This is a genomic window from Ruegeria sp. K7, assembly GCF_056531785.1.
The window spans coordinates 1-56,480 of the sequence record NZ_JBQFMJ010000009.1 but is presented as its reverse complement, the minus strand read 5'-3'; the positions used below and the strand labels follow the sequence as shown (position 1 = coordinate 56,480).

The window sequence follows — 56,480 nt, the reverse complement described above, 5'->3', positions numbered from 1 at the left end:
AGGAAGGAGAACCGACTCTGATGCAAAACTTGTCGCCTGTCTTTCCGGTTCGGACGGGTATCGGTTTTTCGGTTTTGGTCGCTCAGCAACCTCGAAAGTTCAGTATGAAGTTCCGGCGTCGCGGCGGAAGTTACTCCGCCGTCTGAAGCCAGTATCGGCGCTTGGCCGTTCCCTTCTGTTGTTATGTTACCGGTACCACAAGGTCTTAACCTTCCGGTATCGTCGCTTTTATGCTTTGACACGTTCCATTTTCGGATCGTACAGCGGCTGCAAAGTGACTTCGCAGGGAACGCGTTGGGTAGCGACCTCCAGCTCGTACCTGCCGGATGTTACAAATCCCGGGTCGACCCCCTCGGGGTTGCGGACATAGCCGTAACCGATGGATTTGCCCACGGTGAAGCCATGGCCACCCGAGGTCAGCCAGCCGACGCGCTTGCCGTCGCGATAGATCGTCTCGCGGCCCAGCAGAATAACATCCGGGTCGACGGTGAAACAGGCCAGCATCTTTTTGACGCCTTCGGCCCTTTGTTTTTCCGACGCAGACCGGCCTTTGAAGTCGACGTTCTTGCGCAGCTTCACCGCCCAGCCCAGCCCGCTTTCGAATGGCGTGTGGTCAGGGCCGATTTCCGCACCCCAGGCGCGATACCCTTTTTCGAGCCGCAGCGATTCAATCGCCCGATAGCCTGCGTTCAGCAGGCCGTGCGGCTGGCCCGCAGCCATCAGGGCGGAATAAACCGTCTGGGCATATTCCACCGGCAGGTGCAGTTCCCAGCCAAGCTCGCCTACATAGGTCACGCGCAGTGCCTTGACCGGGCACCCGGCGATGCCGATTGTGCGGATCGTGCCGAACTTGAAGCGGTCGTTCGAAACGTCATCGCGCGTGACCTTCGCCAGAATATCGCGCGCTTTCGGGCCCATCAGCGACAGCACGGCATTGGATGAGGTGATATCAAAAAGCTGACAGTTGAGATCTTCGGGGATATTGCGGCTGATCCAGTCGAAATCATGGGTGGCAAAGCCGGTGCCGGTGACGATGTAAAACTCATCATGCGCGACGCGGCCCACGGTCAGGTCGCACTCGATCCCGCCCTTGTCGTTCAACATCTGGGTATAGGTCAGCGCGCCCACGGGCTTGTCCACGTCATTGGCGCAGATCCAGTTCATAGCGGCCAGCGCATCCGGACCCTTAAGGGCGAATTTGGCGAAAGAGGTCTGGTCGAACAGCACTGCCGCCTCGCGCGCGGCTTTGTGTTCGCGGCCCACGGCACTGAACCAGTTCTGACGGCCGAAGCTGTACTCATCTTTGGCTGTTTCACCCAGCGAGGCATCGGCGTACCAGTTCGGGCGTTCCCAGCCCAGTTTCTCACCAAAGCACGCGCCCTGATCTTTCAGCGCTTCATAGAGCGGAGATTTGCGGCAGGGCCGCCCCGAGTCGTGTTCTTCATGCGGCCAGCCCATCGTGTAGTGCTTGCCGTATGCCTCGACTGTGCGGGTGCGCAACCAGTCGGTGTCAAAATGCGGGCGGCCAAAGCGGCGGATGTCGGCGGCCCACAAATCGAAAGGCGGCTCGCCCTTGTGGACCCATTCGGCCAGCGCCATGCCCGCCCCACCGCCAGCTGCAATGCCGAAGGCGTTGAAACCCGCACCGACGAAGAAGTTGCGCAACTCTGGCGCTTCACCGATGATGAAATTGCCGTCGGGCGTGAAGCTTTCAGGCCCGTTGGTCAGCGTTTTGACACCCGCATTCTCCAAAGCGGGAACACGGCCAAGGGCCAGCTCCATCAGTTGTTCGAAATGATCGAAGTTGCTGTCGAGCAGCGTGTAGTGGAAGCCCTGCGGGATGCCTTTGGTTGCCCAGGGGATCGGGTTTGGCTCGTACCCTCCCATGACCAGCCCGCCGACCTCTTCCTTGTAGTATGTCAGTCGGTCCGGGTCGCGCAGGGTCGGCAGGTTTGAAGGCACGTCAAAGGGTTCCGTCACCATATACTGATGCTCCATCGGCACCAGGGGCACGTTGACGCCAAAACGTCCCGAAAATGTACGGGTCCACTGACCGGCACAGCAGATCACCTTTTCGCATTCGATCCTGCCATGTTCGGTGATCACCGCGCGGATCTTGCCATCTTCGATTTCGATATCGGTGACCCTGGTGTCCTCGAATATCTTCGCTCCGGCCATGCGCGCGCCCTTGGCCAGCGCCTGAGTGATGTCCGACGGGTTCGCCTGACCATCCGTCGGCAGATACGCCGCGCCGATCACGTCAGAGACGTCCATCAGCGGCCACAGGTCCTGCGCTTCGGAAGGGGTCAGAAGCTGCATGTCCAGACCGAAGGAATGCGCCGTTGTGGCCTGGCGTTTTACCTCGGTCCAACGTTCTTCGTTACAGGCCAGCCGCAGGCCGCCGTTCATCTTCCAGCCGGTGCCGAGGCCGGTTTCCTCTTCGATCTTGTTGTATAAGTCTACCGAGTAGCCCAGCAACTGCGTGATATTGGCGTTCGATCGAAGCTGGCCCACCAATCCCGCCGCGTGAAATGTCGTACCCGAGGTCAGTTTCTTGCGCTCCAGCAGCACCGTATCTGTCCAGCCCAGCTTGGCCAGGTGATACGCGGTCGAGCAGCCGATGATCCCGCCGCCGATGATGACGGCTTTGGCTGTTTTCGGAAGGTCGGTCATGTCTGTCCTCAGGTGTTTTTGAAGTCTGTCAGGGCCGCGCGGAACCGCGCGAGGTTTTCGGCTGTGTAGGCTGCGTAGTCGAAGTCGATATCCGAAGTGATTTCGGACACCATGCTCCACATCGTTTCGCGCAGCAGCGAGGCGCATTTCATGGCCGTGTAGCGATGGTGCAGATCGTCGGTGACTGGGGTTTCAAAATAGGTCTTCAGCACCCAGTCTTCCTGTTCGGGCGAAAGGCCGTTGTTCGAAGCCAGCCCGCCCAAGTCAAAGAGCGGCGAGTTAAACCCGGCATAATCGAAATCGATCAACCAGAGGCGAGTCCCGTCGTCCAGAAAATTGCCGCAGAGCAGATCGTTGTGGCCAAAAACCATGTCATATGGTCCCGCCTCAGCTTCGAGCCCGTCACTGATTTTCACCAGATCAGGGAGCAAAGCCGAATGGGTGCTTCCGCGTTCCTTGAGTGTAGCTGCGTAGTCACGGATGACGTGGAAGACCCAGAACACCAGCGACGGGCCGCGCAGATGCTTGGGGACCTCGATATGGCAGGCTTTCACCAGGTCCAGAACACGCGGCAGCATGTCGGGGTGGCGAACGTCCTCTTCGGACAAGGTGCGGCTTTCGATGAACTCCAATACCGTCAGATGACCTGTGGCGTGAACCACGGCAGGCGAAAGCCCAGCCGCATGGGCCGCCCTGTTGGCCGCCAGTTCATTGAAGCGCATCACCTGATGCAGGGGGATATCGTCTCCGACACGCACCACGTAGGAGCCGCTATCGTCGGTGATCTTGTAGTTTATGTTGGTGATGCCGCCGGTCAGAGGCGTTGCCTCAATATTTCCTTGCCAGATCGGCAGATCGCGGATGCGGGTCATCAGATCGGATTGGCTCATGTTAGCTCTCCAGTCCAAAGCGGATACGGGCCTGCCGGGCACCTGCATTGATCAGCCTGTCCGCAATGATGGCGATGAAGGCAATCGACAGACCAGCCACCAGACCCCGACCGGTGTCGGCCTTGGTCAGTGCGATATAGACCTCTTGCCCCAGATCGCGGGTGCCGACGAGCGCGGTGATGACCAGCATCGACAGAGCCAGCATGATCGTCTGGTTGATGCCCAGCAGGATTTCGGGCAGGGCCATCGGCAGGCGGATATGGCGCAGCAGTTGCGTGCGGGTACAGCCAGAAACCAGCCCGGCCTCGATCAGGTCTTCGCTGACTGAACGCACACCGTGCGCGGCATAGCGCACTGCTGGGGCCAATGCGTAAAGCACGATGGCGATCAGTGCGGTGAAGTCGCCGACCCGAAACAGCATGACCACCGGGATCAGATAGACAAAGCTGGGCAGAGTTTGCAGCGTGTCGATCAGCAGATTGATCACCGTTCCGGCGCGTTTGTTCAGGGCCGCCAGCACGCCCAGAGGCACTCCGATCAGGGTTGCCAGAATGACTGATGCCCCGCAGAGGTATACCGTCACCATTGCCTTCGACCACAGACCCGACACAAGGATCAGCGAGGCCATGCCGCCGCACAGCAGCGCCAATCGCCAGCCGCCTGCGTGCCAGCCCAGCAACGTCAGCATTGCAATGGCCCAGGGCCATGGGATGCCCAGCAGAACCGTCTTGATCGGGATCATGAACCAGGTCAGGAAAAAGACCTTGATCGCCTCGAACGTGTCGAAATAGTTGACGTTCAGGTATTCGACAGTGTTGTCCCAGAAGGCACCCGTGGTGATTGTTTGGCTTTCGGGATATTCCAGCAGCAGGGGTGAAAACTGGCCTAGGACCCATGTAACGACCAGCAGGATCAGCACGAGAACTGTCCGTCGATGGCGGGCGACCCACGAGCCCGGCGCCTCATGATGCACGTGCCCCATCCGTTCGGCAAAAGCCTGGCTCAGCCGGTCCACTGCGATGGCCAAAACAACGATGGCGATGCCAGCTTCGAACCCTGCGCCTATGTCCAGACGGCGCAACGCGGCGAGGACGTCGAACCCCAGCCCTCCGGCCCCGATCATCGAGGCGATGATGACCATGTTCAGCGTCAGCATGATCACCTGATTGACACCCACCATCAGGCTGTGACTGGCCGAGGGCACCAGAACGCGCCACATTAGCTGCCGCTGTGTCGTGCCCGCCATGCGGCCAAAGTCCTGAATCTCGGGGTCAACGGCTTTCAGTGCCAGTGTCGTGATCCGAACCATCGGAGGCGTGGCGTAGATGATCGTCGCGACCAGAGCCGAGATCGGGCCAAAGCCGAACATGAACAGGATCGGCACCAGATAGGCGAAGATCGGGATCGTCTGCATCAGATCCAGAATGGGTGAGATGATGCGTTCGAATGTCGGGTTGCGATAGGCGATGATGCCGGTCAGCAACCCTCCGCCCGCGCCGATCGGAACTGCAATCAGAACCGAAGCCAATGTGACCATTGCGCTGTCCCATTGGCCAAAGACCGCAAGGTAGATGAAACAGCTACCAACCAACGCGGCCAGTGCCCAGTCGCGGCAATACTGGCCCAACGCGATCACTGCGGTGATCACCACGATCCAGCTGATGGCGGGCAGGATGACCTGAGCGTCATTGCCCAAACCGCTGACGAACCCATTGGCAAGCAGCGCCAAAACAAAGTTGTAAGGCTGTTCAATCAGCCAGGCGATGGCACGTGTGATATCGGTGAACGAAACCGGTCCGATGGCCGCGTCCTCGATCAGCCAAGTCATGGCAGAGGAAATGTAGGTTTTGAACGGGATCACCCATGCCGAAGGAAATTTCGTCAACCAGCGGGCATCCATCACCTTGCCCAGATCGCGTCCGAACCAACCCAGCAGGATCGTTACTAGAACAAGCGTCAGGATGACGATCTGGCTGCGGTTCACGCGGATCATGCCGCATCTCCGCCGCCGAACAGCACACGCGCCACGGCTTTGCGATCTATCGCGCCAACAATCTGGCCGTTTTCATCCGAAATCGGGATTGGGGTGTCCGATGCGATGATCCGTTCTGCCACGTCTGACACACGGGTTGATTGCGGTATGGGATCGCCATCGCCACTGGCACCCGCGATCATGACGCCGCCGACGGTCAGCACTTTTGAACGGGGGATATGGCGGGTGAATTCGGCCACGTAGTCGGTGGCGGGATGCATAACCAGCTCTTCCGGGGTGGCGATCTGGATCACTTCGCCATCCTTCATGATGGCGATACGGTCGGCCAGGCGGACGGCTTCTTCGAAATCGTGCGTGATAAAGACGATGGTCTTGTGCAGACGTTCCTGCAGACGCAGGAATTCATCCTGCATCTCGCGCCGGATCAACGGATCCAGGGCCGAGAAGGGCTCGTCCAGAAACCACAGATCGGGTTCCGTCACCAGCGAGCGGGCGATTCCGACGCGCTGTTGCTGTCCGCCAGAAAGTTCGCGCGGGTAGTAGTCCTCGCGTCCTTTCAAACCCACCAGTTCCACTACGTCGCGCGCTTTGGCCGTTGCCTCGGCTTTTGGTTTAGCCTGAATGGTCAATGGGAACATGACGTTTTGCAGAACGGTCAGATGCGGCAACAGGGCAAAGTGCTGGAATACCATGCCCATCTTGTGGCGGCGGATTTCTATCAGCTCTTTCTCGTTGGCGCGCAGCAGATCGGTGTCATCGAAAAGAACTTCTCCGCCAGTTGGTTCGATCAGCCGTGACAGGCAACGCACCAAAGTCGACTTGCCCGATCCGGACAGGCCCATGATGACGAAAATCTCTCCCTTGGTGATTTCGATATTGGCGTTGCGCACCGCCCCGATGACGCCTGCGTTGCGAATCTCATCCGCCGATGGGTTCGGGTGTTGCCGCAGCAGCGAATCCGCATTTGGACCGTACAGTTTCCATACATTACGGCAGGACAGTTTTGTCTTGGGGGTCATCTGGTGTGTCCAGTCAGAGAATGGAAAAGGCCGGAACGGGTGGGGAGAGGGAGCTTGCCCGCTCCGGCAAAAGGCGGATTACTTGGAGATCCAGCCGGACCAGCGGTCCTTGTTGGTGTCCATCCAATCCGCAACAACCGTATCGATTTCCACGCCTTCCAGATCGGCCTTTCCGACCATCGCGCTCATTTCATCGTTGTTGATGTTGTAGGCCTCGATGATGTCATAAGCCCCGGGCCATTTTTCCTGCAAACCGGACCAGGCCGCTTTCCAGATCGGACCACGCGGCTTGCCGCAGTCGTAGGCCAGGTTCGGGTTCACACCGACTGACGGATCGCTGTAGCATTCGGCCGAGAAAGGCGGAAACTCCACGAACTCGCCGTCATATTTCGCGGGCGCCCAATGTGGTACGTAAACCCACAGCATGATCGGGTCTTCCCGCTGATAGGCGGATTCCAGTTCTGCAAACAGGGCCGCATCGGTTCCCGCGTGGACAACTTCGAACTCCAGCTCCAGCGCCTCGACACGCTCTTCGTCAAACCCGCCCCAGGTTACAGGGCCGCCAACGTAGCGCCCGTTTGGTGAAGTCTCGGCCGTTGCGAATTCTTCGGCACAGTCTTTCAGCGCTTCCCAGTTGGGCAGACCCGGGCAGCGGTCTTTCATGTAGGACGGATACCACCATTCCTCGATCGCCATCAGGCCGGTTTCGCCGACATTGACGACATTGCCGGTGGCGGTCGCCTCGTCCAGAGCCTCGCGTCCGGTGGTTTCCCAGATTTCCATCGCCAGATGCAGGTCGCCCGTCTTCAGGCCTGCGAATTGTGCGATGTAGTCCGCCTGAACGTATTCGACGTTGTATCCCGCCTCTTGCAGGATCGAGCCCATGATCTTGGTGTTGATCAGCTGACCGGACCAGTCGTGCAGTGTCAATTTTATCGGGTCGGTCGACTCTGCGGCCCATGCCGCCGAGGTCACGCCGGCAGCTGCCAAGGCAAGTGCACAGAGTCCCAGATTGCGTTTCATCATACCATCTCCCTGTCGTGGTTTTTTCTGGTGAATCGGTGGTACTCTCTCTAGACGACCATATCGTGGGGTTTTGTGTCAATAAAAACCACGTAAAGCCACATAAATACTCAAATTGTGCCACTCAAACCGTTGATTTTTCGTGTAGTGTTGCTTTCTGTGGGTGTTGTGATATGCCTGAATGCCACTTCAAGATCGATATCCAATGCCCGAAAAGATGAATCTAAAGACGACCAACCAACGCGAAGAAGAGATCCTGCGAGAGCTGTTTCAGGCCGGCGGATCGTGCCGGGTAAGCTTTCTGGCCAATCAACTGGGCGTCACGTTGGAAACCATCAGACGCAATGTTCGCAATCTGGAAGAGCGCAGTATCGTGCGAAAGGTCCATGGCGGTGTTCACCTGGTCGAAGACATCCTGGAACCAACGCTGGAAAGCCGTCTGGACAAAAAGGTCGACGCCAAGGAAAAACTGGCCAAGGCCGTTGCGAAGATCATCAGCGATGGGGATTCCGTGTTTCTTGATATCGGATCGACCACAGCCTATGTCGCAAGGGCTCTTAGGGATCATAAGGGCCTGTTTATCGTCACCAATTCCGTTTTCGTGGCCAATGAACTGGCCTCAAGAAACAACAACAGGGTTTTCATGGCCGGTGGCGAGTTGCGCCCCCACGATGGCGGCGCGTTTGGTGTGGAGGCTCAGGACCTGATCAAGCGGCTGAACGTCAGGTTTGCGGTTCTGTCGGCAGGCGCGGTCAACGCGGATCTGGGCTTCATGCTGCACGATCTGCAAGAGGCCAACTTGGCCCGTATTGCGATTGACCGGGCACAAGTTCGCGTGGTGGTGGCAGATGGAGAGAAACTGGGCAAACGCGCACCGGTCACTTTGGAAGCATCGGGCAAAATCGATCTGTTCTTCACAGACACCCAGCCGTCACAGGAGATTCGTTCAATGCTCGCGCTGAACGAAATTGATCTTGTCGTTCCCGATTAAAGATGTGCCCGTGACGCAGCCCTATTTGGCTTCCTTCAGGCCCTCGATCTGCAGGTCGAAACCGGCCTGAATATGCGCGGTGAATGTCTCGAGCGCTTCGGTTGCATCGCCCGTTGCGATGGCATCGACAAGCGTCAGATGGTCCCCCAACGATTTCGAAATATCCACGTTTTCAATCGCGGAAAACAGGTGAAAGGCCATCGCCTTGCCCCAGATCATGTCGAACATATCCAGCAGGAATTTGTTGCCCGCTTCAATCATGAAGGCACGGTGAATGCGCCGGTTGGCAATGAAGTAGTCCCGAGTCGAGCCGTTGATCAAATCCTCTTCGCGGCGAATCAAGTCTCGCAGCCGGTCCAGCACTTCGGGTTCCGCGTGAACCGCCAGAATGCGCGCCGCCTGCCCTTCGATGGCAGCACGCGCCTGATACAACTGCCTGACCTCGGCCTGATCCATGCGCGCCAGACGGAAGCCGCCGCTGGCGGCAACTTCCAATACCCCTTCGGTTTCCAGCCGCATCAATGCCTCTCGGACCGGTGTGCGGCTGATATTCAGTTCGGCCGCCAGCTTTTCCTGCACAAGCCGGTCTTCTGCTGAAATCTCGCGGCTCATGATGGCCTCGACCAGCTGATCGTAAACCTCGTCAGCCAGTCTTCTGCGTTGAGTTTTAATTTCTTTCAGAGCCACTCGGAGCCTCACTTTCCGCATTTTGTGAATTCTGTATTCAAAAAAGCAACCGGTGCCAAGGCGATTGGGCTTGCTATTGTTCGTGTACTGTATACAGTATACAGACGCGAATGAACAGGGAGCTCTTCATGTGTGGAATCGCTGGAAGGATTCTGGCCGCGCCCGGTAAGGTCGGGGCGGACCTGGTAGACCTGATGGACGCGCAGGAACACCGCGGCGCGGACAGCACCGGGTTTGCAATCTATGGGCCGCCACGGGAAGCAGGATACGTTCTGCGAGGCATGGGGTTCAATAAATCCCGGCAAAGTTCCGATCTGGATGCTTTTGAGGCGGTATTGAAAGAACACGGCTCAGAGTTCCTATCCGACCCAAAAATTCTGACGGATGAAAATCAGCACTATTGCTTTCGGATGGAAATTTCGGACCCTGCGGATTTGCAGGCTTGGGTCCGTGATGCGGATGAATTGACCGACCGGATCGAAATTCAGTCCTGCGGACGCAGCCTCGAGATCATCAAGGATATCGGTGGAGCCGAGGCCGTGTCCGAGAAACACGGCGTGCGCGACATGGTCGGGACCCATGGGCTGGGGCATGCGCGGCTGGCCACCGAAAGCTCGGTTCTGCCAAACGCTTCGCACCCGTTCTGGGCACGGCCTTTCTCGGATGTGGCGATTGTCCACAACGGGCAGATCACGGACTATTTCACGTGGCGCGACAGACTGACCCGGATGGGTTATCGCTTTCTGACCGAAAATGACAGTGAACTGATTGCGGTCTGGGTCAGTGACCAGATGAAGGCAGGCCTGACGATGGAGCAGGCGCTGAAGAAGTCGATCACCTCGATCGACGGGGTTTTCACATACATGATCGCAACGCCGAACGGGATTGGCTTTGCCAAGGATCGCTTCGCCATGAAGCCGCTGGTCGTCGTCAACCGCAACGGCGATCTTGCCGCCGCGACCGAGGAGCAGGCGGTGCGTCGGGTGATGACCGAGGAATGCGACGTGATCAATTACGACGGCCCGTCGCTGACAGGTATCTGGGGTGTCGGAAACCGGAGCCTGGCGGCATGAGCGAGGTAGCAAGGCAGATGGATGAGATCGTCATCGAAGTCGGGAAACGGCATATTCGCGAAGTGAATCAGGACATCATGGCAGCGTGTGCCACAGGGCGTCCCATCCGGGTGGTCGATACGTTGTCGCGGCATAATCTGGGTGTAGGTTTGCCGGACAATGTGGACATCACGTTCGAAGGGTCCGTTGGCTATTACTGCGGTGGATTGAACACCGGAGCAAACATCACGATCGAACGCAACTGCGGCTGGGCCGTGGGCGAGGGAATGGCCAAGGGCCACATAACCGTTGGCGGCTATGCGGGCATGTCCTGTGGGGCCGCAATGATTGGCGGCACGATCCATGTCAAAGGGGACGCCGGGCCCCGCGTCGGCGTTGCCATGAAGGGCGGAAATATCGTGGTCGAAGGCAAAATCGGGTATCAATCCGGTTTCATGGCGCATTCCGGGCGGATCATTGCCTTGGGCGGAGCGGGCGAGTCCTGTGCCGATGCCCTGTGGCAAGGAGAGGTTTGGGTGGCGGGCGAGGTCGATAGCCTTGGCGTCGATGTCGATGTACTTGAACCGACGGCCGAGGAAGTCGCCGAGGTCGACGCCATTCTTGACCCGCTCGGGCTTGTCGACAGTTCACGGAACTGGAGAAAAATGGTGTCCGGTCAACGTCTTTGGTATTTTGAAAGCAGGGATGCAAGCGCATGGCTCATGATCTGAGTAAACCCTATGAGTATCCGTTCGAGGTCGCCTCAGAGGAAGAAATCCGGTTCCGCGACGCAGGCGCGATCGAGGGTCGCCCGGCAGGCGTGCCGTCCTCGTATGATGAAGGCGGATCGACCCGTTGGACACCCGAAGCGATTTCCGAGGTTCACGCGCTGGCGCAGCTGGGGCGCTATCAGGTTCGCGGTTACAACACGTTCAACAAGCGGATGCCGACCTTTGATGATCTGACATTCGTCCCGGCGACCATGACCCGTCTGCCGTTGGAAGGGTATCGTGAGAGCTGCGACACCACGACAGTTCTGGGCGGTGGGCGCGGCCTGGTCGAACGCCCGCTGGAACTCAAGATTCCGATCTACATTGCATCCATGTCGTTCGGCGCGCTGTCGGCGTCAGCCAAGGCATCGCTGGGCTATGGGGCCTCGAAAGTGGGCACCATGACCTGCACGGGCGAAGGCGGCATGCTGGAGGAGGAGCGCGAAGCCTCCCAACGCCTTCTCTACCAGATGTCGCCCGCCCGCTATGGTGTGGATCTGGATCACCTGCGCCGCGCGGATGCGCTGGAAATCGTCGTGGGGCAGGGGGCCAAGCCCGGAACCGGCGGCCTGCTGCTGGGCATGAAGGTCAGCCCGCGGGTCAGCCAGATGCGGACACTGCCCGAAGGGGTGGATCAGCGTTCGACCATCCGCCACCCGGATTTCCTCGGAGCTGACGATTTGGCGGTGAAGATCGAGGAATTGCGGATCGCGACCAATTATCAGGTGCCGATTTTCATCAAAATGGGCGCGACCCGTCCCAGGTTCGACGTGGCGGTTGCGGCCAAGGCAGGCGCCGATGTCGTGGTTGTTGACGGGGCAGAGGGCGGTACCGGGGCATCCCCCGAATTGCTGCTGAATCACACCGGCATTCCGACCATGAGCGCCATTCGCGCCGCACGCGAGGCTCTGGACGATTGTGGTATGACCGGCAAGGTCTCACTTGTGGCAGCCGGGGGTATCCGCTCGGGAGTGGATGCAGCCAAGTGTCTGGCATTGGGTGCCGATGCGGTGATGATTGGCAACGCAGCGATGGTCGCGCTTGGGTGCAACAGCCCCAGGTATCTCGACGACTACACCGCTTTGGGGACATCGCCCGGTGCATGCCATCATTGCCATACAGGCCGGTGTCCGGTCGGCGTCGCAACGCAGGACCCTGAACTTGAGGCGCGCATGAACCCCCATGCCGGTGCGGAACGTATCGCCCGGTACCTGACGGCCATGACGATGGAGATCACGGCGCTGGCCAAGGCTTGCGGCAAGTCCTCGGTCCACAATCTGGAAACCGAAGACCTGCGCGCACTCAGCTTTCAGGCGTCGGCCTTCACCGGGGTCAAGATGGCGGGCATAGACCGGGCTTTCGACTGGTGAGGATCGCCCTGCTTGAGATGACCAGCCACCCGCTGCCGCTGCTGGAGGGTTTGCCGCGAACCGCGCAGCAGATCCGCGAGTGGATCGAACCGCATTTGCCGGAAGCAGAGTTCTTTGTGGCGAATGTCGTGGATGGTGTCGCTCTTCCTGCGTTGTCCGATTTTGAAGGGGTCATAGTCGGAGGTTCCGAGTTCGGCGTTTACGACGACACGGAGTGGATGCAGCCCCTGCGCTTGTTCCTGCAAGACTGTCGGGACCAGAGCAAACCTGTCTTCGGAATTTGCTTCGGCCATCAGATCATGGCCGATGTCTATGGCGGAAAGGCGGAAAAGGCGGTGATCGGCAACATTGTTGGCTGTCGCGCCTTTGACTACGGAGGCGGCAATCCCGACGCTTATGTCTGGCATCAGGATCAGGTGACCAAGGTGCCTCCGACGGCTCGGGTTACGGGTTCGGCTGATCACTGTCCTGTCGGGGCGCTCGATTACGAGTTTCCTGCCCGGTCGGTTCAGTTTCATCCCGAATACACGGCGGAACATTTGCGCGACCTGTTCATTCGGGGTCGCGACATCATTGTGACGCCAGAGGATGCGGATGCCGGCCTGGCAGCGCTCAGGACAGCGAATGTTCCGGGCGATCTGGCCGCGTCGCAGGCTGCAGCCTTGTTTCGGGGAACATATCGGACTCAGCAGCGCGAATAGCCGCCAGCACCATTTGATCCTGATCAATTCTCCCGTGAGCTTGTCATGTATACTGAATACAAGGCAGGGCAAAGGAGGTGTCAGATGTCCGGTTACTCAGATTTCTTTCAGTCCATTGCGCGGATCGTTGGCGCGCCCCGCACGGAACATGTGGATGATCGCGAGTTGTCAGATCTGGGGCTTTCCCGCGCGGATTTGGCGATGCTGCGCTCGGGTGCGCCACAGGCACGCGAGCGCATACTGGCGATGGCTCGGCAGTTCGGGTTGACGGAAGATGACCTGAACGCGCACACCAACCTTGGCCTGGAGCTTGCCGAAAAGTGCGGTCATTGCCTGCAGGCGGAAACATGCCGCGACGCCATTCGGGCCGGAGCCCGGCTGCCGCAGGAAAAATGTCCCAATGCTGGCTTGTACCGCGCCTTGTCCGAAGTTTAGCGGCCGCTTGGGCTTTCTTTTGGGCTGAGTTTTCTGCGTCCGGCGACCCTGAACCGGTCAGCCGTGCCAAAATCTTTCATGCCGACACCTGCAGCGAATTCAGCAAACACAGGAGCATGCTTGAACAGATGCCCTGAGCATCCCCCGGCAAATAACACGTTGTCATGTTCCGGGTGCCAGTCAACGATGAAGTGAGTGTCCGGTGTCAGTATGATCTGGTTGAACTTCGAATCCACGACACGCTCGCCTTCCAGCCCAGGCAAACGGTGGCGAATATAGCTGCGTGTGCGACCCAGTGTCTCCTGACGGATCAGGCGTTCGTCGTTGTCCAGGTCGATCTTGTCGGGGATCACAACAGCCGCCTTCACACCAGACCCCTCGGACGAGGGCAGGCCAAATGACCCCTGACCATGATCGATCCAGCAGGGCATTTGGCTCATATCGAAATCCTCGGACCCATCTGGCGTCGAGGTGTACAGGACATTGACGCCAACCACCGTTGATATCGGCTTGATTGTTTTGGGGAACATGTCCGCCATCCAGGGGCCGGTCGCAATGACGATCAGATCAGCCTCAAGCGGTTTGCCGTCCAGCATCGGGCGCTCAGAGCCGTCCGTGGTGACACGTCCCCGCTGCACGATTCCCCCAGCGCGCCGAAACAGATCCAGTCCGGTCAACACGCAGCGATGGGCCATCAGCATTCCGGCTTCTGGCTCGAACAGTGCATATTCGATATCGGACACCCGAAACTGAGGGAACCGCGATTCGATCTCCTGCTGATCGAACTTGTAGTAAGGCACGCCAACCTTGTCGAAAGTCTGCGCGGTTGCGTCTTCCCAGTCACAATGGCCGCCGGTGGCCAGAATCAGGGCACCACATTCATACATCAGGTTCTGTCCGCTTTCGGCCTGCAGCTCGAGCCAGCGCAGGCGGCTTTCGCGCGCCCATCGGGTATAAAACTCATCCCGTCCCGATATGGCGCGGATCACCCGGTTGTAATCCGTTGAAGATGCACGGGAATGACCGGGTTCCCACCTATCGATCAAAGTCACCGCCTCGCCCATTCGTTGCAGTGTGAGCGCCGTCATGACGCCGACGATGCCGCCCCCGACAACGATGACCGAGCTTTTGGACATGACGTAGATTTTCCTTGTTTCTGGATTGTCTTTGTGAATACTGTATACAGAATACAGCATTTATAAAGCTAAAAAACAGGGAGAGCGCATCAATGAGTTCGGGGTTTGATCTGCCCGAGGGCACGCATACCGTCATTCTTGGCGTCGGCGATCTGAACGGCATCATGCGGGGCAAGCGCATTCCGGCCAGCCATTGGGATCATGTGTGCAACAGCGGCAATGCGCTCTCGATTGCTTTGATGGCAATCGATATGACCTGCGATGTCTGGGACACGCCCTATGTCAATTTCGACAACGGCTATCCCGACATGCATGTTTTCCCGATGACCAAACCGGTTGCTGTTCCGTGGGAGCCGGGCGTGGCGGTCTGCTTTGGCCGCGCCGAAGGTATGGACCACAAGCCGGTGCCCATCGATCCGCGCCAGGCTCTGGTGCGTCAGGTCGAGCGCGCGCGCGACATGGGGTTCGAGGTCAATGTCGGCACCGAACTGGAATTCTATCTGCTGGACCCTGAAACCGGGCAGCCGCGTGACAGCGGAATTCAGGTCTATGGATTAGGTCGGGCGGCAAGAATGGAGCATATCGTTGGGCCCATTCGTCAGCAGATCAATGAATGCGGCATTCCGATCGAACAATCGAACCCAGAATATGCCGCCGGCCAGATCGAAGTGAACATTCGGTATGGCGAAGCGCTGGCTGCTGCAGATCGCGTTGTTCTTTTCAAGTCGCTAATCCGCCAGTTGGGCATCGCCCACGGGTATCTGGCCACCTTCATGCCCAAGCCGTTCTTTGACCAGTCCGGCAACGGCTTTCACACACACTATTCGCTGTGGAAGGACGGAAAGAACGTTTTTGCCGAAAATGGCAAGATCAACGACACAGGTAAGGCTTTCATCGCCGGGCTGCAGAAGCGGATGTGCGAAAGTGCGATTTGCGGTAGTGGAACAGTCAATGGTTACCGTCGCCGCCAGCCGTATACCTTCTGTCCGATCAACGCGAGCTGGGGATACGACAACCGCACAGTCGGTATCCGCATTATCGAAGGATCCGACAGCGCCGTGCGTGTCGAAAAACGCGATGCCGGTGCGGATGCCAATCCCTATCTTCTGCTCGCCGCCGAAATCGCCGCAGGTCTGGACGGGATCGAGCAAGGACTGACCCCAACAGACCCCACAACCGGCAACGCATACGAGGATGGCATTGGTGATCCCATTCCGACCGATCTTCCAACCGCCATCGAACTGGCGCGCGGGTCCGAGTGGCTGCGCGACGTAATGGGCGAGATGCTGTGGGAACTGGTCTTGCAGCAGGCCGAACGCGAGCTGGAGTTTTTTAACCAACAGGTCACTCAGGTCGAGCTTGACCGCTATCTGAGGACATTCTGATGCACCTCGGCAAAGTTGCAGGAACGGTTACGGCAACAGCAAAGGACGCCAGATTGGTTGGTCTGAAACTACTGGTGACAGACCTGATCGACAGCGACGGCAATCTGATCGATCCGGCGCGCGTTGCAGCGGATACATGCGGCGCGGGCGTGGGTGACACGGTGCTGATCGCGACAGGCTCGGCCGCACGAATGGCGGCGGGGTTGTCCACCGCTCCGGTGGATCTGGCGATTATCGCGGTGGTCGATCGCGTTTCAACGAACTGAAACACAACACACAAATCAATAGCCTTCGGAGGATAGGAAAAATGGCGAAACCAGTGGCAGGGCAGATGGCCCTGGGCATGATCGAAACCCGCGGTCTTGTTGGGGCGATCGAAGCAGCGGACGCAATGGTCAAGGCGGCCAGCGTGGCGATTGTCGGCCAGACCAAAGCCGGCGGCGGTCTGGTGACAACCCTTGTGCGCGGCGAAGTCGGCGCCGTCAAAGCCGCAACAGATGCGGGCGCAACGGCAGCCAACAAAGTTGGTGAAGTGGTGTCGGTCCACGTGATCGCGCGCCCGCATGATGAGCTTGAAGCCATTATCGACGGGCTCGGAGCCGGATCTTCGGCCTGATCCATCGCCGCTAAGGAGACATTATGTCAGCCGGATTTGAGGATTTCACCCGTGCGGTGACGCGGGGCGCTACCCGCGACGCCCCTGCCGCGCGCAGCATTGAGCGTTTCGCAGTGCTGGGCGGCGGACCGGATGCCCGCCTTTTGGCAGCGCTGTGTCTGGCTGAAGGGGCCGATGTCACACTGTTTTCGGCCTATGGAGCCGAGCTTTCGCTGCTGACCCAATCTTCGGGCATTGGTATCGGGGGTGACGGTCCTGTGGGCACCTATCAGGTGAACCGGGACGGGCCATCGGTGGAAACAACAGCGGAACTGGATGCTGCGGTTCGGGACGCACAGGTGATATTTCTAACCGGACCCGTTCACAAGCAGCGCACCTATGCCATGGTTCTGGCTGATCACCTGAGTGACGGCCAGGTTTTGGTACTGGCCCCCGGGCGGTCTCTGGGCGCTGTAGAAGCCGCCTGGATGCTGCGCATCGGGGGGTGTCGGGCGGATGTGACGCTGGTTGAAATTCTGGGTTTGCCCTACTGGTTCAACGCCGAAGGTGCTGGGCTGACCCTGTCCACAGCCGCACCAATGGCGGCGGCAACGCTGCCACGCGGCCGCAACAACATCCTTGAAGCTCTGAACCGTTTTCTGCCGAACCTTCACCCGGTTGATTCTGTCCTGGCTTCCGGATTTCGTGACCTGTCCGCGGCCGTGGAAATACCTGCCCTGACCCTTGGCGGGCAGGGGATGGGCAACGGCGGCCCCGATGTTCCGATGGGGGGCGTTCCGCTGGAGGCAAACCAGACTTTTGCCTCTCTCATCGGCGCCGATCAGATCGCCGTCATCGAAGGATTGGCCGAGGAACGGAGACAGGTCGCGGCTGCATTTGGAGTCCGAAACCTGCCGGAAACGTCGGACTGGATCGCCACCTTTGCCGGGGCTGAACGGGGGTCGGGTTCCCGGCCTGTGCCGGATCGACAGGCCGCACGTCACCTGATGCGTGACGGTGTGCTTGGCTCGCTGGTCCCGCTGGTGTCTGCTGCAAGGTTGGCCGGTCAGCCCGTTCCTTTGACAGAGAGTCTGATCACCATGACAGACCGTATTCTTGGCGCTGACGTCGCGGCGGCAGGGCGCAGGCTTGAAACCATCGGAATAACCGCAGGCGATGTCGATCAGGCGCGTCGTATCTTTGACACTATTGCCACTGGAGCCTCGTGATGGACGCAGATCTGAAATCCATCGCCGCCGCGCGGCGCGCTGCCGAAACGGCGTTCGAGGCCTACCGGACCTTTCTCGGGACCGATCCGGCACAGGTAGATGCCATCGTGGACGCCATGGCCCGTGCCATTGAACCCGAGGCTGAACTGCTGGGGCGGCTGGCGGTCGAGGAAACCGGATACGGCAATGTCCCGGACAAACGGGTCAAGAACCTTTTCAACGCCTTGTCAGTTGCGGATTATTTGCGGGATGTAACGACATTGGGCCTGTTGTGGCGGGATGATGCCACAAAGGTCGCCGCCTTTGGGGAACCGATGGGCGTGGTGGCGGCCCTTATTCCGGTCACCAACCCGACCTCAACCATCATCTACAAAGTGCTGTCAGCAGTGAAAGCGGGCAACGCAATTGTCTGCGCACCCCATCCGCGAGGCCTGGGGTGCGGAATCGAAACCGTCCGCATCATGGCGCGCGTGGCCGAACAGATGGGTGCACCCAAGGGGCTGATCCAATGCCTGGATGCAGTGACCATTCAGGGCACGGCCGAGTTGATGAAGCACCGCCGTACGTCGGTTGTTATGGCGACAGGTGGCCCGGCTATGGTCAAGGCCGCCTATTCCAGCGGCAAGCCGACATTGGCGGTCGGGGCGGGCAACGTGCCGTGTTATGTGCACAAATCGAAGGCGCGCGATCTGGCGGAAGTGGCCGAAATGATCGTCACATCGAAAAGCTTCGACTACGGCACTGCCTGTGTCAGCGAACAGGCCGTGGTGGCCGACCCGGAAATATCCCGTGACCTGCGGCATGAACTCAAGCTGAAGGGAGCTTATTTCTGCACCCCGGCCGAGGCGGATCGACTGGCGAAAGTGATTTTCAAGGGTGCGCGGGCGATGGACCCCGATAAGGTCGGGCAAAGCCCGCAGGCCCTGGCCGATGCCGCCGGTTTCTCGATTCCGCCGCGCACCCGTTGTCTGGTTTCCGAAGAAACCGAAGTGGGTTGGCAACGCCCGTTATCGGCGGAAAAACTGAACCCGGTGCTGGCTTTCTACGAGGCGAAATCCACCGACCACGGCATCGAACTGGCGCAGTCCATCGCGCGGTTCGAAGGTTGGGGACATTCTTCGGTCATCCATTCGGACGACCCCGAGGTTGTCGCCCGGTTTGCCACCGTACCCACGGGACGTGTGCTGGTCAACACGCCGGGGATCATGGGTGGCATGGGCTATTCCACAGATCTGGAGCCGTCTTTCATGCTGGGCACTGGCACGTGGTCGGGGTCGATCACGTCGGACAACGTGACGGCCCTGCATCTCATCAACATCAAGCGGGTCGCTTATGAAAGCAGACCTTGGCGCGACATTTACGAGGAGTATGGCGCATGAGCGAGATCACGATCCGGGCGCTGATGCAGATCGACAACCTGCAACCGAAATTCGCGGCCTACAACGGCGCGACGGTGCAGGGTTCGGTGCCTTTGTCGGGGGACACAGTGCTGATCGGAGAGTTTGCACCGGGCAACGGGGTGTTTTCGCTGATCGATCGCGCGCTCAAGGCGTCTTCGGTAGAGGCAACAACGCAGATGGTGGAACGAGAGTTCGGGTTTTTTATCCTGCGCTCACCTTCAAATGCCGAGGTGTCTGCGGCCCGCGATGCGATGCTGGCCGAACTTGGGGCTTCGATGTCGGACCGTCTGAAACCCGCAATCAGTTCGACTCAGATCATCACAAGCGTTGAACCTTATCAGGCGCAATTGCTGAACAAATGGCGCAAGGGCGCCCTCATCGTTCCCGGACAAACACTGGGGATCGTCGAATGCGCGCCAGCCGCCTACATCTCGATCGCCGCGAACGAGGCGGAGAAGGCAGCCGAGATCGACATCGTCGAAGTGCGCGCCGTGGGCCGGTTTGGCCGCCTGTTCATCTCGGGGTCGGAAAACTCGGTCAAAACCGCCGTCGAAGCGGCAACTCGCGCCATCGAGGCGGTGGACGGGCAGGCAGGCTGATGGCTGCTTCGCGGGTCATAGGCTCGGACGCAGTCGAGGACGCGCGCCGAAGTGGCAGGATCGTGTTCGAAGTTCTGCCCGGCGACATCGTCACGGCGCTGGCCCGGGAAACGGCGGAGCGCATCGGCATCACCCTGGTGGACGGACCGCTGGAGCGGCCACAGGCACCACGTACAGATGGCGCCGTTTCGATGCGCCGCGTGCTCTATCGTCGTTCACCCAAATGGGTTGCGCCTGCGCGGGCACCGCGCAAGGCCCGCAGGCTGGGCAAGCTGGCGCTGATCGGTGCAGGCGGCGTTGGTGGCAATATCGCACATCTGGCAGCGATGGCGGATATCGCGGATGAAATCGCCCTGATCGACATTGCTCCGGGTCTGGCAGCTTCGACAGCGCTGGACCTCAATCACACATCCGGCATCACTGGTGCCCGTGTCCGATGCGTCGGAGGGGACTCTCTGGATCTGGTGGCAGGTGCCGAGGTGGTCGTCGTAACCGCCGGGCGCGCACGCCGCCCGGGCATGACCCGTGCTGACCTGATAGATGTGAACGCGCGTGTGATGCGCCAGTCGGCAGAAGCGATCCGTTCAGCCGCACCAAACGCCATCGTGATTGTCGTAACAAATCCTCTGGATGAAATGACGGTCGAGATGCTGCGGGCCACAGGCTTCGCGCGCGAACAGGTTCTGGGCATGGCGGGAACACTGGACAGCAGCCGGTTCCGCAACGCACTTGCCATGGCCGCGGGGGTCTCTCCCGCTGATGTCGAGGCCTTTACCCTTGGCAGTCACGGTGACGAAATGGCGCCGATCCCCAGCCGCGCCCGGATCAAGGGGCGGGCGCTTGAGGTCTTTCTGTCACCGGATCAAATTGAAGCATGCGTACAGGACGCGATCACAGGCGGCGGGCAGGTCGTCGCGCTCAAGAAATCCGGTTCGGCGACGATTGCCCCGGCCCATGCCTCGATTGAACTGATCGATCACATCAGGGGCGCTCGGTCCGGTCCGGTTCCGGTGTCTGTGATGTTGCAGGGCGAATATGGAATTGATGGCGTGGTGCTGGGCGTGCCCGCACATCTTGGCGCCAGTGGACTGGTCGAGGTCGAGGAACTGCGCCTGACGGACCAGGAACAGGCAGGGCTGCAAGAAGCAGCTGATGCGATCCGGCTGAGGCTGGGTCTGTGACCCTTCGGTCGTGGAAGTTCGGCGGGCGGTTTGAAGAGGTCGCATCGTATTCCCGCGCAAAGCGGATCGGACCATTTGTCTGGGTCGCAGGGACGACCGCGATTGAACCAACAGGGCGTATTCATGCGCCGGGCGATGTGGGCGCGCAAACACGGTATATCCTGTCCCGTACCGAAGACGCGCTTAAGGCTGTCGGGGCAGAGTTGCGCCATGTGGGCCGGGTGCGCGCATACCTGACCGATCTGTCAACAGCGGGCGAATTCGCGCGTGTGCACGGAGAGTTTTTCAAGGGTATCGATCCGGTTCTGACCGCTGTTCAGGCAGGCCTGACCCAACCCGGTCTGATGGTGGAAATCGATGTGGACGCCGTGATCCACGATGAAAGCGGTAAAATCGGCGGATTCTGAACATGAGTTTTCAAGAAAGGATTTGATCGATCCATCTTCTTGTGTACTGTATACAGAATACAAGAACGGCATAATGAGACACAGGGAGCAAAACTGATGATCAAGACAGCGCTACTTAGCGGAACATGCATCGCGCTCATGGCCTCGACGGCCGGAGCAGAAATTAAGGTTGGGTTTATTGGGTCGCTTTCCTCGGACACCGGGCTGTCGACCCTTCGCGGGGCAGAAGTCGCGATTGAGGAGCTTAACGCCAATGGCGGCGTGATGGGCGAGCAGATCATACTGGTCTCTGCCGATACCGGGCAGGATCCGACCGAAGGCGTACGCGCTTATGAATACCTGGCCGAGACCGAAGAGGTTGATTTCATCATATCGGGTTCGATCGACGATGTGTCGCTTGGCTGGCTGCCTCGGATGCAGGAATACCGCATTCCGACGCTGGACACCTGGACATCCTATATCGGCATCATCGACATGGTGGTCGAAGACCCCGAAGGCATGGCGCCCTATTTCATGAACATCGCCTCGGACGAGGCGTTGGCCACGCTTTACATCAATTTCGGCGCGGATGTCCTGAAGGAAAAGATGGGCTGGGATTCCGTTGTCATTCTGGCCGAGGACACCGCCTTTGGCGAAGCGATCACCGGACTTGTGACCGAAGCGCTTGCACCGGTCGCCGGGATCGAGGTCAAGGATATCATTACGTATGATGTGGCCACTGTCGATTTCGCGCCGATCTTCAGCCGTGCGCAGGATACAGGGGCCGACTTCATCTATCAGGTTTCGTCCGTTAACTCTCAGGTTGTGTCGTCGCAATATGTGAAACTGCAAGTGCCGATGGCGATGACGGGCGTCAACGTGTCCGCGCTGGGAATGGAGTATTGGGAAGACACGGGCGGCGCCGGCGGCGGCATTTCGACCCTGTCCCCGATCCCTTCGGTCGGGTTCAGACTGGATCCGGCAAGCCAGGCTTTTGTCGACACCTATCAGGCCAAGTATGACAGCCGCCCGCTGCTGCCGCATTTCAACGGGTTCAACGCCTATCACGGTCTTAAGCAGGCCATGGCTGCAGCCGAAGAGGCTGGCGGTTTCGACAATGTCGAAGGCTGGGCCGATGCGATGAAGAAGCAGGATCTGGTCCTGGAGATGGATGGTCAGCTGTGGTTGCGCTATGCCTTCTGGGGCGATGAGGAGGTTGAACCCGTAACCGGCCGTACCTATCCGCACAACATCCGCTTTGATCTGTCCGAGCCGTTTGATGACGCCGCACCGTCCATGGTTGTTGTGCAGTGGTACGAGGACGGAACCGCCGCTGTTGTGTATCCAGAGAAATACGCGACGGGCGAGTTTACCCTGCCAAGCTGGGTCAAAAACTGATCCGGTCGTCCACATAGCTTGAACCGGGCGCGCGACAGCGTGCGCCCGCAGCCAGGGATACCTCAATGTTGCAGATACTGATCCAGGGGCTTTTGCTCAGTGGGCTCTATGCGCTTATCGCAATGGGTTTCACGCTGATCTTCAGCATAGGGCGTGTTCTGAATCTGGCGTATGGCGCCTATCTGATGGTCGGTGGGTACATCTACTTCTGGGTATCGCAAACGCTGGGGATGCCCAAGCTCATGGGCGTTGTCGTGGCCGCCGCAATGGGCGTTCTGATGGGTATTCTGAAGTACCGCCTGATCGTGAAGACGCTCAAAGGTGATCATGTGGCGGTCGAAATATCGACGCTGATCCTTGCGGTCGTGATACAGGCCGGGATCGTTTTGGTCTTTGGCGACAGCAGTAAGATCCTGCTGCCCATCGTGCCCGGAGTGATCAACGTTGCCGGAGCGTCCGTCACATACAACATCCTGATTGCAACGCTCATTAGTTGGGCCATCCTTCTGGGGCTATACGCTTTCGTGCGGCTCACCCACACCGGGCGGGCAATGCAGGCGGTTTCGATGGACGCCAAGGGGGCTGCTATCTCGGGGATCGACCCGGACCGGATCAACCTGATCACCTGGGGCATCTCGGGGGCATTGGGGGCACTTGGGGGTGTGTTCTTCGCCAGTTACACGCAGCTTTCGCCATCCATGTGGGTCGCCCCGCTGATCATCTCGGTGGCCGTTGTCATCGTGGGCGGAATTGGGTCGATCATCGGGACCTTGGTTGTCGCACACATCGTCGGCTTTCTTGAAGTCATCGTGGTGGCGACCCTTGCGCCCGAGTTGCGCGGTGTCTTCACCATGCTGCTGATCATTGGTGTTCTGGTGACCCGCCCGCAGGGCCTGTTTGGCCGTGAGGAGTTATAAAGATGGGGCTGCGCTGGTTTCACTTTGCCCTCTGGGGTGGTCTGATTGCGGGGATGTTCCTGTTGCCTCAGGTCGTTTCCAACGGAACACTGCGTACGATGATCTTTGCCAACTACTTGGCGATCTTCGCGATCAGTTGGGACGTGCTGTCCGGGCGGACAGGATACGTGAGCTTTGGCCACCCTTTCCTGATCGGCATCGGAGCGTACACGACCGCCATTCTTACCAAACGGTTTGATGTGCCGGTTGAAATCTCGATCCCGGTCGCGGTGCTGGTCACCATGGCAGCCGGACTGCTGGTGCTGCTGCCTGCGCTGCGTATTCGCGGAAGCTATTTCGCACTGGTTACACTGGCCTTCATGGAGCTGCTGTATCAGCTGGTGCAGGTGATCCGTCCGGATCTGACTGGCGGCACACGCGGGATGTCTGGTATCCAGACCCTGACGCGGGGCGCAGCAAACGGATACTACCTGTCGACCGCCCTGATGCTGAGCGTCGCCGTCAGCATGTGGCTGCTGATGAAAACCCGGCTGGGAACAGCGCTGGCAGCGATCGGCATGAACGAGGAAAGCGTGCGCGGCTCGGGGCTCAGCACCACCCGGCTGAAAGCGTTTGCCTTTTTGACCAGCGCGTTTATCGCAGGGCTGGGCGGGGCTTTCTATGTGCACTATCTGGGATCACTTGCCCCGCGTGCGCTGTTTGACATCAACTTCCTGTTTACCATCATCGTTGCCGCACTGCTGGGCGGTACATCGACCATCATTGGGCCGATGATCGGCGCATTCTTCATGACCTTCCTGCTGGAATACCTGCGGCCGGTCCTGCCGGGGGCCGAGCGGTATTTTGTCTACGGCGCCATCGCGCTGATCCTCTACATGTACCAACCCAAAGGGCTGGTGGAACTGGTGCGGCGCGGATTCACCCGGCTGCGGAAAGGGGGTGTGGCGTGACTGTGGCGCTGGAAGTTTCCCATCTGATCAAACGCTTTGGCGGGCTGGTGGCCACGAATGGTCTGTCCTTTTCCCTCAAAGAAGGGGAATCTCTGGGTCTGATCGGTCCGAACGGGGCGGGCAAGACCACCGTGTTCAGCCAGATCATGGGCGAGCTGCGACAGAACAGCGGCACGATCGAACTTTTCGGGCAGGAGATATCGGCCCTGCCCACGTCCCGGCGCATTCGGGCGGGCGTCAGCCGCACGTATCAAATCCCGCGGCCCTTCGGCGACATGAACGTGGCCGAGAATATCCGCGTGGGCCTGATGCCTGACAACATCTGGCGCATGATCACCAAATCCCCTGACACGGATCTGGAACGGGAACTTGCCTTGAGCGTCGGCTTCACCGAGGCTGACCTGCAACGGACACCGTCCGAACTGGCCATGGGCGATCTGCGCAAGCTGGAAATGGCGCGCACCATGGCCACCGCGCCGCGTGTGATGCTGCTGGACGAGGTGTTTGCCGGTTTGACGGTGGGGGAAATCGCGCAGATCTCGGACCTCATCCAGTCCATGCGCAAGGACGGCATGACTTTTCTGATCGTCAGCCACGATCTGCCCGCGCTTGAACCCCTGATCGACCGTGCCATTGCAATTGAGCGGGGAACGATGATCGCCGAAGGCACATTCACCGAAGTTATGAATGACAAGGCCGTGCAGGCCTCGTATCTGGGGGGCGCCTGATGTCCTATCTGGAAATCGAAAACCTGTCCGCATTCTACGGCAAGGCGCAGGCGCTGACAGACATCTCGATCACGGTCCAGCCGGGCGAGATCGTGGCCGTCGTCGGTCCGAACGGTGCGGGTAAGTCCACCCTGCTGGACAGCATAATGGGGATGGTCAGAACGGAAGGCGATATCCGGCTGCGCGGCCACAGTCTTGCAGGCCGATCACCGGCCGAAATCGTGCGCCACGGCGTCGGTTACGCGCCCGAACGGTTCAACCTGTTTCCCTACATGTCGGTGCGCGACAACCTGATGGTGGGCGCCTATACTGCCCGCGAGGATATCGAAAGCAATCTGGACATGGTCCACAAGCTGTTCCCACGGCTGGCCGAGCGGGAAGGGCAGGAAACCTCGACCCAGTCCGGTGGCGAACGGCAGATGGTGTCCTTCGGACGGGCCCTGATGACCAGCCCCGAGTTGCTGTTGGTCGATGAGCCAACAATCGGTCTGGCCCCGAAAATCTGCCTTGAGATCGCCGAAGTCGTGCGTCAGTTAAACAAGGAATACGGCCTGACCGTGGTCATCACCGAACAAAACGCCAATTTCGCCCTGTCACTGGCTAGCCGTATCTATGTGCTCGAGTCCGGCCGCATGCAAACGTCCGGCACTGCGGATGAACTGCGGAACGACAAAAGGCTGCTCGAAGCGTATTTCGGCGGGCACTGAATCCGATCGGTTCAGTTTTGCGTGCCGTCTCGGCGACAATTCCTCAGAACTACCACACACGACCTGGGTTTTGGTGTTGTCTGCTGCACGGGTTCTGTACCAAATGGGGCGGGTACCGGCGCTCGGGCGTCGAGAACACCCGAGTAGGCGCGGTACAGAAGGATGGGACCAATACATGTCGGAAGAGTTCACGGCTGCAGAAAAGCGCAGGCTTGAAAAACGAGTTCGTGCTGAACGGGTCATGGGCGATAACGGCCATCTGTTCGACCATCCGGTACCCGCTGAACTTCTCACGCCGTATTCCAATGGTGACAATACCGAGCTTGAGCAGATCCGCGTACAAAGGAAATATATCAATCGTGCCAACAACATCCGAAGGTGCTGGAACAGGTTTCAGCTTTACCTTCCCGAGTTGATGTACACCGAAGAACCGCAGGACATATTCGAGATGTCGACGGCGCATGGCGGTATGCTCGAGGTTGCCCGGCACTTTGGCCATACCGTTTTGGGAAATGACTTTCCCAATATGCTCAACAACAAACAAACTGAACTGGCATCCACGCATCGTCGCCTGAACGACGAGACGTTTGTCTGCGAAACCGACAATCACGGCATTCAGATCCCCAAAGACCACAAGGTACACGACTGGCCCTATCGCCCGATTATCGAAGCAATCGATATTCCAATGACGCTGTTTGACGCCGGGCGCACGCCCTATCCATTGGCGGACAAATCAAAGGATGTGCTGATTTGCATGCAGTCGATCGAGCACTATTGCCACCCTCAGGACTGGATGCTGATACTGGACGAGTATTGCCGCATCACCCGAAAGACGATCCTGATCATGCTCAACCCCGTGATCGGTCATTTCGCCAATGATCCGTTTTACACAGAGTGCTTCGAGAAAGCCCGACACGATCTGCATATGTATCGTCGAAATGGGTTCCGGACCACATCGTGTCATATCCAGTGGTCGCAGGTGCTTGTGTTCAAAATCACGGCCGTCTGAGGAAAAAGACCTGCAAGGCTGTCACTGACATGCCTGTAAAATCAATACAGGACGTTGAGCATGAACAGAGACACGAACAGGAACAGGACTGTCATGACCCCGCCGGATCGCACGAAATCCATTACCTTGTAGCCTGCCGGACCCATGATCAGGGCATTCACCTGATGGGTCGGAATGATGAAGCTGTTCGAGGTCGATATGGCAACGGTCAGCGCAAAGACCCCCGGATTGCCCCCTGCGGCAACCGCGATTGAAACCGCAAGGGGCACAAGCAAGACGGTTGCCCCGACATTCGACATTACTAGCGAAAAAGCTGTGGCCAGTATTGCCACCCCAGCCTGAAGCGCCCAAATGGGCCAGCCGTCCAGAATGGTCATGATCTGCTGCGCAATCCATGCGGCCGTCCCGGTATTCTGCACGGCCTGACCAAGTGGAATGAGACAGGCAAGAAGGAAAACGGTGTTCCACCCAACTGCGCGATATGCCTCGTCCACACTCAACACGCGGGTCAGCATCATGCCGGCCGCTCCGGTCAGCAGGCATAGTGACAGCCGGACGTCGGTGAACAGGATCAGCGACAAGGAAATGGCAAAAAAGGCAAGCGCCCAACCGACCTTTTGCGGCCGCAATTCGTCTTGCGGAAAGTCCGTGGTCACAACGACAAAATCCGGATCGCGCTTGATCCGCATCAGGTTGTCCCATCGGGTATGGGCGACCAGCATGTCACCGGCGTGAAATGCTTCAAGGCCGATCTGGGTTGATGCGTGATCATCCGTCTCGACATGGCTGAGCGTTTCTTCCCCGCGATGGATCGCCAGCAAAGACATGCCATAGGTCTTGCGGAACAAAAGCTCGCGCGGGCATTTGCCGATCAGCTTGCTGTCCGGGGTCACGACAACTTCTGCGATCCCGGCATTGGTGGGTGCAAACTCTTCGACGAAGATATCCAGTTCAGGCAGAACAGTCAGACCGAACTTCTGCGCGAACTCCTCGACCACCCAGCGACGCCCGATGATGGCCAGCCGGCAAGGTGCGGCAATCTCGGCAGTCAGAACCTGCACCATCGAGGTTTTCCCGCGATAGAATGTCGAGATGATGTAAAGGTGGTTCTCGTGGTTGATATCGGCCAGAATCTGCCCCACCAGGGGGCTGTCCTCGGGGACGATGACCTCAAAAACGTCTGCCTTGAGGCCGTAGACCCTTTGCAGATATTCTTGCGTGCCTTGCCCGGTCCCTGTTGCATCAGACGCGCCTTCAGTCGGCAGTACCCAGCGCCCCAGCAAAAGAAAATATGCGATACCTGTCAGGATCAGGGCCATGCCGATTGGAGTGACTGAGAAAAGTCCAAACGGTTCGATTTTCTGCCCTTCGGGCAACCCGTCATTTGCCGTCAGAATGAGGTCATTCAGCAAGATCAGTGGGGAAGAACCGACCATAGTCATGGTGCCGCCCAGAATGGCGCAAAAACCCATCGGCATCAGCAGTCGCGACAGCGGAATGCCAGACCTTGAGGAAATTCGGCTGACAACCGGCAAAAACAAGGCCGCCGCGCCGACATTCTGCATGAAAGATGAGATCACTCCGACAGTGCCTGACACGATCGGCAAAACCCGGTTCTCGGCTGTGCCGCCGTATTTCAGGATGACGGCAGCCACTTTGTTCATGATGCCGGTCTTGTCCAATCCGGCACCGACAATCATGACCGCGATGATTGAAATAACGGCGTTGGACGCGAACCCGTCGAACAGTCGAGAGACATTTGCCAGGTTCTCCAACCCGGGCGCATAACTGAGAAGGCCGACGATGACCAAAACCAGTATGGCGGAAAGGTCGATTCTTACGATTTCGGAGACAAACAGGAAAACGGTGAAGGCCAACAGGGCGCAAACCACACCCATCTCGAACGTAAAGGTTACTTGTTCCACAAAGTTCACCGGGAAATTGTATTTTGGTCTTTAGGGAACACTTAACTTATTGGGCTAGCCTTGTCATGAAGTTTCGCCGGCCATGGCGGAAACGAAATAAAGTTATGCCAGGAGCCCGAGCTTTGAACAAGTTGACACACTGCTTGCTCCAACCAATCGGGCACCGTGCTTTCAATGGTGAAGAATCCGATCCCGCTAACTTTGGGTGGTCGAATATAGTAACCGGACCGGCATTTCATAGCCTACCTGTCATGAGCGTCTTTCAGGCATTCAAGAAACACGTTCAACCTGCGCCCTTGCGAAGCGCTTTTGCGCACGATTGCGGCCATGCTTGAGATATATTCCGCAGCTTCGCATCTGACCTCCCTGACTTGACCAGCTTCCACGAACGGCTGTGCCTGATGGGTCGGCAAGAAGCCCAGATAGCAGCCGGAAAGGATGAGAAGCGCCAACGCTTCTTCGCTTTGGACAAAGGCGGACTTTCTCAGTTTCAGTTTTTGATGGATCGACATGTTGGGTGAGTTAAAGCTCAGGCCCGCGTAGGTGTACTTTCGAAGCTCACTTAACTTGAACTCGGTTTCTGCGCGCTGAAACAGCTCGTGATTCCGGCCGCAAAACAGGCGCATGTCTTCGGTATACAGCGGTGAATAGTTCAACATCGGCGATTGGCGGTGCAAGGGGACGATGCCCAGATTGAATCGACCGTTTATGACACCTTCTTCGATCACGTTGGGCGGTTCGACCGAAATATCTAGCGTGACGCCCGGCGCCCGGTTTCGGAACAGGCGAATAGCTTCGGACATTTCGGCATCCGGGTTGGAGGAAGACCGGTCAAAGATTGCAATCTTCAACTTTCCCGCCATTTCGGCGCGAACCTCACCGATAATGTTCTGAAATCTGTCGATTGATGCAAACAGGCTGTCTGCGGACTTCAGGACATGCTGGCCGTCGGATGTCAGCGAGAACCCGGCGGGCCCGCGATGGCATAGTTTCAGGTTCAGGCGGGTTTCGAGATCCGAGATGTGTTTGCTGATAGTTGAACGCCCGATGTTGAGCTCAAATTCGGCGGCGGTGAACCCTCCGCAGGCAACCACGGTACGAAAAATCTGCAGCAAGCGAATGTCCACATCCGAGATGCGCGTAATGGCGAGTTTCTTTGGAATTGAAAGGTTTCCTTTTGTCGAACTTTACGTAGATTACTTTGTATTACCTCAACCGTTTTTGCAACTTATAACTCGCCCACCGGTGACTCCAGTTTGCGCCATACTCACAGGCGTAGGAATGCGATGCCATCGTCACAAATAAGGTGGAGGACTTATGAAACTCATCAAATCATTCTCATCTGTCGCGTTGGCTGCCACGTTTGCCGCCGCGACCTTTGCCGCGCCGGCCATGGCGAAGAACTTCAAGATTGCCGTGGGCGACAGCGGCGGTTCCAGCCAGGAGGCAACCGGCCTTGCCTTCAAGGAAAAACTCGAGGAACTGTCGGGTGGCAATCACACCGCAACTCTGTTTCTGAACGGCCAGCTCGGGTCCGAACAGGACACCGTGAACGAAGCAGCAATCGGCACGCTGGACATGTCGCTGCTGGCGATCAACAACGTCACGCCGTTCTCGCCGACCGTAGGTGTGTTCACACTGCCTTACGTCATCCTCAGCCTGGAGGACGCCGAAACCCTGACCCAGGGCCCCATTGGGCAGGAACTGACCGAAAACACGATCAATGATGCAGGCGTACGCATCATCGCCTGGACCTATACCGGTTTCCGCGTTCTGACGAACTCCAAGAAGCCGGTGAAATCGGTTGCGGATCTGGAAGGTCTGGTTATCCGCGTTCCCAAGAACGAGATCATGATCGACACCTATAAGGCGTGGGGCATCAGCCCGACACCGATGGCCTGGTCGGAAACTTTTGCCGGTCTGCAAACCAAGGTTGTTGATGGTCAGGACAACCCCTACACCACGATCAACGCGATGAAGTTCTACGAAGTTCAGGACTATGTGACTGAAATCCGTTACATCTTCTCGATCGAGCCTCTGATCATTTCCGAGCAGGTATTCCAGGGTCTGTCCGCCGAAGATCAGGCCGCCGTACTGGAAGCCGGGCAGTATGCAACCCAGGCCTCGGCCCAATTCCTGCGCGACAAGGAAGCCGAGATCAAAGCACTGCTGGTTGAAAAGGGTATGGAAATCCATGTTCCCGAAAACGACGAGGCAGAGTTCATCGAACTGGCAACCACAGCGGTCTGGCCGAAGTTCTATGAAAGCATCGGTGGTGTTGAAAAGCTGAACGCCGTTCTGGCCGCCATCGGCCGCGACCCCGTTTCGGAATGAAAATAGTATAAAACAAAGGAAAGCGCCTGACTGGCGCTTTCCATTCTGAGGGAGAGGGACCGATGAAAAACTTCTGGGGAATAGTCGACAACATAGAAAGCTACATCTGTCGGTTTCTTCTGGCAGTCTTTGTATGTCTTTTGTTTTTGCAGGTGGTCGTAAGGACAGTATTCAACTTTTCTTTCTCGTGGGTTGAAGAGCTGTCCGTCTACATGTTCGTTTGGTTCGTGTTTTTCGGCGCCAGCTATGCGGCCAAGATGGGTGCGCATAACCGCGTCACGTTTCAGTTCAAGTTTCTGCCCCCTCGCGCGATCAAATATATCGAGGCTTTCGCGGATCTGTTCTGGATCTGCTTCAATGTCTACTTCGTCTACCTGGCGATCGACTTCATCTTCAACCGCATGAACCGGTTCCAGTCCTCCCAGACCCTGGGGTTCCACCTAAGCTGGGTCTACATCGTTTTGCCGATCACCTTCACCCTGATGACCATTCGTATCCTTCAGGTGAACTACAAGAAAATCATTCTGGACGAAGACCTGCGTGATCCTGACGCGATCGATCTGGAAGAAGTCCGCGCAGACCTGGGCGCTGACGTGGACCACACTGACATTGGGGAGGCAAAATAATGGGCAGTGAAATCGTATATATCCTGTTCGGCGGCTTCCTGTTGCTGTTGTTCATCGGCGCGCCGATAACGGTCGCGCTTGGCGTTTCGACGATGATCACCTTTCTCGTCCTGGACGAGAATCCGATCAAATTTGTCCAGATTGCGTTCACGTCCGTGGGTTCATTCCCGCTCATGGCCCTGCCGGCGTTTATTCTGGCGGGCGCATTAATGGAAGCCTCGGGCCTGTCACGGCGACTGATCAATGTTGCCGAAAGCTTTGCTGGTCCCTTCACCGGCGGTATGTCGGCGGCAACAGTTTTTGCCTGCCTGTTCTTCGGCGCGATTTCGGGTTCAGGCCCGGCGACAACTGCCGCCGTCGGCATGCTGATGATCCCGGCCATGATAGATCGGGGATACGGACGCAACTATGCTTCGGCGATCACTGCATCGTCCGGAGGGCTGGGGATTGTCATTCCGCCGTCCATCCCGCTGATCATCTTCGGCATTGCCGCGCTCGGCATGCCAGCCCCGCCAGAAGCTGTTGCCGAACATGGCACCTTCCAGACCGTGTCCATCCCGAAACTGTTCATCGCCGGTTTCATGCCCGCCTTCGTGATCGCCGGCAGCCTTTTGCTGATGAACTACATCCTGGCCAAAAAGAGCGGCTACAAGGGTACGACCGAGGGCTGGTCCATGCGTCATATCTGGTGCGAAATGTATCGCGGCTTCTGGGCCCTGATGGCCCCGGTGGTGATCCTGGGCGGCATCTATTCGGGCTTTTTCACCCCGACCGAGGCGGCGATCGTCGCGATCTTCTACACACTGGTTGTGGGCGCATTCATCTACCGCGAACTCAGCTGGGAAAAGCTATTCACCTCGCTTGAAACCACCACATGGCTGACGGGGCGCGTGTTGCTGATCATGTTCACAGCAACGGTGTTTGGCCGGCTTCTGGTCGAAAACCAGATCCCTGCACTGATCGCCGAAGGCATGCTTTCCGTCACAAGCAACATCTATGTGATCTGGACGCTGGTCATCCTGTTCCTGCTGTTCGTTGGCATGTTCATGGAAACGCTGGCAACCATTCTTATCCTGGTTCCGGTGATGCTGCCTGTGGCCTACAGCGTCGGCATCGACCCAATCCACTTTGGTGTCGTGATGGTGTGTACGCTGGGGATCGGTTTCCAAACCCCGCCATTGGGCGAAAACCTTTTCATCGCATCCGGTATATCCAATATATCAATCGAGAAGATTTCCGTTGCAGCGCTGCCCTTTGCCTTCATCAATACGGTCGCCATCTTCATCATAGCGTTCTTTCCCGAAATCTCGCTATGGCTGCCGCGGGCGCTTGGGTATTGAGTGCGGACAGAAAGGAACTGAACCATGTTACCTCAGATCAAAGACATCCTGTTCGCAACGGATTTGTCCGAAAACGCCAACAATGCGTTGCGCCATGCCCTGAGCATGGCGCGCGCCCATGGGGCGAAAGTCCATGTTTTGCACGTGACCGAGCCTCTGACACAGGACGCCATCGTGACGATGCGAATGTTCATTCAGGATGATGCATCGCGCAAAAAAGCGATCCGGGACCGCCACGCTTCGGTGAAGGAACTGCTGAAAGAGAACCAGCAGAAGTTCGTGAAAACCCTGACCGAAGAAGGAAAGGAGGCTTACGCGTCTGTCGCCTCGGTGGAGCTGGTTGACGGGCATCCCGCCGAGTCCATCCTGCAGCGCGCGCGCGAGCTGGATTGCGGCCTGATTGTCATGGGCACGCACGAGCAGGGCACCGGACACACCTTCATCGGGACGGTCGTCAAACGGGTGCTGAGACGCTCGACAATTCCAACGATGGTGGTGCCCAACATCACCTGATAGGGGTGTTCAGACTCATCTTGAAGACCTCAGAATCTTCTTTTCACAGCGGTTGGGTTGAGGTTCTTCCGATGGTACGCGAAGGCCCCTAGGGCTCTTGCGGGGTGATCGTGTCACAAGCCCGCGAACAGGTCTTTGAATTGCGCGCGTAGCGCGTTCTTCTGAACTTTGCCCATCGTATTGCGCGGCAACTCATCCAGTTGGATCAGTTTTCGTGGGTGTTTGTAGCGGGCCAGACCGCTGCTGATCGCGGCCTGTATCGCTTCCAGATCGGGGTGCGCGTCCGGTTCCGCAACAATCACACCGACCACGGTTTCACCGAAATCCGGGTGCGGCACGCCGATGACTGCGCTTTCCAGAACACCCGGCTGGTCGTCCAGCGCCAGTTCAACCTCTTTTGGATAGACGTTGTAGCCTCCCGAAATGATCAGATCCTTGTTGCGCCCGACAATGTGGACATAACCGTCTTCGTCTATCCGCCCCAGATCGCCGGTGATGAAGAAACCATCCTCTCGCAACTCGGCGGCAGTTTTTTCCGGCATCTGCCAGTATCCGCAAAACACGTTGGGGCCGCGCACCTCGATCACGCCGATCTCGCCCTGGGGCAACGGACTGCCTTCTGCGTCGCATACCTTAAGCTCGACCCCCGGAAGTGGGAATCCCACCGTCCCGGCCCGCCGTTCACCGTCATAAGGGTTGGACGTGTTCATGCTGGTTTCAGTCATGCCATAGCGTTCGAGAATGCGATGGCCCGTGCGGTTCTCGAACTGAACATGTGTATCGGCAAGCAGCGGGGCCGAGCCTGAGACGAACAGGCGCATATGTGCGGTCAATTCCTTGGTGAAACGCGCGTCATTCAGCAGTCGCGTGTAGAAAGTCGGAACACCCATCATCGCCGTGGTCGTCGGCATCAGTGTGATGATGTTGTCCAGATCGAACTTGGGCAGGAAAACCATACGGCTACCGGCGATCAGGGAGACATTGGTCGCCACGAACAACCCGTGAGCGTGAAAGATCGGCAGCGCGTGCATCAACACATCGTCAGACGAGAACCGCCATTCCTTTGCCAGCGTCCGGGCATTGGACAGCAGGTTGTTCTGCGTCAGCATGGCCCCCTTGGACCGGCCAGTTGTGCCGGAGGTGTAAAGAAAGACCGCCAGGTCGTCTCCTGTACGATCCACAGTTGCAAAGCTGTTCGGCATGGCGGCGGCCTGTTCCATCAATGTGCCACCGCCATCGGCATTGAGGGTTAAAACGCTGGCCCCCATCGGAGTACTGACAGACTTCAGTTGGTCCTCGTTCTGTTCGTCACATACGACCAGAGATGCGCCGCTGTTTTCGATGAAATAGGTCAGTTCCTCGACCGTGTAGGCCGTATTGAGTGGCAAAAACACCAACCCGGCCTGAACACAGGCTGCGTAAAGGGAAAGCGCCTCGGGCGTTTTTTCGACCTGCACCGCGACCCGATCACCGGGTTGCAACCCCATCCGCGCAGTGACATTCGCGATCTGCGCTGCTGTATTCAGAAAGTGGCGATAAGAGATCACCCTGCCATCCGCGAGATGCAGGAACGGTGTGTCTTTGTCCGCATGAATTCCGAACAGGCTGTCATAGAGTGGGTTTGCCAAGAAACTGACCTTTGTATTCGCGATGCAAGAGACCTATCGGCTGAGAATTTCTAGCTCAACGAAAATAGTGGAGCAGCGCGGGATTTTGGGCCGCGTTTCAGGTGGGCTCACGTGTCATCAGGGACAGAACCATAAGAAGCCGTAAGGCAGGCATTCAACAGTGGAAATGAAGTTGTTCGACGGCCCGCAACTGTTCCGACGGTGGCCATTTGTCGAAGTATCGGGACACGTTCGACAAGAAAGACAGATCGATTGACGATATCCCCCGGGGGAGGATAAGGTTCGCCACATGACACACATCCACTCAACCCATCCGGCAATCATTGCACGACTGAAAAGGGCCGAAGGGCATCTGTCCAAAGTGGTTTCGATGCTGGAGCTGCAGCAACCTTGTTCCGACATCGCCCAACAATTGCACGCGGTCGAGAAAGCGATCACAAACGCCAAACGGGCTTTGATCCATGATCATATCGATCATTGTCTGACGGGTGGCGACGATCCGGAAGGAGCCGTGGAAGAGTTGAAAACAATCAGCAAGTACCTGTAATCCGATGCTTTCAGTTCTTAGAAATCGCACCTATCGCCATCTTTTCTTCGCCCAGATCGTGGCGCTTTCGGGCACAGGTCTGGCCACTGTTGCACTTGGCTTGCTTGCATTCCAGCTGGCAGGGGATTCGGCGGCGCTGGTGTTGGGAACCGCACTGACCATCAAAATGGTGGCCTATGTCACGATCGCTCCGATTGCGGCGGCATTTGCCGAGCGCGTCGATCGGAGACGAATGCTGGTGGTCCTCGACCTGATCCGGGCCGCGGTTGCCATGACCCTTCCATTTGTATCAGAGGTCTGGCAGGTCTACGTTCTGATCTTTGTCCTGCAATCGGCATCGGCCGGGTTTACACCCGCCTTTCAGGCCACGATCCCCGACGTTCTTCCTGATGAACGAGACTATACCAAGGCGCTGTCGCTGTCCCGTCTTGCGTTTGACATGGAAAGCCTGCTGAGCCCGATGCTCGCCGCGGCGCTGCTGACCGTGATGAGCTTTGACAACCTGTTCTGGGGCACCGGAATCGGGTTTGTCGCTTCGGCGCTTCTGGTTGTCTCGGTGCTTCTGCCGTCGCCAAAGCCGGCAAAGCCGCGCGGCATTTACGATCGGACAACGCGCGGGATGCGGCTATATCTCAGAACGCCGCGCCTGCGCGGCTTGCTGGCGCTGAACTGGGTCGCCTCGGCCACCGGCGCGATGGTCATCGTCAACACTGTTGTCATCGTGCGTGGGGATCTGGGCCTGTCGGAAAGCGCTGTCGCGGTTGTCTTGGCGGCGTTCGGGGCAGGTTCCATGCTGACCGCATTGACCCTTCCGCGCCTGCTGAACAGCGTGCCCGACCGAAAGGTGATGCTGTCAGGGGCGGTGCTAAGCAATCTGACCCTGTTCACGTTGGCGCTGACATCATTGGCAACGCCGCTGTCCCAAACCGCTCTGATGGTCGGCTGGCTTCTGGTTGGTGCGGGATATTCCGCAATACTGACACCGACAGGGCGGCTGCTTACACGGTCAGCACATCCTGAAGACCGCCCGGCAATCTTTGCAGCCCAATTCACATTGTCCCACGCCTGCTGGTTGGTATTTTACCCTGCGTCGGGCTGGCTGATCACCGTGTTCGGCACCGTTGTCGCCATGATCTCACTGTCTGCTCTGGCTTTGTTCGGCCTTCTGGCGGCCGTGCGACTATGGCCGGCCGATGACGGCCGACCTGTCCGTCACGACCACCCGGATTTGCCGCAGGATCACCCACATCTACAGGGCGATGAGCCTCATCAGCACGTGATCATTATTGATGATCTGCATCCGAGGGCTGATGGGCAGACAAAGGCAAAAACCGCCCTATAACCTGTTGGCGTCCCCAGAAGGCATTCATTTTATTGCAATCCCTCCGAAAGACATTTCCGGAGTTTTGGATTTTTTTGTTGCAAATTGATACTAACCAGCGGAACCATGCTCAGAACACGTAGTCCAGGGTTTTCGAGATGCCGCCATTCGCCATTGACGGGCACAATGACGTTTTAAGCAAAATTGCCGGTTCGAATGCCTCGGATCCTCTTGCGCTTTTTTGTTCCGGAAACGGGGACTGGCATCTTGATCGTCCAAGAATGAAGGCCGGCGGATTGCTGGGCGGTTTCTTCGCCATTTGGGGGCCATCCGAAAACGATACGATCGACTATGATGGCCTGATGGCCGGAGCGACCTATGACGTGCCGTTGCCACCCGAATTGCCACAAGATGCGGCGATGAGACGATCGGTTGCATTGGCAAGCAGTCTTGTTCAGCTTGAGCAACGCGGGGCGCTGCGCATTTGCAAGAACGCGGCGGAGTTGCGCCTAACCTGCGAGTCCGGCGAAATCGGCGCAATCATGCATATGGAAGGGGCCGAGGCGATTGATCCGGACCTGAAAGCGCTCGATCTGTTCTATGCGGCTGGCCTCAGGTCGCTTGGCCCGGTCTGGAGCCGCAACAACATCTTTTGCGACGGCGTTCCGTTCCGCTTTCCCGGATCACCTGATACCGGTGGTGGACTGACCGAAGCGGGAAGATCGCTGGTCGCACGGTGCAACACGCTTGGTGTTCTTGTGGACCTGTCGCATATCACCGAAGCGGGGTTTTGGGATGTCGCCGAAACGTCGGATGCGCCGCTGGTGGCCACACATTCCTGTGCCCATGCCATTTGCGCAAATTCCAGGAACCTGACCGACGCGCAAATGCGCGCAATTGGCGAAAAGGGCGGTGTCGTGGGGATAAATTACGCGGCCCAGTTCCTGCGCGCAGACGGTCGTCGCGACCCGGATGTGCCGTTGGATCAGGTTCTGGCCCATATCGATCATATGATCAACGTCATGGGCGAAGACACTGTGGCCCTGGGCTCGGACTATGACGGGGCGACGGTGCCCAATGCCCTCGACGGCGCAGAAAAGCTGCCTGCATTGCTGAATGCGATGGAGGTCCATGGATACACACAAGATCGGATCACGAAGATAGCCAACGGAAACTGGCTGCGCGTGCTGACCGACACCTGGGGCGGGTAGACCCGAGCATAATCAACAGGGAGTTAGACTATGAAGTTATTTTCCAAACTTGTCGGCACCGCAGCTTTTGCGGCGACACTGGCTGTGGGTGCACCGGCCGCGTTTGCCGAAACGCCGCCCAACATGCTGGTCATGGCGATGCGTATCGATGACATCACGACAGCCGATCCGGCACAGTCGTTTGAATTCACCGGCATGGAGATGACGCGCAACATTTATGGCAAGCTGGTCAATTACGATCCGCTTGATCTGGACGCCGGGTATCAGCCGGATCTTGCGACCAAATGGGACGTGTCCGAGGACGGAAAGACGATCACCTTCACGATGCGCGAGGGCGTCAAGTTCCACTCCGGCAACCCGGTGACGGCGGAAGATGCGGCGTACTCGCTGCGCCGTGTCATCAAGCTGAACAAGACACCGGCCTTCATCCTCACTCAGTTCGGTTTCACCCCTGAAAACGTTGATCAGATGATCCGCGTGGAAGATGGCAAGCTGCTGATTACCACGGACAAGAAATACGCGACATCCTTTGTGCTGAACTGCCTGACAGCCGGTGTCGGTGCCATCGTCGATATGAAGACCGTCGAAGCCAACGCCGTGGATGGCGATATGGGCAACACCTGGCTGGCGACAAACTCGGCGGGTTCCGGTCCCTACATGCTGACAGGCTGGAAACCGAATGAGAGCTATTCGCTGCAGTCCAACCCTGATTACTATGGCGGTGCCCCTGCCATGGAACGCGTCATCACCCGCCATGTGCAGGAAAGCGCGTCGCAGCGGCTGTTGCTGGAGGCAGGCGATATCGACATCGCACGCAACCTGAACCCTGAAGACATGGCCGCGGTCGAGTCGAACGCCGATCTGGACATGTACGCGGCCCTGAGCGGTCAGATCATGTATTTCTCGCTGAGCCAGAAACACCCCGAACTGTCGAACCCAAAGGTCATGGAGGCCATAAAGTACCTGATCGATTATGAAGCGATGGCCGATAGTTTCCTCAAGGGTGACTGGGCGGTTCACCAGAACTTCCTGCCGGCAACCTACATGGGATCGGTCGACGACAATCCGTTCAGCTATGATCCGGAAAAAGCCAAGGCATTGCTGGCCGAGGCCGGTGTTTCGGGGTTTGAGTTCGAAGTCGGTGTGCGCGAGGCGCAGGAACGTATCGAGATCGCACAGTCCATCCAGAACACGCTGGCCGAGGCCGGGATCACCATGAAGATCACTGTTGGGACCGCCAAGCAGGTGCTGACCCGGTATCGCGCCCGTGAACTGGACGCCTATCTTGGCGCTTGGGGGCCGGATTACCCCGATCCGCAGACCAATGCCGGAACCTTTGCCTGGAATCCTGACAATTCAGACGAAGCAAAGGCCACCGGGATTCTTGCTTGGCGCAATTCCTGGAACCCCGGAGAACTGACGGCAATGACCGATGCGGCCAAGATTGAACCCGACACGGCAAAACGGGCCGAGATGTACGAGGAAATCCAGGCCATATTCCGCCAGACTTCGCCCTTTGCAATCATGTTCCAAAGGACTGAGAGATCCGGGATCGGCGGCAACGTCACCAACTGGAACCTTGGCGGTGCGGTGTCCGAAGCCGGTTACTTTGTCGTAACCAAGTAATGAGCGACATGACAAATTCCGAGAGGCGCGGGCTCGCGCCTCTCATTCACGTCTTAAAAACAACCGTTCTGACGATCGGATCGATTCTGGTGACGATGCTGGGATTGTTATTTGTGACCTTCATCATCGGAAGGGTGATGCCGGTCGACCCGGTGATAGCGATAGTGGGTGAACGCGCCACGCAGGAAGTTTATCAGGAAACCTATGAAATGCTCGGGCTGGATAAGCCTTTGCTTGTCCAGTTCTGGTACTACCTGTCCGACGTCGCCCGGCTGGATTTTGGAATTTCCTATCTCAACGCGCGCCCGGTGATTGAAGATATCAAGCGGGTTTTTCCCGCAACACTGGAATTGGCCACCCTGGGTGTTCTGGCGGGTATTCTGGTCGGCGTGCCGCTGGGCATTGTCGCGGCCGTCAACCGGGGTAGCTGGATCGATCAGATCGCCCGCTTCATCGCGTTGGTGGGATACTCAATGCCGATCTTCTGGCTGGGCCTGATGGGATTGATGATATTTTACGGCAAGTTGCGATGGGTCGGTGGCCCGGGGCGCCTGGATATCTTCTACGAGGACATCGTGCCGACGCGTACGGGTATGATCCTTGTCGACAGCCTGATTGCCGGCGACATGACGGTCTTCTGGAATGCCGTCAGCCATATTATCCTGCCCGCGCTGCTGCTGGGTTATTATTCGCTGGCCTATATCAGCCGCATGACCCGCAGTTTCATGCTGGAGCAACTCAGCGCAGAATACATCCTGACCGCCCGTGTAAAAGGATTGCCCGAACGTATCGTTATCTGGCGTCACGCCTTTCGCAACATCCGTGTGCAACTGATCACCGTCATAGCCCTGTCTTATGCGGGATTGCTGGAAGGGTCCGTGCTGACCGAGATCATCTTCAGTTGGCCCGGTATCGGCAGCTATATCACCACGGCGCTTCTGAGTGCGGACATGAATGCCGTTCTGGGTGGAACCGTGGTTGTCGGCTTCTGCTTCATATTGCTGAACGTCACAAGCGATCTGCTTTACAAAGTTCTGGACCCGAGGGCCAAATGACCACTCAAACGCTACGACAATGGCTTCTCTCGGAAGAACCGGAAAGCAGGGTACAGGCCCGCCTCGCCTCCATATATAACGGATGGCTCACGTTGCGCGGCAATGTCATGGCTATGATCGGTTTGGTCATCATTGTGGCGCTGATCCTGACCGCCCTGTTCGCGCCACTTCTGGCACCGCATGATCCGTATGTTCAGGACCTTGGCAAACGTCTGCTTCCGCTTGGGACAGAAGGACATCTGCTGGGGACGGACAGCCTCGGGCGTGATATCCTCAGCCGCCTGATTTTCGGTGCGAGAATAACGCTTTACATCGTTGCACTTGTCGCTCTTATCGCGCCGGTTCTTGGGCTTCTGGTTGGCACCGTGGCAGGATATGTCGGCGGAATCGCCGACCTCGTCCTGATGCGGATTACCGATATATTTCTGGCTTTTCCCCGGCTGGTTCTGGCCCTGGCCTTTGTGGCCGGTCTGGGCGCGGGGATCGAAAACGCAGTTCTTGCAATATCGCTCACTGCCTGGCCGCCCTATGCACGGTTGGCTCGGGCCGAGACGCTGACGATCAGATCGCAGGATTATATCAGTGCCATTAGGTTGCAAGGGGCCGGTCCGTTCCGGATCATCACGCGCCACATCTGGCCGTTGTGCATCAGTTCACTCATCGTTCGGGTCACGCTGGATATGGCAGGGATCATTCTTGCGGCAGCCGGTCTTGGATTTCTGGGCCTCGGCGCGCAACCGCCCAGCCCGGAATGGGGTGCGATGATTTCCGAGGGGCGCCGTTTCATCCTGGATCACTGGTGGGTCGCCACCATGCCGGGGCTGGCGATATTCATCGTATCGCTCGCCTTCAATCTGCTGGGCGACGGATTGCGTGACATTCTTGACCCCAAACAAGGGGGCCAGGGATGAGCGAACAGTTGCTGGATGTGCAGAACCTCTGGGTTCGGTTTCCGTCCCGCAGGGGCGTGTTCGACGCAGTGCGCGGGGTCAGTTTCAGCCTTGGGCGCGAAAGACTGGGGATCGTCGGCGAAAGCGGGTCCGGAAAATCCATGACCGGGCGGGCAATCCTGCGCCTGGTGCGCAGCCCGGGTCTTGTCGAGGCGGACCATATCAAGCTGCACGACATTGACCTGCTGAGGTTGTCCGAACCCAAGATGCGCGCTGTTCGCGGCAGCAAGATTTCCATGGTCATGCAGGATCCCAAGTTCAGCCTGAACCCCGTGATGACCATCGGTGCGCAGATGATCGAGGCCTATCGCCAATCCACCGGCGCCGGGCATTCCACTGCCCGAACGCGCAGTCTGGAAATGCTGGACGCCGTTGCAATCCGAGACCCGGAAAGGGTACTTCGCGCTTATCCGCATGAGATGTCCGGCGGCATGGGGCAAAGGATCATGATCGCCATGATGCTGGCCGCAAATCCCGAGATCCTGATTGCCGACGAACCGACGAGCGCGCTGGATGTTTCGGTCCAGCGTCAGGTGTTGAATATCATGGACGATCTAGTGCGCGAGCGTGGAATGGGGCTGATCTTTATCAGTCACGACCTGAACCTGGTGGCGGAATTCTGCGACCGGGTGCTGATCATGTTTGCGGGGCGCATTGTCGAAGTCTGCGATGCCGACAAGCTGTCTGAGGCCAAACACCCATATACTCAGGGACTTCTGAATGCCTTGCCCCGTCTGGATGAGCCGCATGAAAGGCTTGCGGTTCTGAACAGGGACGAAGCCTGGGCCGATGCGCCTTCAGTCAGCGGACAGGTCAAGTCATGAGCATGATTGACATACACAATCTGAACGTCTGGTTCGGAACGGGAAGGGATCGGGTGGACGCCGTGCGCAGCGCCTCGCTTTCTGTCGCACAAGGGCAAAGCCTGGGCCTTGTCGGCGAAAGCGGTTCGGGCAAGTCGACAATATTGCGGGCGCTGTCCGGCCTTGTACCCGGCTGGTCCGGCAGAATGCATGTCAACGGTGCCGAACTGGGCCGACATCGCTCGCGCGAGTTCTATCAGACGGTTCAAATGGTCTTTCAGGACCCCTATGCCTCGCTTCACCCCCGCCAGACCGTCGATCAGGTTCTCTCTGAAACCCTGCGTCTGCACGGCATGACCGACATTGACCGCCGGATCGAGGATCTTCTGGCCAATGTGGACCTGGGCCACAGGTTTCGTTTTCGGTATCCGCATCAGCTGTCAGGCGGCCAACGCCAAAGGGTTGCAATTGCACGGGCGCTTGCGGCCGAGCCGGATGTGCTTTTGCTGGACGAGCCGACCAGCGCGCTGGACGTTTCAATTCAGGCCGAGATTCTCAACCTGTTGACGGACATACGCGCCGAGCGATCCCTGACATATCTTATGGTCAGCCATGACCTGGCGGTTGTCGGGCATTTGTGTGACCACGTTGCCGTGATGAATGCTGGCCAGATCGTCGAGCATCTGAGCGTCGAGCAACTGCGAAGCAGATCCGCCCATCATGCCTATACCCAGCAATTGATTGCCAATTCCTACATCTAGGCCATCTGTCTTGTTCGGTCCGGGCACAAAGGTGACTTAGACCGGTTTTCGTGCGACGATCCAGACTGAATGATAGGTCAAGGGTACGCCGGCGTCGGTCCCGAACCGGCGGGTGTAATCTGTTGAAAACCGCAACAGATCGGATTTGGTCCAGAACTGTTTGGCCCGCCCGTTGACCCCGGTTTGGCGCAGATGTTTAAGCGCAAGACGCGGTGACGCGAAGTGCAGTTGCTGCACATGCTCGCCCGATGTCACAAGTTCCATTTTAGTTTGGACTGAAGCAACCAGATCCTCGGAACGGCACAAACCCGGTGCCCCTGCAGACGAGCCGATTTGAGCGAGCTCATGATACTGCTTTGGGCCAAAGCCTGAGACTGCTAGCCAACCACCCGGCGCAAGCGCGTCTGCGGCTCTGCGCAAAAGTGCGGCCGGATCCGCCAGCCACTGGATCATTGAGGCAGAGGTGATCAGATCAGGCCGGTCGGGCCAGTCCACCTGCAGCGCGTCGCCGCACAGGAACGTGGCGGCGGCCGTTTGTGCAGTCAGCCCGGCTTCGGGCGCCAGATCGTTGAGGGTCAGGTCCCCAATGACAAATGCTTCGCGCAGCTTTTGTGTCAAAAGCCCGGTACCGCAGCCAAGTTCCAGGACTGAGGAAAAGTGACCCGGCGCGCCGCAATCGCGCAGGTCCGTTACCAGTCGCTCTGCGATCCGCCCCTGAGGACCCGCGGCCTGGTGATAGGTGTCAAAGCTACGGCTGAAGCTGCGCTGAACCCGGTCTGTCGAATGCGCCATCATGTGATCCACTCCGCCCAGCTTTGCCCGGCCCGAAACGGAACATGTGGCCCCGAGACGGGGCGAACAGCCTTGCCTTGCCGCGCCCATGCTGCCTTTTGGGCGCCGGTCGGGATGATCCGGTCCTTTTCGGGTATCCAGACGCGATCAAAGGCACGTTCCGGGGCTGGACCCCGATCAATGATGCAATGCAGCTCAGCCTGCGCGGCCTCGATGTTCAGGGCAGGAGCGGGGCCTTGCAAACCGGCGCGACGGCAAAATTTCGAAAAACTGTCTGCCGTAAGGCCATCGGCTGTCGCGCGTATCATCTGGGGCGCTATTCCGGTTTCCGCATCCGCTGGCGACAGCGTTCCACTGACGGCGACAAGACGCGCGGGTGAAAAGCCAGTCATTGCCATCCAATGCGCGGCGGACGCGACACCGAAAGAAAAAGCAATCAGATCAACGCGGTCGTATTGCGCGAGTTCGGGCAGGGCATCATCCAAGTGACGGTAGTCATCCACCAGCAGGACGTCGTCCTGTCCCGTCAGTTCTGCAAACGGGGCCGCACCCAGCGCCCAGCCACCAAAAACAAGGATCAGCGATGATTGTTCCGACCGGGATAACCACTGGCGTTTCATTACGATTCCCTGGCCAACGCCACCATCGCAGCGGTGACTTTGCTCAACTCGTCCGGTGAGATGATGTAGGGTGGCATGCAATAGATATTCCGCGCAAACGGGCGCAGCCAGACACCGGTTTCCGGCGCCTTCCTGTGCGCGATAGAGGGATCAAGCCAATTCTCCATCTCGATGACACCGATTGCGCCCAGAACCCGGACATCCGCCACTCCGGGCAAATTCCGCGCGGGGGCGAGTTCATGTGCCATCTGCTGTGCGATTGCGTGCACCTCGGCGCGCCAGTCGCGCCGGGACAGTTGGTCAAGGCTTGCAGCACCGGCGGCACAGGCCAGGGGATTGGCCATATACGTCGGGCCATGCATCAGCACACTGGCTTCGCTTTCACCGATCCCACGAGCCACAGGTTCAGTGGCGACCGTGGCCGCCAGAGTGATATGACCACCTGTCAGCGCTTTACCAAGGCAAAGAATGTCCGGCACGACGTCAGCCAGATGCATCGCAAACAATTCACCGGTGCGGCCGAAGCCTGTGGCGATTTCGTCGAAAATCAACAAAACCCCGTATGCATCGCATAGCGCCCGCGCGCGCTTTAACCAGACCGGGTGATAAAAATACATGCCGCCCGCGCCCTGAACCACCGGTTCCAGGATCAGTGCGGCAATTCGATTGCCTTTGGTCTCCAGCAACTCCTCAAGTGCGCCAAGGCCATTGAGGGCAGTGTCGTCAGACCAGTCCTGATCCAAAGTGATCTGTGGGCGGGGCAAAAAATGCTGTATCGACAATGCGCCCCGAAACAGCCCGTGCATACCGTTGACGGGGTCGCAAACGCTCATCGCCTTCCAGGTGTCGCCATGGTAACCGCCGCGAATGGTGGCGAATTCCGTGCGCTCGGAACGACCCATGGCCATCTGATACTGCACAGCCATTTTCAGTGCGACTTCGATCGCGACCGAACCGCTGTCGCTGTAGAAAATGCGGTCCAGACCATCCGGCAACAGGCTGATCAGCCTGCGGCCCAGTTCCACGGCGGGTTCGTGGGTCAGGCCGCCGAACATGACATGCGGCATTCGCGCCAGCTGATCCTGCATTGCGCTGATAATGGCAGGGTGCCGATGCCCGTGAACTGCACACCACCATGACGACATGGCATCGATCATCTGTGTGCCGTCTTCCCGAGTAAGCCAGACGCCCTCGGCCCCGGTGATGAGGTGCATCGGGCCGGGGTTCAACACATTGGTGTAGGGATGCCAAAGATGGCGTGCGTCGAATTCCAGCGGGGTCACAGGACGCTCCGGATAGCGTTGACATCGATGGCTTCAAAGGCCGCTGACAGCGTGTCGTGTGACAGATCGTCGATTAGCAGCAGCCGGCCCAGATGGCGGACGTTACACATTTCGACGATAGTTTGTTCTACTTCGGGTTCCGCATCGCCGATAAAGGCCACGCCAACCACGGTGCAGCCCGCGGTGCGCAGCGCCATCAGGGACAGGGTCGTATGGTTGATCGTTCCAAGCGCGGTACGCGCGACAAGCACCACCGGCGCCTTCCAGTGGGTGAACAGGTCCAGAAAGAAATGCCTGCGGTTTAGCGGCACCATGACCCCGCCTGCGCCCTCAACAACCAACGGGCCGTCTACCTCCGGCAGTGCAAGCTGCGACAGGTCGATTTCGACACCCATATCTTCGGCGGATAGGTGCGGAGATGCAGGCATGTTCAACCGATAGGCTTCCGGCAGCACTTCAGCCCCCGAGAGAGTTGCAACGATTTCGCTGTCGGTTGCATCCTCCAACCCGGATTGAACTGGTTTCCAATAGCTGGCTCCAAGCGCCGCCGTCAGGCCTGCGGCGAAGACCGTTTTGCCGACACCGGTGTCGGTTCCTGTCACGACGACAGCGCTCATGCCGCTTTCCTCTGGTAACGGTTCAGTGTTTCGAACAGGGCGCTGATTTCCGCCTTGCTGACATTGCCGGTGATAGAGATACGCAACCTCGAAGTGCCGCGCGGCACGGTCGGTGGTCGAATACCGCGCACATCGAATCCGTGTTCTGCCAGCGTGGCCGCCATTTCCATGGTTCGCCCGTCATCCCCCAGAATGACGGGTATGATCTGGCTGTTCAGAACGTCGTTCGGCACGCCAAAACGCCGTGCTTCTGCATGGGCATGCCGCAGACGTTCCTGCGCCGCATCAATTAGCGAGCTATCCGCCTTCAGCACGCTGATCATTGCCCGCACCAGCGCTGCGTTAAAGGGGGAGGGGGCGGTTGCAAAGATGAAAGGGCGCGCGCGGTTGATCAGGGCGTCGATCATCACCCTTGATCCGCAAATCAACCCGCCGGCAACACCAAGCCCTTTGCCGCAGGTGTGCAGCGTCAGCAGTTCCGCGTTCAAGCCATGCGCCAGCCCTTTGCCCTGCGGGCCGAATACGCCTGTGGCATGGGCTTCGTCCACAACAAGGATCGCGTCATTGGCGCGGGCCAGCTCCGACAATTCTGCCAAAGGCGCGAAGTCGCCTTCCATCGAGTAGATGCTTTCAACGGCAATCCAGATCTGACCGGAGCCTCCGGCCGATTGCCACTCGGCGATTACACGCCGCGCATCGGTGACATTGTTATGTGCAAACTCCAGGGTCGTGGCGCGGCCCATGCGCATGCCTTCATGCGCGCTGGCATGAATCAATGCATCATAGAGAACCAGATCTTCTGCGGCGGGCAGGGTGGAAAAGATCGCCTGATTTGCCTGAAACCCACCGCCCATGAACAAGGCGGATTCGGCCTGGAAGAAGGCGGCGGCTTCCTGTTCCAACGCTTCATGCTCAGGGTGATTGCCCCGCAACAGGCGCGACCCGCCGGACCCCAGCGGAACTCCACGGTCCAGCGCGTCTTGCGCCGCCACCTTCAGCATTGGAGACTGCGCCAGTCCCAGATAGTCATTGGAGGCGAAATCCAGGCCGCAACGAGGTGCGAGCACCCTATAGCGGTGCCGGTTGTTCAGAACATCCAGCATGGATTTCAGGCGGTCCAATGCCTTCATTCAGCCGCTTCCACGCAGCTCTGCCCGGCCACGGTTTCGACCTGCAAACCCAGTTTGGCAAACAGGATTGCGTCAGTATCTTCCTCGGGGTTTTCAGCGGTCAGCAGGGTTTCGCCCACAAAGATCGAGTTTGCTCCGGCCAGGAAACACATCGCCTGCATCTCATCGCTCATCTCACTGCGGCCAGCGGACAGACGCACGTAGGATTTTGGCATCATGATGCGGGCGGTTGCAATTGCGCGTACAAAGTCGATCGGGTCAATTGGCTCGGCATCGGCCAACGGTGTGTCTTCCTGTGGCATCAGCATGTTGATCGGCACGGAATCGGGCGCGGGGGACATGTTGGCCAGCGTCACCAGCATATCGACGCGGTCCTGAATTTCCTCGCCCATGCCAAGGATGCCACCCGAGCAGACCTTGATTCCGGCTTCCTGAACCCGGTTCATCGTATCGATCCGGTCCGCGAAAGTGCGGGTTGTGATCACTTCGGAGTAGTACCGTTCGGACGTGTCGATATTGTGGTTGTAATAGTCCAGACCGGCATCCCGCAAACGGACGACCTGGTTGTCGTCCAGCATGCCGAGCGTCATGCATGTTTCCATGCCAAGGTCGCGCACACCCTCTACCATGGCCACAAGCGCGTCCATGTCCCGTTCCTTGGGCTCGCGCCAGGCGGCTCCCATGCAGAACCGAGTCGCGCCGCCATCCTTTGCCTTGCGCGCCTCGTTCAGAACGCGCTGAACCTCAATCAGTTTTGACGCCGACAGCTTCGAGCCGTTTCGAGCGGACTGAGAACAATATGCGCAATCTTCGGCGCATCCGCCGGTTTTGATCGAGAGCAGCTTGGATGTCTGGATCTTGTTTGGATCAAAGTTTTCGCGGTGAACCGTCTGAGCGCGAAACAGCAAATCCATCAAAGGCATGTCGTACAAGGCTTGCGCGGCCTCGCGGGTCCAGGTGGGGGTCGATTGATCCATTTTATCGATACTTTTCCTAGGCGTCTGTCTTTCCGGCTTTTATTATTGATAAACCCAAAAACTACAACTGGAATCTCCCTTGTGGGAAGGCATTCAGGCGAAAACCAGCGAATTGAACGCGTTGCGAGCCAACACGGCGCTGCAGTGCAGCGCCGCGCCGTGGAAACGCACGCAAAATAGAATGTTCGTCAGTCGTCCGCGCCACCTTGACTTTGGTCAGACAGGAACGTGTCAGGGCTGTCTATTTCTTCAAGTTTCCGGTTTTTGATCCACCAGAACCGGTTTCCTACATTCCGCAGAAAACTTCGGTCGTGACTGACCAGCAGGCAGGTTGCGTCATGTTCCGTCAGTTCGGCCTCAAGCGCCTCTTGCCCGTCGATGTCCAGATGATTGGTCGGTTCGTCGAGCAAATAGAAGTTAGGTGCCTTTAGCCGCAGCATCAGCATCGCCAGCCGGGCCTTTTGGCCACCGGACAACGCTCCAATTGTCGTGTCTTGCATCTGGTAGTCTATTCCGGCCCCGGCCAGGACCGAACGCGCCCTCTGATCGCCGATGGAAGACAGTGCCACCACCTTAGCCAAAGGAGTTTCCGCATCATCCAGCTGGCTCAGATGCTGATCGGAAAGGCCGGGAACAATGGACGCTGCGCATTTGATGCCATCTTCCGCCCCTGCCAGAGCCGCCGCTATCATCTGGATCAAACGTGTCTTGCCAGCACCGTTCGCGCCAAGCATCACAACTCTGTCACCGCGCGCAATCCACTTCCGGCCGGTCTTGAAAAGTAATTGCCCGTTTGGCGAGCGAACAGGCGCATCATCCAAAAAGACAAGCGCCTTGGCATGAGTGCCGCTGTTCGCCAGCCGGATATCGCCTGCAGATTGTTCGTGGTGAACGTGACCGATTGCCTGTTCCAGCTTGTCGGCCCTTAGTAACAGCTGTTTGGTTTTGGTCAGCAACAGATCAGAGCCGGAATTCACACCAACGTTCTTCAGTTTTGCCGCCTGACGACGAAGCTGCCGGGCCTTGTTCAGTTCATTGGTTTGCTGCCGCCCATCGGCTGCGTCAGATTCTGCAAGGGCTGCACGTGCCGATGAGTATGACGCCGAAAACACGCGGGAATTTTCGGGGCGCAGAAACAAGGTACGATTGGTCGTGGCATCCAGAAACGCCCGGTCATGCGAGGCGATCACAACCGGCACGTCGCACGGCAATGCGCCAAGCCAGTTTTCCAGCAGCGCAATCCGGTTAAGGTCAAGGTGGTTGGTCGGCTCGTCCAAGAGCAGCAGGTCCGGTCTGGTGATCCAGACCGCGGCCAGCATGGCAGTACGCTGCCATCCGCCGCTCAGATCGCGCAGCGGCCTGTGATGCAACTCATAGGGGATCTGAAGCTCATCCAGCACGACATCCACGCGCCAGCTTTCATAGTCCGCCTGCTCTGGTGGCAGGCCCGCCAGGACCCAATCGTGCAAGCTGTGCGCCAGCGCACCGGTCGGAATGTCCTGTTTTATGTGTCCGGCTCGCAAGCCGCGAGCGCGGGTAACCTCTCCGGTTGTTGGCTCATGGTCGCCCGACAGGCATGCAAGCAGCGTGGACTTGCCGCGTCCGTTTGCGGCCACCAGACCGATCCGGTCGGTTTTCGATATAGTCAGGTTGAGGTCAGAAAATAAAGTCGCGCCAAGGATCACGCCCAAGGCATTGATGTTGATGACAGTCATGGAAATCTCGCACCCAGAAGGTATGGCCGCACAGCGGCTTTGAGCAGACCGTCGATGAAAGGTGTCTCGGGTCGGCCCTGTAAACGGATCTACAGGGCGAAACGGGGACCGTGCTGAAGTCGGCGGATGATACGCATGTTCAGCTCGTGCCCTCCTTTTGTTGGTTGTTACCTTTGCGTCAGGCTAGGAAAACTGCGGGCGATTGGCAACCGCCTTGGCCATCCATCGCAGAAAATTTGGGTCAGTTTTGCCGGTTCACGTTGACGGTAGCCATTCTGAAGAAAATCGAATAATCAGAGCTTCACGACGTCATCAGGCAGAAAAACAGTCCCGTGTTCGACCTACCCGCGCAGCGCGCGCATCTTTCCGAAAAATATGACCTCAGCCCATCGCCGGAACTGGCCGCTAGCATGGCAGACATATACGCGCGCATGTCCCGCGTTGTGTCCCCGGCGGACTGGGTAATCTATGCCCCTTACGTGAAGGCGATCAATGATCTGAAAGCCAAGCGGAATGCGGTCGTCCTGGGCCATAACTATATGACGCCAGAGATTTTTCACGGTATCTCGGACTTTGGGGGTGACAGCCTTCAACTGGCGATCAAGGCGACCGAGGTCGAGGCAGATGTGATCGTGCAATGCGGTGTGCATTTCATGGCGGAAACCTCCAAGATCCTCAGCCCGGAAAAAACGGTATTGATGCCGGACATGGAGGCGGGATGTTCGCTTGCCGAGTCCATTACAGCCGAGGGAATCGCGGAAATGCGCCGCCGCTATCCAGGCGCACCGGTTGTGTCCTATGTGAACACGACCGCCGAGGTCAAAGCCGCATCCGACATCTGCTGCACCTCGTCGAACGCGGCGCAGATCGTGGCCGCGCAGGACAGTGAAACGGTCATCATGACGCCGGACCAGTACCTGGCCCAGAACGTGGCGCGTGACGTGCCGCAAAAGAACGTGGTCTGGTGGGAAGGGTCCTGCATCGTTCACGAACAATACAGCGCTAGCGATCTGCGCGATTTCCGGGAATGGAATCCCGGTACGCGCCTGATTGCGCATCCTGAATGTCCGCCGGACGTGGTGAATGAGGCCGACTTCTCCGGATCGACAAGCGGCATCATTAAGTATGTCACCGAAGAAAAGCCCGAGAAAGCACTGCTGATCACGGAATGTTCGATGGCGTCGAACATCGCCGATGAATTGCCCGAAGTCGAATTTGTCGGGCCGTGCAATATGTGTCCGTACATGAAAAAGATCACGCTGGAAAAGGTGCTTTATGCACTCGACACGATGACCGGTCAGGTCGAGGTTGACGCGAGCATTGCCGAAAAGGCGCGGTTGTCCGTGCAGCGAATGATCGACCTGTCCTGCAAGCTGGGTATTTGACCCAGCCGATGCAGGAAATTGTGACTCCAAGGGTGGTCGTTATCGGCGCCGGGCTGGCCGCCGTTTACGCCGCGTTGAAGCTGGCACCACGACCCGTTGTCATGATTTCGCCCGAGCCGCTGGGGTCAGGGGCAAGTTCCGCATGGGCACAAGGCGGGGTCGCCGCTGCCATGGCTCCGGGTGACAGTCCTGAAGCCCATACCGAAGACACCATCCGTGCCGGGGCCGGGTCCGTTCTGCGTGAGGTTGCCGAATACGTGACCCGCTCTGCCCGCGACCATGTTCTGGATCTGACTGGTCTGGGTACTGACTTCGATCGCACGCCGGACGGGGCCTATATTCAATCCCGCGAGGCCGCCCATTCCGCTGCGCGCGTGGTGCGGGTGAAAGGGGATCAGGCAGGCGCGGAAATCATGCGCGCTCTGATTGCCGAATTGCGCCGGACCCCGTCGGTTCAGGTGATCGAAGGGGTTCAGGCCATCGGGCTGGAAAGCGACGGCAAACATGTAAGCGGCGTCTACCTGACTGCTGCTGCCGACAACGGCGCCAAACCAGTGCTTCTGCGCGGGGCCGCACACATTCTGGCGACTGGCGGGTCCGCGGGGCTATACGCCCAAACCACCAATCCGGCGCGTATCCGCGGGCAGGGGATCGGCATGGCCGCCCGCGCCGGGGCGCGAATAGCTGATGCTGAGTTCGTCCAGTTTCATCCGACCGCAATTGATGTCGGCGAAGATCCAACGCCGCTGGCCACCGAGGCATTGCGCGGTGAAGGGGCGGTTCTGATCGACAAAGCCGGGAAGTGCTTCATGCAAGGGGTTCATGCCGATGGTGATCTGGCGCCCCGGGATATTGTTGCCCGGGCAGTTTACTTGCAGGCGCAATCCGGACAGCGGCCTGCGTTGGACACAAGGGCGGCCATTGGTGTGGAAGTCACAACGCAATTTCCGGCCGTGACCGACGCCTGTATTCGCAATGGGGTGGATCCCGTTTCCCAACCGATCCCTGTCACGCCCGCAGCTCACTACCACATGGGGGGTGTTGAAGTAGAACTTAACGGCCGCAGCACCCTCACAGGGCTTTGGGTTTGTGGCGAAGCCGCATCCACGGGCCTGCACGGAGCCAATCGCCTCGCCTCAAACGGGTTGCTGGAGGCGTTGGTCTTTGCCCGCACCTGCGCCCAAGACATCGCAGCGAATACGGCAGCGGAGCCTTGCCCTGAGGTCTCGATTGACCCGGCTAAAGGTGACCCGAAAACAGAGGTCCCGGCGGTTTCAACTCTGCGGCGGGTCATGACGGATTACGTGGGCGTTGTTCGGAACGGCAAGGGATTGCGCCTAGCGCTGTCCGAAATCGCCAGGCTCGAAAAACAAAGTGCGGCATCGGCCACATTTCTGAACATGACCGCAACCGCCACCCTGATTACCGCGGCCGCGCTGATGCGCGAAGAAAGCCGCGGCGCGCATTTTCGGTCCGATTTTCCCCAGACAGATCCCGGCCCCGGTAAACGCTCAGCTTTGACACTCGGCGAGGCCGTGACACTGCGCGACCGCATCGCAAAGGTTCCACAATGACAATCCCGACATTGCCTGACATGATCCTGGAGCCCCTTGTCCGGGCTGCATTGATGGAGGATCTCGGCTCCAATGGCGACATCACCACCCTGACCGTTATTCCGGAAGGAACGCAGTACACGGCCCGTCTCAACGCGCGCGAAGACGCTGTTGTTTCCGGAATGCAGGTCGCGGAACTGGCTTTCCGTCTGGTCGACCCATCACTTCAGATTACCTCGCTTGTCGTCGACGGTCAGCGGTGCGCCAAAGGTGAAACGCTGATGGAAATCAGGGGCAGCGCCGCCTCGATCCTGTCCGGAGAGCGCGTCGCGCTGAACTTTGCCGGACGTTTGACTGGCGTGGCGACAAAAACAGCGGCCCTTGTGGCGGAAACCAAAGGTACAAAGGCGCGCATCACCTGCACCCGCAAAACCACGCCCGGGCTGCGTCTGGTCGAAAAACAGGCGGTCCTGCATGGCGGCGGTTTCAATCACCGTTTTTCCCTGTCAGATGCAATCCTGATCAAGGACAACCACATTGCCGCCGCCGGTGGAATCGCCGCCGTTCTGCGGGCTACGAAATCCCGTGCCTCACACATGATGAAGGTCGAGATCGAGGTCGACCGCCTGGATCAACTGGCCGAAGTCCTGGATGTCGGTGGCGCGGATGTGGTTCTTCTGGACAATATGTCCGTGGAAACCCTGGCAAAAGCGGTCGCGATGGTCGACGGACGTCTGGTAACCGAGGCGTCGGGCAACGTAACCCGTGAAACGGTTGCAGCAATCGCCGCCACCGGAGTGGACTATATCTCTTCCGGCGCGCTGACCCATTCCTACCGGACAATCGACCTAGGCCTGGATTTCTGAACTGGGCGCATCCCGTCTCACCAAGCTAACAGGCCACACAGGGTCGAGAGCACAGCGGCCACATTGGAGTGAGGAGCGCAAGTTTTTCTCAAAACGCCCCATCTCCGATTGACGTTCGCTTCGAATTGACTAGAAAAGGCCGGCACAGTCGGGCCGGAGGCAGGGCTCGGCGAAGAGAAGCAGGCCGCTGTAGCTCAGCTGGTAGAGCACGTCATTCGTAATTAGCGGGTCCCCGCGAGAATGACTTGCGAAACCAAAGAGTTCGCGGCAAAGGAGTAGAACTAGTAGGGCCATAGTAGGGTCCAGGAAGCCGCTGTAGCTCAGCTGGTAGAGCACGTCATTCGTAATGATGGGGTCGGGGGTTCGAGTCCCTTCAGCGGCACCAGTACTTCTCAACAAAAACAACTACCTAACGGGTTGCAGTTTGAGTGGAAACTGTAGCACGGAGTGTGAACGTTCAAAACAAAACCCGCAGTTTTCGCTTAGCTTCACAGTTCGATTGTGAACAACCCCCATCAATGCGAATGGCCATTGCTTCGCAATGCCCCTTGCTCAAGAGCAAGGACGTGCTCTACCAGCTGAGCCACAGCGGTGACGAAAATTTCTCGCGGAAAACCTAACAACCAGCATTGCAGAACGAAGGAAATCACGCGCGAAGGCACTACGGTGCGCTGCTCCAAATCGCTGCTGGTAGAGAACCTTGCTGCCGAGATAGAGACCGGCGGATTGACGGTCGCCGATGACCTCGACGGCAAGCAAGATTTGATCAACGAGATCGCCTCTTTTGAACTGACCTCGACCAGTGCCGGAAACCTTGTTCTCGCAGGCGGGGGCAAGGGGCATCACGCCGACCGGGCCATTGCTGCGGCACTTGCCTATCTTCGCATCACGCATCTAGACGCGCAGCAGGGTGGCATAGAACACCGGCTGCATGGTTGGGCGTATGACTTACACCGCATTCCAATTCTAGACTCAGCGTTTAAACGAGCTAAGCATCTGTAATAAATAAAATAATTGACTTCCTGTCCAACTCAGTGATACCCAGCCTCCATCAACGGAGAAATCCATCACTGAATTCCGCCGCTTCTGCGGTGAATGGGTTGGACTCCGTGTGGCTGTTGTTTCTTCCCTCATTGTAAATTGCCACGATGATAGGAGACAAAATGCCTATTGATAGTAACAGAGGACGTGATTTCCCACGTGCACCACAATTCGAGCGAAAAGGTTGGCCGCGCACCCGCCCTACGGGTGATCCCCGTGAGGACGCACGACGCAAACACCGCGCTAGGAAGAAAATAGAGGAAGTCATTGCCAAAGGCGGATATGAGTCGCTTTTTGGCAATACCTTCGTTTCAACCAATCCAGAGAAAGCCCGAGAAAAGAAGCGCAAGGTTGTGCTTGAAGCGATGGTTCTTCGTGTGGATGAGGAACGTTCGATACCGCGTGAACTGCTGGAAGAGGTCGGTCTGATGCCCGAAGACAATCCGCGTGTTCCAGTGTTCGACGAGCCGGAAATACCGTTCTAACCCGCGTTCTCGTCGATCTCGCCGCCATCGCCCGGGTCGATGTGCATTGAGATCGACGAGCTGTCTTAGCCCCGTAAAACTGTGCCACTATTTTGGTGTCACGGAAGGGATGATGGATGGCTCGGAAGCGGTATTCGGATGAAGATGCGTTG

55 protein-coding genes and 1 tRNA gene (1 of these 56 running past the window's edge) are annotated in these 56,480 nt (G+C 58.2%); 39 read left to right on the top strand and 17 right to left on the bottom strand.

The genetic code is table 11. The features are described 5' to 3' along the window. Window positions 1-21: the 3' end of a DMT family transporter gene (locus tag ACR0FE_RS14980; protein ID WP_170611700.1), read on the top strand. The gene continues 870 nt to the left of window position 1, outside the view; only the last 21 of its 891 coding nucleotides appear in the window; the start codon falls outside the window, past its left edge; its stop codon occupies window positions 19-21. Window positions 22-228: 207 nt separating this feature from the next. On the opposite strand, the gene ACR0FE_RS14975 is transcribed toward ACR0FE_RS14980, so the two are convergent. From ACR0FE_RS14975 to ACR0FE_RS14955, 5 genes are all read right to left on the bottom strand, one after another. Then, the gene (locus ACR0FE_RS14975; RefSeq protein WP_480913588.1) at window positions 229-2,673 is read right to left on the bottom strand and encodes a GcvT family protein; all 2,445 of its coding nucleotides are present in this window, start codon (window positions 2,671-2,673) and stop codon (window positions 229-231) included. An 8-nt stretch (window positions 2,674-2,681) separates the two neighbouring features. After that, window positions 2,682-3,563, bottom strand: a complete 882-nt coding sequence (locus ACR0FE_RS14970) for a phosphotransferase (protein WP_480913586.1) — start codon at window positions 3,561-3,563, stop codon at window positions 2,682-2,684. Between the two features lies 1 nt (window position 3,564). Continuing rightward, a complete protein-coding gene (locus ACR0FE_RS14965) occupies window positions 3,565-5,556 on the bottom strand; it encodes an ABC transporter permease (protein ID WP_480913584.1) in 1,992 nt (663 codons plus the stop codon). After that, entirely contained in the window at window positions 5,553-6,575 is a 1,023-nt protein-coding gene (locus ACR0FE_RS14960; RefSeq protein ID WP_480913582.1) for a quaternary amine ABC transporter ATP-binding protein, read from the bottom strand. Before ACR0FE_RS14960 ends, ACR0FE_RS14965 begins: the two co-directional genes overlap by 4 nt. Before the next feature lie 78 nt (window positions 6,576-6,653). After that, on the bottom strand, window positions 6,654-7,598 hold the full coding sequence (locus ACR0FE_RS14955; RefSeq protein ID WP_480913580.1) for an ABC transporter substrate-binding protein: 945 nt from the start codon (window positions 7,596-7,598) through the stop codon (window positions 6,654-6,656). A gap of 217 nt (window positions 7,599-7,815) precedes the next feature. On the opposite strand from ACR0FE_RS14955, the gene ACR0FE_RS14950 reads away from it, so the two are divergent. After that, window positions 7,816-8,589: a DeoR/GlpR family DNA-binding transcription regulator gene (locus ACR0FE_RS14950; RefSeq protein WP_170611853.1), complete on the top strand. Its 774-nt coding sequence runs from the start codon at window positions 7,816-7,818 to the stop codon at window positions 8,587-8,589. Window positions 8,590-8,610: 21 nt separating this feature from the next. Here ACR0FE_RS14950 and ACR0FE_RS14945 read toward each other — a convergent pair whose 3' ends face one another. Then, window positions 8,611-9,276: a GntR family transcriptional regulator gene (locus tag ACR0FE_RS14945; protein ID WP_170806742.1), complete on the bottom strand. Its 666-nt coding sequence runs from the start codon at window positions 9,274-9,276 to the stop codon at window positions 8,611-8,613. A gap of 128 nt (window positions 9,277-9,404) precedes the next feature. Here ACR0FE_RS14945 and ACR0FE_RS14940 point away from each other — a divergent pair, with 128 nt between their 5' ends. The 5 genes from ACR0FE_RS14940 (at window position 9,405) to ACR0FE_RS14920 (ending at window position 13,604) form a co-directional block, all read left to right on the top strand. Beyond that, window positions 9,405-10,349, top strand: a complete 945-nt coding sequence (locus ACR0FE_RS14940) for a class II glutamine amidotransferase domain-containing protein (protein WP_480913577.1) — start codon at window positions 9,405-9,407, stop codon at window positions 10,347-10,349. Continuing rightward, window positions 10,346-11,059, top strand: coding sequence for a GltB/FmdC/FwdC-like GXGXG domain-containing protein (locus ACR0FE_RS14935; protein ID WP_170611714.1), 714 nt, complete (start codon window positions 10,346-10,348; stop codon window positions 11,057-11,059). Before ACR0FE_RS14940 ends, ACR0FE_RS14935 begins: the two co-directional genes overlap by 4 nt. Then, on the top strand, window positions 11,044-12,468 hold the full coding sequence (locus ACR0FE_RS14930; RefSeq protein WP_170611716.1) for an FMN-binding glutamate synthase family protein: 1,425 nt from the start codon (window positions 11,044-11,046) through the stop codon (window positions 12,466-12,468). The genes ACR0FE_RS14935 and ACR0FE_RS14930 overlap by 16 nt, the downstream gene beginning before the upstream one ends. Continuing rightward, window positions 12,465-13,169, top strand: coding sequence for a type 1 glutamine amidotransferase (locus tag ACR0FE_RS14925; protein ID WP_170619625.1), 705 nt, complete (start codon window positions 12,465-12,467; stop codon window positions 13,167-13,169). Before ACR0FE_RS14930 ends, ACR0FE_RS14925 begins: the two co-directional genes overlap by 4 nt. Window positions 13,170-13,253: 84 nt before the next feature. After that, window positions 13,254-13,604, top strand: coding sequence for a hypothetical protein (locus tag ACR0FE_RS14920; protein WP_170611719.1), 351 nt, complete (start codon window positions 13,254-13,256; stop codon window positions 13,602-13,604). Here the strand turns inward: ACR0FE_RS14920 and ACR0FE_RS14915 are convergent. Next, complete coding sequence (locus tag ACR0FE_RS14915; RefSeq protein WP_170611721.1) at window positions 13,601-14,740, bottom strand: FAD-dependent oxidoreductase; 1,140 nt, start codon at window positions 14,738-14,740, stop codon at window positions 13,601-13,603. The genes ACR0FE_RS14920 and ACR0FE_RS14915 overlap by 4 nt on opposite strands. 92 nt (window positions 14,741-14,832) lie before the next feature. Here ACR0FE_RS14915 and ACR0FE_RS14910 point away from each other — a divergent pair, with 92 nt between their 5' ends. The 14 genes from ACR0FE_RS14910 (at window position 14,833) to ACR0FE_RS14845 (ending at window position 27,224) form a co-directional block, all read left to right on the top strand. Further along, entirely contained in the window at window positions 14,833-16,125 is a 1,293-nt protein-coding gene (locus ACR0FE_RS14910; protein ID WP_480492208.1) for a glutamine synthetase family protein, read from the top strand. Then, window positions 16,125-16,391, top strand: coding sequence for a EutN/CcmL family microcompartment protein (locus ACR0FE_RS14905; protein WP_480525880.1), 267 nt, complete (start codon window positions 16,125-16,127; stop codon window positions 16,389-16,391). The genes ACR0FE_RS14910 and ACR0FE_RS14905 overlap by 1 nt, the downstream gene beginning before the upstream one ends. A gap of 41 nt (window positions 16,392-16,432) precedes the next feature. Further along, window positions 16,433-16,741 (top strand): BMC domain-containing protein, encoded by a 309-nt coding sequence (locus ACR0FE_RS14900; protein WP_117869464.1) that lies wholly within the window; start codon window positions 16,433-16,435, stop codon window positions 16,739-16,741. A 23-nt stretch (window positions 16,742-16,764) separates the two neighbouring features. Continuing rightward, a complete protein-coding gene (locus ACR0FE_RS14895) occupies window positions 16,765-17,949 on the top strand; it encodes a hypothetical protein (protein WP_480913573.1) in 1,185 nt (394 codons plus the stop codon). Beyond that, window positions 17,949-19,328 carry an aldehyde dehydrogenase family protein gene (locus tag ACR0FE_RS14890; RefSeq protein ID WP_480913572.1) on the top strand — a complete coding sequence of 460 codons (1,380 nt, stop codon included), beginning with the start codon at window positions 17,949-17,951 and terminating at the stop codon, window positions 19,326-19,328. The genes ACR0FE_RS14895 and ACR0FE_RS14890 overlap by 1 nt, the downstream gene beginning before the upstream one ends. Next, window positions 19,325-19,948: a BMC domain-containing protein gene (locus ACR0FE_RS14885; protein ID WP_170611731.1), complete on the top strand. Its 624-nt coding sequence runs from the start codon at window positions 19,325-19,327 to the stop codon at window positions 19,946-19,948. Before ACR0FE_RS14890 ends, ACR0FE_RS14885 begins: the two co-directional genes overlap by 4 nt. Then, window positions 19,948-21,129, top strand: coding sequence for a malate dehydrogenase (locus ACR0FE_RS14880; RefSeq protein WP_480913570.1), 1,182 nt, complete (start codon window positions 19,948-19,950; stop codon window positions 21,127-21,129). Before ACR0FE_RS14885 ends, ACR0FE_RS14880 begins: the two co-directional genes overlap by 1 nt. Next, on the top strand, window positions 21,126-21,536 hold the full coding sequence (locus tag ACR0FE_RS14875; protein ID WP_480812841.1) for a Rid family hydrolase: 411 nt from the start codon (window positions 21,126-21,128) through the stop codon (window positions 21,534-21,536). The genes ACR0FE_RS14880 and ACR0FE_RS14875 overlap by 4 nt, the downstream gene beginning before the upstream one ends. Window positions 21,537-21,632: 96 nt before the next feature. Then, window positions 21,633-22,913: an ABC transporter substrate-binding protein gene (locus tag ACR0FE_RS14870; protein WP_480913568.1), complete on the top strand. Its 1,281-nt coding sequence runs from the start codon at window positions 21,633-21,635 to the stop codon at window positions 22,911-22,913. A 65-nt stretch (window positions 22,914-22,978) separates the two neighbouring features. After that, a complete protein-coding gene (locus tag ACR0FE_RS14865) occupies window positions 22,979-23,830 on the top strand; it encodes a branched-chain amino acid ABC transporter permease (protein ID WP_480913566.1) in 852 nt (283 codons plus the stop codon). 2 nt (window positions 23,831-23,832) lie between these two features. After that, complete coding sequence (locus ACR0FE_RS14860; protein ID WP_170611741.1) at window positions 23,833-24,780, top strand: branched-chain amino acid ABC transporter permease; 948 nt, start codon at window positions 23,833-23,835, stop codon at window positions 24,778-24,780. Beyond that, the gene (locus tag ACR0FE_RS14855) at window positions 24,777-25,508 is read left to right on the top strand and encodes an ABC transporter ATP-binding protein (protein WP_480913564.1); all 732 of its coding nucleotides are present in this window, start codon (window positions 24,777-24,779) and stop codon (window positions 25,506-25,508) included. The genes ACR0FE_RS14860 and ACR0FE_RS14855 overlap by 4 nt, the downstream gene beginning before the upstream one ends. Then, complete coding sequence (locus ACR0FE_RS14850) at window positions 25,508-26,215, top strand: ABC transporter ATP-binding protein (RefSeq protein ID WP_170806730.1); 708 nt, start codon at window positions 25,508-25,510, stop codon at window positions 26,213-26,215. Before ACR0FE_RS14855 ends, ACR0FE_RS14850 begins: the two co-directional genes overlap by 1 nt. 175 nt (window positions 26,216-26,390) lie before the next feature. Continuing rightward, complete coding sequence (locus ACR0FE_RS14845; protein WP_480913562.1) at window positions 26,391-27,224, top strand: hypothetical protein; 834 nt, start codon at window positions 26,391-26,393, stop codon at window positions 27,222-27,224. Window positions 27,225-27,265: 41 nt separating this feature from the next. Here the strand turns inward: ACR0FE_RS14845 and ACR0FE_RS14840 are convergent, their stop codons facing one another. Both ACR0FE_RS14840 and ACR0FE_RS14835 read right to left on the bottom strand, forming a co-directional pair. Continuing rightward, window positions 27,266-29,122 (bottom strand): SLC13 family permease, encoded by a 1,857-nt coding sequence (locus ACR0FE_RS14840; RefSeq protein ID WP_170611855.1) that lies wholly within the window; start codon window positions 29,120-29,122, stop codon window positions 27,266-27,268. A gap of 269 nt (window positions 29,123-29,391) precedes the next feature. Further along, window positions 29,392-30,264: a LysR family transcriptional regulator gene (locus ACR0FE_RS14835; protein WP_170806728.1), complete on the bottom strand. Its 873-nt coding sequence runs from the start codon at window positions 30,262-30,264 to the stop codon at window positions 29,392-29,394. Window positions 30,265-30,466: 202 nt separating this feature from the next. Between ACR0FE_RS14835 and ACR0FE_RS14830 the strand changes: the two genes are divergently transcribed. From ACR0FE_RS14830 to ACR0FE_RS14815, 4 genes are all read left to right on the top strand, one after another. Then, window positions 30,467-31,483: a TRAP transporter substrate-binding protein gene (locus ACR0FE_RS14830; RefSeq protein WP_170611752.1), complete on the top strand. Its 1,017-nt coding sequence runs from the start codon at window positions 30,467-30,469 to the stop codon at window positions 31,481-31,483. Between the two features lie 62 nt (window positions 31,484-31,545). Continuing rightward, window positions 31,546-32,109 (top strand): TRAP transporter small permease, encoded by a 564-nt coding sequence (locus tag ACR0FE_RS14825; RefSeq protein WP_170611754.1) that lies wholly within the window; start codon window positions 31,546-31,548, stop codon window positions 32,107-32,109. Next, window positions 32,109-33,449: a TRAP transporter large permease gene (locus ACR0FE_RS14820; protein ID WP_170611756.1), complete on the top strand. Its 1,341-nt coding sequence runs from the start codon at window positions 32,109-32,111 to the stop codon at window positions 33,447-33,449. Before ACR0FE_RS14825 ends, ACR0FE_RS14820 begins: the two co-directional genes overlap by 1 nt. Window positions 33,450-33,473: 24 nt before the next feature. Beyond that, the gene (locus tag ACR0FE_RS14815) at window positions 33,474-33,962 is read left to right on the top strand and encodes a universal stress protein (RefSeq protein WP_170611758.1); all 489 of its coding nucleotides are present in this window, start codon (window positions 33,474-33,476) and stop codon (window positions 33,960-33,962) included. A gap of 113 nt (window positions 33,963-34,075) precedes the next feature. Here the strand turns inward: ACR0FE_RS14815 and ACR0FE_RS14810 are convergent, their stop codons facing one another. Next, window positions 34,076-35,590: a malonate--CoA ligase gene (locus ACR0FE_RS14810; protein ID WP_480913559.1), complete on the bottom strand. Its 1,515-nt coding sequence runs from the start codon at window positions 35,588-35,590 to the stop codon at window positions 34,076-34,078. A gap of 289 nt (window positions 35,591-35,879) precedes the next feature. On the opposite strand from ACR0FE_RS14810, the gene ACR0FE_RS14805 reads away from it, so the two are divergent. The 8 genes from ACR0FE_RS14805 to ACR0FE_RS14770 all read left to right on the top strand — a co-directional run bounded on the left by ACR0FE_RS14805 (window position 35,880) and on the right by ACR0FE_RS14770 (window position 43,864). Next, window positions 35,880-36,137 carry a metal-sensing transcriptional repressor gene (locus ACR0FE_RS14805; protein ID WP_170611769.1) on the top strand — a complete coding sequence of 86 codons (258 nt, stop codon included), beginning with the start codon at window positions 35,880-35,882 and terminating at the stop codon, window positions 36,135-36,137. A gap of 4 nt (window positions 36,138-36,141) precedes the next feature. Continuing rightward, the gene (locus ACR0FE_RS14800; protein ID WP_480492220.1) at window positions 36,142-37,479 is read left to right on the top strand and encodes an MFS transporter; all 1,338 of its coding nucleotides are present in this window, start codon (window positions 36,142-36,144) and stop codon (window positions 37,477-37,479) included. 137 nt (window positions 37,480-37,616) lie between these two features. After that, the gene (locus tag ACR0FE_RS14795; RefSeq protein ID WP_480913557.1) at window positions 37,617-38,669 is read left to right on the top strand and encodes a dipeptidase; all 1,053 of its coding nucleotides are present in this window, start codon (window positions 37,617-37,619) and stop codon (window positions 38,667-38,669) included. Window positions 38,670-38,699: 30 nt separating this feature from the next. Continuing rightward, window positions 38,700-40,295, top strand: a complete 1,596-nt coding sequence (locus tag ACR0FE_RS14790; RefSeq protein ID WP_170611775.1) for an ABC transporter substrate-binding protein — start codon at window positions 38,700-38,702, stop codon at window positions 40,293-40,295. Then, the gene (locus ACR0FE_RS14785; protein ID WP_480913554.1) at window positions 40,295-41,350 is read left to right on the top strand and encodes an ABC transporter permease; all 1,056 of its coding nucleotides are present in this window, start codon (window positions 40,295-40,297) and stop codon (window positions 41,348-41,350) included. Before ACR0FE_RS14790 ends, ACR0FE_RS14785 begins: the two co-directional genes overlap by 1 nt. After that, the gene (locus ACR0FE_RS14780; protein ID WP_480913552.1) at window positions 41,347-42,261 is read left to right on the top strand and encodes an ABC transporter permease; all 915 of its coding nucleotides are present in this window, start codon (window positions 41,347-41,349) and stop codon (window positions 42,259-42,261) included. The genes ACR0FE_RS14785 and ACR0FE_RS14780 overlap by 4 nt, the downstream gene beginning before the upstream one ends. Next, window positions 42,258-43,124 carry an ABC transporter ATP-binding protein gene (locus tag ACR0FE_RS14775; RefSeq protein ID WP_480812848.1) on the top strand — a complete coding sequence of 289 codons (867 nt, stop codon included), beginning with the start codon at window positions 42,258-42,260 and terminating at the stop codon, window positions 43,122-43,124. Before ACR0FE_RS14780 ends, ACR0FE_RS14775 begins: the two co-directional genes overlap by 4 nt. After that, a complete protein-coding gene (locus tag ACR0FE_RS14770) occupies window positions 43,121-43,864 on the top strand; it encodes an ABC transporter ATP-binding protein (RefSeq protein ID WP_480913550.1) in 744 nt (247 codons plus the stop codon). Before ACR0FE_RS14775 ends, ACR0FE_RS14770 begins: the two co-directional genes overlap by 4 nt. A gap of 36 nt (window positions 43,865-43,900) precedes the next feature. Here ACR0FE_RS14770 and ACR0FE_RS14765 read toward each other — a convergent pair whose 3' ends face one another. The 7 genes from ACR0FE_RS14765 to ACR0FE_RS14735 form a co-directional block, all read right to left on the bottom strand. Continuing rightward, window positions 43,901-44,659: a methyltransferase domain-containing protein gene (locus ACR0FE_RS14765; protein ID WP_480913548.1), complete on the bottom strand. Its 759-nt coding sequence runs from the start codon at window positions 44,657-44,659 to the stop codon at window positions 43,901-43,903. Next, window positions 44,656-45,276: a pimeloyl-ACP methyl esterase BioG family protein gene (locus ACR0FE_RS14760; protein WP_170679016.1), complete on the bottom strand. Its 621-nt coding sequence runs from the start codon at window positions 45,274-45,276 to the stop codon at window positions 44,656-44,658. Before ACR0FE_RS14760 ends, ACR0FE_RS14765 begins: the two co-directional genes overlap by 4 nt. Next, entirely contained in the window at window positions 45,276-46,559 is a 1,284-nt protein-coding gene (gene bioA, locus ACR0FE_RS14755) for an adenosylmethionine--8-amino-7-oxononanoate transaminase (protein WP_480913546.1), read from the bottom strand. Before bioA ends, ACR0FE_RS14760 begins: the two co-directional genes overlap by 1 nt. Beyond that, complete coding sequence (gene bioD / locus ACR0FE_RS14750) at window positions 46,556-47,176, bottom strand: dethiobiotin synthase (protein WP_480812852.1); 621 nt, start codon at window positions 47,174-47,176, stop codon at window positions 46,556-46,558. The genes bioA and bioD overlap by 4 nt, the downstream gene beginning before the upstream one ends. Continuing rightward, window positions 47,173-48,306, bottom strand: coding sequence for an 8-amino-7-oxononanoate synthase (locus tag ACR0FE_RS14745; RefSeq protein ID WP_480913544.1), 1,134 nt, complete (start codon window positions 48,304-48,306; stop codon window positions 47,173-47,175). Before ACR0FE_RS14745 ends, bioD begins: the two co-directional genes overlap by 4 nt. After that, a complete protein-coding gene (gene bioB, locus ACR0FE_RS14740) occupies window positions 48,303-49,283 on the bottom strand; it encodes a biotin synthase BioB (protein ID WP_480913543.1) in 981 nt (326 codons plus the stop codon). The genes ACR0FE_RS14745 and bioB overlap by 4 nt, the downstream gene beginning before the upstream one ends. 188 nt (window positions 49,284-49,471) lie before the next feature. Beyond that, window positions 49,472-50,998: an ABC-F family ATP-binding cassette domain-containing protein gene (locus ACR0FE_RS14735; RefSeq protein ID WP_480913542.1), complete on the bottom strand. Its 1,527-nt coding sequence runs from the start codon at window positions 50,996-50,998 to the stop codon at window positions 49,472-49,474. A 332-nt stretch (window positions 50,999-51,330) separates the two neighbouring features. Between ACR0FE_RS14735 and nadA the strand changes: the two genes are divergently transcribed. The 6 genes from nadA to ACR0FE_RS14705 all read left to right on the top strand — a co-directional run bounded on the left by nadA (window position 51,331) and on the right by ACR0FE_RS14705 (window position 56,328). Then, window positions 51,331-52,383 carry a quinolinate synthase NadA gene (nadA, locus tag ACR0FE_RS14730; RefSeq protein WP_480913541.1) on the top strand — a complete coding sequence of 351 codons (1,053 nt, stop codon included), beginning with the start codon at window positions 51,331-51,333 and terminating at the stop codon, window positions 52,381-52,383. Window positions 52,384-52,391: 8 nt separating this feature from the next. Beyond that, the gene (locus ACR0FE_RS14725; RefSeq protein ID WP_480913540.1) at window positions 52,392-53,957 is read left to right on the top strand and encodes an L-aspartate oxidase; all 1,566 of its coding nucleotides are present in this window, start codon (window positions 52,392-52,394) and stop codon (window positions 53,955-53,957) included. Further along, window positions 53,954-54,802, top strand: a complete 849-nt coding sequence (nadC, locus tag ACR0FE_RS14720; protein WP_480492233.1) for a carboxylating nicotinate-nucleotide diphosphorylase — start codon at window positions 53,954-53,956, stop codon at window positions 54,800-54,802. The genes ACR0FE_RS14725 and nadC overlap by 4 nt, the downstream gene beginning before the upstream one ends. Before the next feature lie 309 nt (window positions 54,803-55,111). Beyond that, a tRNA-Thr gene (locus ACR0FE_RS14715) sits at window positions 55,112-55,187 on the top strand. A gap of 206 nt (window positions 55,188-55,393) precedes the next feature. After that, window positions 55,394-55,804 carry a hypothetical protein gene (locus tag ACR0FE_RS14710; RefSeq protein WP_480913537.1) on the top strand — a complete coding sequence of 137 codons (411 nt, stop codon included), beginning with the start codon at window positions 55,394-55,396 and terminating at the stop codon, window positions 55,802-55,804. A gap of 146 nt (window positions 55,805-55,950) precedes the next feature. Beyond that, complete coding sequence (locus ACR0FE_RS14705; protein WP_480913535.1) at window positions 55,951-56,328, top strand: hypothetical protein; 378 nt, start codon at window positions 55,951-55,953, stop codon at window positions 56,326-56,328. Window positions 56,329-56,480: the final 152 nt, after the last annotated feature.

What these genes read in the sequence shown, in the direction of transcription:
- ACR0FE_RS14950 (WP_170611853.1), top strand. Translation starts at nt 7,816, where the DNA reads ATGAATCTAAAGACGACCAACCAACGCGAAGAAGAGATCCTGCGAGAG.
- ACR0FE_RS14840 (WP_170611855.1), bottom strand. Translation starts at nt 29,122, where the DNA reads ATGGGTGTGGTTTGCGCCCTGTTGGCCTTCACCGTTTTCCTGTTTGTC.
- ACR0FE_RS14830 (WP_170611752.1), top strand. Translation starts at nt 30,467, where the DNA reads ATGAAACTCATCAAATCATTCTCATCTGTCGCGTTGGCTGCCACGTTT.
- ACR0FE_RS14975 (WP_480913588.1), bottom strand. Translation starts at nt 2,673, where the DNA reads ATGACCGACCTTCCGAAAACAGCCAAAGCCGTCATCATCGGCGGCGGG.
- ACR0FE_RS14900 (WP_117869464.1), top strand. Translation starts at nt 16,433, where the DNA reads ATGGCGAAACCAGTGGCAGGGCAGATGGCCCTGGGCATGATCGAAACC.
- ACR0FE_RS14870 (WP_480913568.1), top strand. Translation starts at nt 21,633, where the DNA reads ATGATCAAGACAGCGCTACTTAGCGGAACATGCATCGCGCTCATGGCC.
- ACR0FE_RS14960 (WP_480913582.1), bottom strand. Translation starts at nt 6,575, where the DNA reads ATGACCCCCAAGACAAAACTGTCCTGCCGTAATGTATGGAAACTGTAC.
- ACR0FE_RS14760 (WP_170679016.1), bottom strand. Translation starts at nt 45,276, where the DNA reads ATGAAACGCCAGTGGTTATCCCGGTCGGAACAATCATCGCTGATCCTT.
- ACR0FE_RS14935 (WP_170611714.1), top strand. Translation starts at nt 10,346, where the DNA reads ATGAGCGAGGTAGCAAGGCAGATGGATGAGATCGTCATCGAAGTCGGG.
- ACR0FE_RS14860 (WP_170611741.1), top strand. Translation starts at nt 23,833, where the DNA reads ATGGGGCTGCGCTGGTTTCACTTTGCCCTCTGGGGTGGTCTGATTGCG.
- ACR0FE_RS14920 (WP_170611719.1), top strand. Translation starts at nt 13,254, where the DNA reads ATGTCCGGTTACTCAGATTTCTTTCAGTCCATTGCGCGGATCGTTGGC.
- ACR0FE_RS14955 (WP_480913580.1), bottom strand. Translation starts at nt 7,598, where the DNA reads ATGAAACGCAATCTGGGACTCTGTGCACTTGCCTTGGCAGCTGCCGGC.
- bioB (WP_480913543.1), bottom strand. Translation starts at nt 49,283, where the DNA reads ATGGATCAATCGACCCCCACCTGGACCCGCGAGGCCGCGCAAGCCTTG.
- ACR0FE_RS14795 (WP_480913557.1), top strand. Translation starts at nt 37,617, where the DNA reads ATGCCGCCATTCGCCATTGACGGGCACAATGACGTTTTAAGCAAAATT.
- ACR0FE_RS14970 (WP_480913586.1), bottom strand. Translation starts at nt 3,563, where the DNA reads ATGAGCCAATCCGATCTGATGACCCGCATCCGCGATCTGCCGATCTGG.
- ACR0FE_RS14770 (WP_480913550.1), top strand. Translation starts at nt 43,121, where the DNA reads ATGAGCATGATTGACATACACAATCTGAACGTCTGGTTCGGAACGGGA.
- ACR0FE_RS14930 (WP_170611716.1), top strand. Translation starts at nt 11,044, where the DNA reads ATGGCTCATGATCTGAGTAAACCCTATGAGTATCCGTTCGAGGTCGCC.
- ACR0FE_RS14725 (WP_480913540.1), top strand. Translation starts at nt 52,392, where the DNA reads ATGCAGGAAATTGTGACTCCAAGGGTGGTCGTTATCGGCGCCGGGCTG.
- ACR0FE_RS14790 (WP_170611775.1), top strand. Translation starts at nt 38,700, where the DNA reads ATGAAGTTATTTTCCAAACTTGTCGGCACCGCAGCTTTTGCGGCGACA.
- ACR0FE_RS14805 (WP_170611769.1), top strand. Translation starts at nt 35,880, where the DNA reads ATGACACACATCCACTCAACCCATCCGGCAATCATTGCACGACTGAAA.
- ACR0FE_RS14915 (WP_170611721.1), bottom strand. Translation starts at nt 14,740, where the DNA reads ATGTCCAAAAGCTCGGTCATCGTTGTCGGGGGCGGCATCGTCGGCGTC.
- ACR0FE_RS14815 (WP_170611758.1), top strand. Translation starts at nt 33,474, where the DNA reads ATGTTACCTCAGATCAAAGACATCCTGTTCGCAACGGATTTGTCCGAA.
- ACR0FE_RS14735 (WP_480913542.1), bottom strand. Translation starts at nt 50,998, where the DNA reads ATGACTGTCATCAACATCAATGCCTTGGGCGTGATCCTTGGCGCGACT.
- ACR0FE_RS14880 (WP_480913570.1), top strand. Translation starts at nt 19,948, where the DNA reads ATGGCTGCTTCGCGGGTCATAGGCTCGGACGCAGTCGAGGACGCGCGC.
- ACR0FE_RS14775 (WP_480812848.1), top strand. Translation starts at nt 42,258, where the DNA reads ATGAGCGAACAGTTGCTGGATGTGCAGAACCTCTGGGTTCGGTTTCCG.
- ACR0FE_RS14850 (WP_170806730.1), top strand. Translation starts at nt 25,508, where the DNA reads ATGTCCTATCTGGAAATCGAAAACCTGTCCGCATTCTACGGCAAGGCG.
- ACR0FE_RS14965 (WP_480913584.1), bottom strand. Translation starts at nt 5,556, where the DNA reads ATGATCCGCGTGAACCGCAGCCAGATCGTCATCCTGACGCTTGTTCTA.
- ACR0FE_RS14780 (WP_480913552.1), top strand. Translation starts at nt 41,347, where the DNA reads ATGACCACTCAAACGCTACGACAATGGCTTCTCTCGGAAGAACCGGAA.
- bioD (WP_480812852.1), bottom strand. Translation starts at nt 47,176, where the DNA reads ATGAGCGCTGTCGTCGTGACAGGAACCGACACCGGTGTCGGCAAAACG.
- ACR0FE_RS14820 (WP_170611756.1), top strand. Translation starts at nt 32,109, where the DNA reads ATGGGCAGTGAAATCGTATATATCCTGTTCGGCGGCTTCCTGTTGCTG.
- ACR0FE_RS14800 (WP_480492220.1), top strand. Translation starts at nt 36,142, where the DNA reads ATGCTTTCAGTTCTTAGAAATCGCACCTATCGCCATCTTTTCTTCGCC.
- ACR0FE_RS14705 (WP_480913535.1), top strand. Translation starts at nt 55,951, where the DNA reads ATGATAGGAGACAAAATGCCTATTGATAGTAACAGAGGACGTGATTTC.
- ACR0FE_RS14895 (WP_480913573.1), top strand. Translation starts at nt 16,765, where the DNA reads ATGTCAGCCGGATTTGAGGATTTCACCCGTGCGGTGACGCGGGGCGCT.
- ACR0FE_RS14745 (WP_480913544.1), bottom strand. Translation starts at nt 48,306, where the DNA reads ATGAAGGCATTGGACCGCCTGAAATCCATGCTGGATGTTCTGAACAAC.
- ACR0FE_RS14940 (WP_480913577.1), top strand. Translation starts at nt 9,405, where the DNA reads ATGTGTGGAATCGCTGGAAGGATTCTGGCCGCGCCCGGTAAGGTCGGG.
- ACR0FE_RS14905 (WP_480525880.1), top strand. Translation starts at nt 16,125, where the DNA reads ATGCACCTCGGCAAAGTTGCAGGAACGGTTACGGCAACAGCAAAGGAC.
- ACR0FE_RS14825 (WP_170611754.1), top strand. Translation starts at nt 31,546, where the DNA reads ATGAAAAACTTCTGGGGAATAGTCGACAACATAGAAAGCTACATCTGT.
- ACR0FE_RS14910 (WP_480492208.1), top strand. Translation starts at nt 14,833, where the DNA reads ATGAGTTCGGGGTTTGATCTGCCCGAGGGCACGCATACCGTCATTCTT.
- ACR0FE_RS14885 (WP_170611731.1), top strand. Translation starts at nt 19,325, where the DNA reads ATGAGCGAGATCACGATCCGGGCGCTGATGCAGATCGACAACCTGCAA.
- ACR0FE_RS14845 (WP_480913562.1), top strand. Translation starts at nt 26,391, where the DNA reads ATGTCGGAAGAGTTCACGGCTGCAGAAAAGCGCAGGCTTGAAAAACGA.
- ACR0FE_RS14865 (WP_480913566.1), top strand. Translation starts at nt 22,979, where the DNA reads ATGTTGCAGATACTGATCCAGGGGCTTTTGCTCAGTGGGCTCTATGCG.
- ACR0FE_RS14785 (WP_480913554.1), top strand. Translation starts at nt 40,295, where the DNA reads ATGAGCGACATGACAAATTCCGAGAGGCGCGGGCTCGCGCCTCTCATT.
- ACR0FE_RS14765 (WP_480913548.1), bottom strand. Translation starts at nt 44,659, where the DNA reads ATGATGGCGCATTCGACAGACCGGGTTCAGCGCAGCTTCAGCCGTAGC.
- nadC (WP_480492233.1), top strand. Translation starts at nt 53,954, where the DNA reads ATGACAATCCCGACATTGCCTGACATGATCCTGGAGCCCCTTGTCCGG.
- ACR0FE_RS14890 (WP_480913572.1), top strand. Translation starts at nt 17,949, where the DNA reads ATGGACGCAGATCTGAAATCCATCGCCGCCGCGCGGCGCGCTGCCGAA.